Genomic DNA, 57671 nt, shown 5'->3' on the forward strand with positions numbered 1-57671 from the left:
AAAACTCCAGCCGGTTGGCTGGAGTTTTAAAAAGATGTAGGCAGTTACCTACGCAACAAAATGGTAAGCGAAAGTTATTGTTTCGCTGCTTTCATGCGCTGTTTTTCAGCTTTGATGCGAAGTTTTTCAGCTTTCAATTCTGCCTGCCGCGCTTTATCGCGCTGCTTCGTGGCTTTCAGATCCAACTCTTGGCCGTCTATCTGCCTTTTTTGGGCCCGACGATTAGCATCCATCTCGTCTTCCTGACGCTCCATTTCTCTCTTCTGCTTGCGCATGTCGTCGCGCTGATTGTCAATTCCGTCGGCAGTCTTCTCGCGTTCCTTGCGCTCTTCCTTCAAAGCCTGTTGATTGGTTTTTAGCGCATCCTGCTGTTGCTGAAGCCGCACTTGAGCAGAATCAACGGTGGTTTGAGCCTGGGCTGTATGGCTCACTAAAGCGATGCCAACCAGGGTAAGAATACTCAGTAACTTTTTCATGATAGGTCGGGCTTGCCGCTGTTTAGCCTGAAACGCTACGGAGCAGCCGAATGTTACCGAATGCTCAGGAAACTTCCAGATAATCAAGGTCTTTGCCGTAGCTCTCGGGCAGCGTGCTCACACTCCAGAAAGCAATCAGCAACGATACCACTCCCAGCACTGCCGCACTCCCGATAAGTCCCAGTGGGCCAGTGAGTAACTGAAACGTGGGGGCGAGGATTATCACAGAGCCGCGGGCGAAGTTGGGAGCCGTAGTAGCTACCGTCGCCCGCAGATTAGTGCCGAACTGTTCAGCCGCCACGGTCACAAACAACGCCCAGAAGCCCACGGATAAGCCCAGCACAAAACACACGGCATAGAAAGTAGTGGTGCTGGCCCCGCGCAAGCCAAACAAATAGGCCGCTACCATAAGCCCGCAGAAAACCAGAAACACCTGAAGCGCACGGTTGCGGCTACGCCAAATCTGACTGAGGCCGCCGCTGGCAAAATCACCGAATACGAGTCCGAAATAACACCAGAACACCGCCAGACCGGCCGTTACTTCGCCCTGCACGCCCAACTCCCGCCCAAACTCCGGGGCCAAGGTTATCAGAATGCCGACTACAAACCACAGAGGCACCCCAATAAGCAGACACTTGATATACTTGACCAGGCGCGGGCCGTTGGTGAATAAGTCTAGAAACCGGCCGCGCACGGCCTCACTGCGCTTGGCCTGCTCAAACATGCCTGATTCATAAACGCTTACGCGCAATAACAGCAAGGCCAGTCCGAGGCCGCCACCGATAAAGTAGGCGTTGCGCCAGCCAAACCGCTCGCCCACCCAGTAAGCCAGCATTGCCCCCGATACGCCCACCGTAGCCACGATCATGGTGCCGTAGCCGCGCTTTTCTTTGGGCAGACTCTCGGCTACCAGCGTGATGCCCGCGCCTAGTTCTCCGGCCAAACCGATGCCTGCAATAAGTCGCAGCCAGGCATACTGATCGATGGTCTGCACGAAGCCGTTGGCAATGTTGGCTAGCGAGTACAAGAGTATAGACCCGAACAGCACCGAAATCCGGCCGCGCTTATCACCCAGCACGCCCCACAAAATGCCCCCCAGCAGCATGCCGCCCATCTGCATATTGATCAGGTAAAGCCCCTGGCTGGTGACGGCCGCCTGATCGGTTACGCCCAGCGCATTCAGGCTTTGCACGCGCACGATGCTGAACAGGATCAGGTCATAAATATCCACGAAGTAGCCCAGAGCCGCCACAATTACCACGGCGCTGAACACGGAAGCGTGTTTCGTTTCGGGGGGCAAAATGGGGGCTGGGGCAGCGGGATTGCTCATATACGGAGGGGGTGGGTGGTTTTGGGGAGTACAGGGAGGGTGAAGGTGGAGATTTTTTGGCAAAGAAGCCCCCCAGAAGTTCTAAAGCGCTGCTTTGTGCTGGTTGCCGTGCCTGAAGCTATTCCTCGCAGCCGCCGTGGCTTCCTGCTACCGGTACGGTATCCTCTACCTGCACCGTGCAATGGCTGATACCAAACTGAGCCTGTAGCGTGGCTTGCAGCTCCTGCAAGAAGGCGTTGTTGGTGCCGCCGGAGCGTACGACGTGAGCACTAAGCGCGGTATCGCGGGTGCTCAGGGGCCACACGTGCAGATCATGGACTTGCGTAACGCCGGGGCGCGCCAGCAAAAACTGACGCACAGCGGCTATATCAATACCCGGCGGTACGGCGTGCAGGCTGAGCTGCACGGTTTCGCGCAGCAGCCCCCACGAGCTGTACGCAATCAGGCCCAGAATACCGAAGCTTATCAGCGCATCGAGTCGCAGCCACCCCGTCCAGAGTACGAGCCCGCCCCCAACTACCACGCCCGCCGATACCAGTGCGTCGGTGAGCATGTGCAGGTAGGCGCCGCGCACGTTTACATCGCCCTGCTGCCCCCGCCGAAACAGCCAAGCCGTGAAGCCATTGACCAGAATACCGATTCCCGCCAGCAGCATCACGATGCGGCCATTAACAGGGGCAGGGTGAAGCAGGTGGTCGATGGCATCCCAGAGAATAATGCCAAGCGCCGCGTACAGCAGGGCAGCATTCAGCAACGCAGCCTGAATAGTGGCACTTTTTAGCCCATAAGTATACCTTTCGGAAGCTGGCTGACGAGCCAAACGAGTAGCGCCCCAAGCCAGCGCCAAACTCAGTACATCGCTCAGATTATGGCCTGCGTCGGAAAGCAAGGCCGATGAATTAGCCCATAGCCCGCCCGCCGCCTCCGCCACCACAAAAACCATATTCAGCCCGATGCCCACGGCAAATGCCTGCCCATAGTCGCCCTCTGCGGGGCCGTGATGATGGTGGTCGTGACCGTGGTGGTGAGCGTGCGCCATGGTTTCGTATAGCTGTTTCTACTTAAACACCAGCGGCACCAGCAGCTTCAGGCTCACATTTTGGCCCATATTAAATACGCCGCTGCGGCCATTCGTAGGATTGAAGGCCGCATACTTCAGCCGGCTCAAATGGCTTTGATAGCCAACGTCGAAGAGGTTGGTGCCCGTTAAGTAGATAGAAAACAGCGTTTTGGCCTGCGAGTTCACCACATCGGCTCCAATGCCAGCGTTAACCAGCGTGTAGCCCGGCGTGCGGGTTTCGGTGCCGAAAGCGGAGAAAAAGCGATTTTGGGCGAACGTGTGCTCAATACCGGCGCGGGCATACAAGTTCGCCAAGTGAGTGCCCGCTTTGTTGAAGTTGACGCGCAACTCCGATTGGAGCCGATCGGCAGGGATGAAGGGCAGGTAGCGCAGGCTGTCGGGCTGGTTTAGCTCTTGGGCGCGCACCATCGAGAAGCTGTTCTCGAAGTGCAGCCAGTCGAGCGGGTGAGGGTGAATATCGATGGTGATTTCGCCCCCCAACAGGCGGGCGTCGCCCTGACCGTACACGAAAACAGGGTCGCCGTCAGCAGAAAGCGAATCGGTGCCAGCTGTGCTGGGCAGGCGGCGGGGGAAGATGTAGTTCTGGATCTGGTTGCGGAAGGCGTCGATTCGCAGGCCCACGTGCTCGGTTTCGTAACTGGCGCCCGCGTCGAGCTGAAAGCTGGTTTCGGCCTTCAGTGCCGGGTTTCCAATTTCGTAGCGAATAGTGCCCTCATGAATGCCGTTGGAGCCTAGCTCCGCAATATTGGGCGCCCGGAAGCCGCGGGCGACGTTCGCTTTCAGCACGAGCTTTTCGGAAGCCTCAAAAGAGCCCCCCACGCTGCCCGATACGTTCCGGAAAGTGCTCACGAAGCCCGGAAACTTCATTTCTCCCCTTGGTGCAGGCACGGGCTGTTCGTCCTCATCAAGGAAAAGATTATCGGCCTCAATGCGGCGCCAATCGTAGCGCAGGCCGCCGCTCAGGTCGAGCTTGCCGAAGGTTTTCTTGCTGACGGCAAATGCGCCGGCGTCATAGAGCTGATAAGCCGGAATCAGGAATTCGACGCCCTTGTTCACGTTTTCCTGCCGCATTCCGCTGGTGCCAATGGTGGTGTTCCAGCCGTTTATTTCGGGCAAAAAGTAGCGCAAACTGTAGTCCACGGTGCGGAGCTGAAAAAACAGCGACTCCTCGTAGTAGTCGGCGGGATTGCCAAACTCGCGGCGCAGGTTTTGCTGCCAGCCCACATTTAAGGTAAGGCGGCTGCGGTCGAGAATAAAATTGTTTTCAGTACCGATGCGCAAGTGGTTGATCTGCTGGCGCGGCACGTGCAGGGTGTAGGTACGCAGGGCGTCCTCACTCTGGGGTTCACCAATTATTTCCCCAAAATTGCCCCCCACAACTGGTTTTAGGAACCGACCCGTTATGGTATCCCGGTCGCCTTCTACCAGGCCTACAATCTGATTGAAGGTGCTGAGCGTGAGGTGCGAATAGCCCCAGCTTTTATTCAGACCGATGTAGCCGTTGCCATTCAGCTCCCGGAAGCCCGAGTTGAACACGCGCCCATCATACGGGTTGCGGTAGTTGCTGGCTACTTTGCCGCTATTGCGGGCCATCCAGTTCAGGCCGTTCAGGTTGCCGGCGTTCATCACGGAGTAGCCCAATAAGTTGTTATTGGTCTGATAGTTAGTGGCCACTGAGCCGATGATTTTGCCCTCTTCCACGGGGTCGGGGGCCACAAAATTGACGACGCCGGCCAGGCCATCGGAGCCGTAGAGCAGGCTGCCGGGACCCTTGATAACCTCGGCCCGGTCGATGCCGGCTTCGTCTATCTCAATGCCGTGCTCGTCGCCCCACTGCTGGCCTTCCTGGCGGGCGCCATTGTTCAATGTTATCACCCGATTGGCCCCCAGACCCCGAATAATGGGTTTGCTGATGCCTACGCCAGTCGTGATTTGGGAGAGGCCAGGCGTGTGGGCTATGGCATCAATCACGTTGGTGGCTGCCGCCTGATTTAGCTGGCTGCGGTTCACGACGGTAGTTGGAATGGGCGAGCGGCGCATTTCTGTGCTCGCTGATACGCCCGTAACTACCACCTGCCCAATTTCAGTAGCCGCCGGAACAAGCGCAATGTCAAGCGGCTGACCAGCGCCGGTATCCACGGTGCGCACCACGGTGGTATAGCCTAAGCTGCGCACCTGCATCAAAAAACGCCCTTTGGGTAGGTTCGTGAAGCGAAAAGCGCCATCGGTACTTGTTGCCGTAACTCTTCGCAGGTCGGGAAAGAGGATGGTGGCCGATGGCAGCGGCTCGCCGGTGGCCTGATCGACTACGCGCCCTACGATAGGCGCGGCAAGCGCTCGGCTGGCAGATGAGGCCGCAGGAGAAGATGGTTTTTGAGCAAAAATGCCCCCCGACAGCAGCAATAGCCCAGCGGTCAGAATGATACGCGTCATAAAAATGGATTCAGAAAGCAAAATAACACGAAGCTTCCGCTTGGCGAGCCGTGGGGAGTAGGGAACCGTACGCGAACTTTTATTTTGTGTCTCGTTCCGGTCGTTTTTTACGCTACATCGCGCCGCAAATGATTGCTAGATTGGAGCCTGGGACTACAAAAGAAAACACCGATCAATGACCGGTGTCTTCCCCAGATTCTCCAAAACCAAACCAGGAGAAAATAGTGGGAGGCCGTTTGCAGCCGGCTTCCCTTCCCTACGCCTGAAACTCCTTTAGCGCACGGCGGTAGGGAAACTTACTTCCACATCGGTATCGCCGGGCGTGGGGGTGCCATCCTTGCCTTCGGGCTGATGACGCAATACCACGCGCAGACTGCCGGTGGTGCCGGTGGCGTTGGCAGCGCCTGTCACTACTTGCGTTTGGAGCCCGATCGGTAAGTTTTTGGCGTCGCGGTCGGTGATGGTAACCGTCACGTTGGTGCCAGTGGGCGTGAACACGAAGAGGTGCTCGTCGCTCTCGTCCTGAATCTCGGAAGTGATGTCCTCAGCAGGGCTTTTTGTTTCGTCCAATAAGGTCAGGCGGCCAGTGTAGGTAGTATTGGGCGCTAATGTCAGGTTGCCGATGGTGGGGGCAGTGCCACCGTCGCCGTCTGGGTCGCGGTATTCCACCGTCACGGGCGCGCTGGTGCCGGTAGTAGGAGTCAGCACGTAGCGCACGGTCGTGATTTGCTCGTTGCTTTCGTCCGGCGTTGGGCCGTCGCTGTCGTCGTCGCAGGAAACAAAGAAAGGTGCCGCCACAAGTAGGCCGATCAGCGATTTATTAAACAAATTGTTTTTCATGAACCAAGATTTTAAAAGGGTTGAAGTGAGTTTAAAATTTTAGAATTGGGCCTCAGGGGGCTTTTTGTTGAAATCCAGTGGCACCCGCAGGCGCAGCGTCACGTTGCGACCCATCTCGGCGGTGAAATAGCGGAAGCGGTTAAGGTAGTCGCGGTAGGTTTGGTTGAGGAGGTTGGAACCGGCCAGGCTCACATCCAGCGGTAAGTCGCCGAGTTGCACCGTCGTCCCGATTTCGGCCCCCAGCAGCACGTAGCCGGCGGGCGGCAGTGCGTAGTCAAGCACTTCGGTGGGCACGCGAGTCTGGCGGGCCACGCCGTAAGCACCAACCTGGACGTAGCGTTGGCTGAAGCGGCTGCCCGTCTGCGGGCGCCAGTCGTGGCGTAGACTTAACTCGGCCCGGTCGGCGGGGGTGAAGATGAGGTAGTCATCGAGGCGCTGGTCGCGGGCCCGCACTACGGCGGCTTTGCCAGCCAACTGCCACTGCGGCGTAAGGGCATAAGTACCCGACAGATCCGCGCCCCGATACAGCGCATCAGTCTGCTGAAACAAGAACGTAGCCACCACGCCCCGAATATTGAGCGGAGGCGGCAGCACCGGCACCTGGTAGATGTAGTTCTGAATGTAGGTCTGGTACACGCTCACCTCGCCGTTGAAGCGGGGGTTATTGTGCCAGGTAGCTGTTAGGCCGGTGTGCCAGGCCGTTTCGGGGCCCAGGGGCGGTACTCCGCTGGGTCGATCTACGTCGTAGCCGATATCAAAGCGGCCGTTGTGCACGCCGTTGCTGAAGCGCTCATTAGCAGCCGGGGCCCGGCGCGTGAGGCTGCCGGTGGCGCTCAGCGTCAGGTGCGGATCGGCCTCAAAAATGCCCCCCAGCGAGGCCGCCGGCGTCGTGTACTGAAATTGGTCGGTGGCCACGTAGAAATTGCCGGAGTTGCCAATGGCCCGTTGGGTTTCCAGATCGCGGCGGTCGAGGCGCAGGCCTGCTTCGAGCTGCCATTGCTTGTGGCGCCAGCGCTCAATCAGAAAAATGCCCCCCACCTTATTGGTATAGAAGGGAATGAAGGGCCGCCCATCGTAGCGGTTGCTTTGATACGTGCCGCTCAGGCCCACGCTGCCCGTAAGATTGCCGAGCGGTTTATGCTCCCAGACTAGGTCGGCGGTGGTGGTCCGGTTGGTATAGCTCAGCTCGGGACGGTCGAGGCGGGCGCGGTTGTCGTTGCGCGGGCGGTAGCGGTCATACTCGTCGCGCACGTCGGTCTGGTGGGCCAGCGTAGTGGTGAGGCGGCCCGCCGTGCCCGTGCGTACAAAGCCCGAGAGCTTGAGCAAATCGTGGCGCACCTGCTGGTAAGGTCGCTCGATGTCGTAGGAGAAATCCTGCGGTACCAACGGGCGCCCTCGCCCCACGGCCGTGTCAAAGTCGCCTTGATTACCCAGGTGAGAATCCGGCAAAATACCCAGCTTGGTATTGAACTGGCTGACGAACACCTCGGCACCGTAAGTGGCTTTGCGCCAGCCCACGGCCCCCGAAAAGTCGTATTCCGCGAAAGCCGAATTCGGGATAACATACTCGGGGGCACGCGCCGTGCCGGCCCGTTTGGCTGTGCCCTGCACCCGCCAGCTTAGGGCCGGCAGCCGGTGCGCGTTGCCTTCCACCATCCCTGAAATGGCTCCCATGCCGTTGTTGCTCATACCCAACAGGTGCAGTTCAGCGCCCGTGCCCGCGGAGTCGCGCAGGGGCTTGGGCTGCACCAGCACCACGCCCCCAATGGCATCGGAGCCGTAGCGCACGCTGGCCGCGCCCTTCACTACCGTGAGCTGGGAAGCAATAAACGGGTCAATTTCAGGGCCGTGCTCCTGGCCCCACTGCTGCCCTTCCTGCCGTACGCCGTTGTTGAGAATCGTCACGCGGTTGGAGTGCAGGCCATGAATCAGGGGCTTGAAAATGCTGGGTCCGGTTTGAATGGCCGTCACGCCGCTTACTTTTTGCAACGCTTCGCCCAGACTTTGCCCGCGCGTTTGCTGTAGTTCGCGGCCCGTGATGGTGCCCGTAGCCTGGGGCAGCTGCTCGGCCACGCGAGTACCCTGTACCAGTGCCCCGCGTAAAGCCACAGCCGACGGATGCAGCTTAAAATCTCGAATTACAGCCCCGTTCACCCGCACTTCCAGCGTTTCGGGCTCGTAGCCCAAAAAGCTGACTTGCAGACGATAAACGCCGGGACAAACGTGCAGATGGTAGTTGCCGCTGGCATCGGAAGCCACCACGTCTTCGGTATCGAGCAGGCGGACGGTGGCACCGGGTAGAGGTTGGCGCGACTCATGGTCGGTCAGGCGGCCGCTCAAGGAAAGCATGCAGCCGGATTGCGCCCACACAGTCTGCGGGCCACTGAGTAGCCACAGCAGCGCCAGCAGCCGGAAGCGGCTTGGCAGTAGAAAAAACATAAAAAGGGAAACCGGGATGAACTGAACCGGCAGCCGCGCCCCTACCAGATCGCGTGGCGGGAAAATGCAGGGGCAGATTTGCCCCTGGGGGGCAAATTCATCGGAAATGCGGCTGGAAAAAGGGGTTAAGCTCGGCTGGGCGGCCCGCGCAGCCGGGCCACCTCTACACTACGGTGCGCCTCAGCCAAAATGCCCCCCACAGCCTCCGTATGGGCATAGAATACCACGAATGGCAATTCCAGCGGCGCTGGTGCCTGGAAGGGGATGTGGTAGAAATGATCGACCTGGCAGTGCTGGTGCTGAACCGTCAGCAGGGCTTTGGCCTGCGACTTATCAAGGCGGGTGGCCTGCGCCGATTCCTCCAGCGTGTGCTCGTGTTGGTGCAGCGCCAGTATCCACGCGTCGGGCAGTAGCACCCGCGTAAAGCAGAGCAGGAGCAGGAGAGCCAGACGGGAACGCAAAGTCCGCATTTGCAACAATGTGTCAGAAACAGGTAGGCAAAAGTACGTGGAAAATGGTAAGTAGTTGATAAACCACTCGATTAACTATTTGCAGACAGTTAAAAGATGTCTGAAATGAATGATAAGCATAGCGCTTACCACAAAAATTATGAGGCTATATGATGAACCGATCTGAATTTATATTCTCCTCTGTTTTTTAGACGAATTAAAGATACCGACTATATAATATTTGTCTGGATATAGAAGAAACTATTATCTTGTTTGAATTCATGAATTATATATTCTGACCTTAATACATAAATTAATAAGCCATTACGCTGCTAAGCGCAAATTACTGGCAAGCAATTCGCTACTTATAGTCGTTGCTTTGCTTTTAGCATTTTAAAAAGCCTCTGGCTTTTACTTTCAAGATGATACTTGCTCAAATCGATTGTCTGCGGGTGCAGTACGATGAATCATTATGCCTGCTGCGCTACCAATGGTGCGGTGGCAGCCCGTTGCACAGCTTTGCTCAGGCCATGAACTACTTAGCTGAGTTGGTGCAAACTCACCAGATCAAGCGGGTGCTCGTGGACATGAACGGATTGCCCGACTTGAGTATGAAAGAGCAGATTTGGGTGGGCGTTAGTTGGTTTCCGAGAATAGCGGCTCATTCAGTGCAACAGGTAGCTGTAGTAGTGCCTGCGGCAGCCACTTACAACCAGATGGTAGTGGAGAGTTTGCTGGGGCTTGGCCATCATATTACCCGCTTCGATGTGCAGTTTTTTGCCGACCCAAGCTCGGCCCTAGATTGGTTAACCAACTCGCCCATCCATATGCTGGCGTTGATGGCTGAATGGCAATCGGCCTCCTAAAAAGCCCCCCAGCTACCTACACAACAAAAGCATAATCTGGCGGCAACATTCAGGGCACAACAACTGCCGACCTTTGTAGTATAAAGACATATAAACCACCCACTTACCACCCACACTATGAAAACACTGTCCGCACGACTACTGCGCCGCGTTGTGGCTGCCTTACGTCCCGCTTCCAAAAAACCAGCCCCAGGTAGCGCGGATGCACTATTTGTATAGCTGATTCGTCATTGGCATGTTGCAAATCTGGAGAATATAAAAAAGGGCGGCTGAATTCAGCCGCCCTTTTTACTGTGCTACGATGTCAGAAGTCAGCAATTATTTTACAATCATCAACCGTATGGTTTCCACTTTACCATTGGTGAGCAGGCGGCCGGTATAGACGCCTTCGGGCAAAGAGCTGCCGTCCAATGAAATCTCGTATTCTCTGCCAGCCTCGGCTGGGCCGTTGAAAGGAGTGGCCACAAGCTGCCCAAACGGATTGTACACTTGCAGCTGCGCCTGCCCCGATTCGGTGGAGCGGAAGCGCAGGGTGGTACGCCCACTGAATGGATTGGGGTAAGCTTCAAACAAGCGAATGAGCTTTTCTGCTACTGACGTCAGATCGGTATTCGTACCAACACTACAATCACCAAGCCTCACCAGACCTTTGGAGTACGTTAACAGGGCAGGAACAGCATTTTTAGCCACGCAAACTACCTTGCCATTGAGGCATACCAGCACTTTTGCAGCGTTTGGATTATTGCTGCATCGTACATCCAGCACCGTTATCGTCACCTGCTGCGTCGCCGTGCATCCCGATTCGTTGGTGATAGTTACAACGAACGTGTAAACGCCGGCCGTTGAAGCCGTGAATACGGGGTTGGCGATGGTGGTGCTGCTCAGGCCAGCCGGTCCGCTCCAACTGTAGCTCACACCACCAGCAGCCGTGAGTGTCACGCTCTGCGGGCCGTAGCCCAGGTAAATATTGGTGGGCACGCCGCCCGTGTAGGTATTATTGGCTGGCGTCACGACCAGTTCCGGGGCCGTAAACACCGGATTGATGGTCAGATTCGTGCGGTTAGCGTTGCCCAGTACGCTGGGGTTGCTGCTCGTCACCCTGATGCGGTAGCGCGTGCCTTCGGGCGTGTTAGCCGGAATAGTAGCCGCCACAGCGTAGCTGCCCGCCGCTGAGGCTGTAACCGAACCAATAGCCGTGGGGTTAGCAAAGCTGCCGGTAGCATCAGAAAGCTCCGCTGTAAACGCCTGGTTAGCCGCGACTACGCCCGCAACGCTGAACGGCACCGACAGCGTGCTGCCCCCGCAGAAAGTAGTGGCAGACAGGGTTGTAGCCGTGGTAATAGTGGATAAGCTGGTGCTTTGCACATACTGCCGCAGCCACTTCAGGGCTGGCCGCTCGGCGCCATTCTCAAAGGCAATGTACGCGCCCTGAGCTGTGCGCCAATGCCCCGGCCGGTAGCCCCAAAGCGTGATGCCCTTCACGGCGGGATGCTCATAGAATAATGGAAACACGCGCTGGTATTCAGCCAGCTGCACGTCATCCTGAAGGCCATCCACATCAAACTCCGTAACATACAGCGGCAGCCCCGTGGTAGCCAGTAAGTTAAGGTTGCTTACTTGCGTGGCCACCGGAATTCCGCGAGTGGAGAAAGCGTGGCCCTGAATACCAATCGCATCAATAAGGCTTTGCTGCTTGAGCAGATTAATAATGCCCAGGTAGCGCTGAGTATTGCTGGTCACATTCACTACGCTGTAATCATTGATCATCAGCGGTGTATTGGGGAAATATTCGCGGGCCAGCTTAAAGGAGTTAATTACCCAATCCCAGCCGGTAGCGCCATTGCCGCCCAAAGCCTCAATGTAGTTGCCGCTGCCCTGATCGGTGGGGCTGCGCTTCAGGGGCGGGTCGTTGGTGGGCTCGTTTACTACTTCTAGGAAGGCAATATCGGGGTAGCGCTGTGCCACGGCCGCAAACCACTCCTTTATTTCCTCCAGCTGCTCGGCGGGGGGCAAATTTTCAATCCAGGCAGGCTGTTGGTTGCCCCACACCAGCACGTGCATCCGAAACGGTACATTCTGGCTCTTGGCTTGGTTGTAGGCCAAGTCGAGGCCCGTCCAGTTCATCACGTCCCGCGTGGCTTCCACGCTGCCCCATTTGCCGTCGTTCTCCGACACCACTTGGTTCCAGTATTTGTCGAAATTAACTCCCTGAGAATTGCTGAGCGCTCCACCTACAAACTTCGGTTTGCCGGTAGCAATCGGGGGGCCGGGCGGCACAAAAGGCGGCGGTGGGGGCGTAGTAGAGCCCTGCTGCCCATTATCCAGGTTGCCAACCGTGAAAAACACGCCCGAGGCGCCAAATACAAACTTGTCGATGTCGAGCCCGTTTTCCCGGCTACCAATTTCAAACGTTTGAGTTAAGTTTCCCGCTGGCACCGTGAACGTGCCGCCCCCGAAGGCCGACATTCGGAACCATCTCCACGTGTTGTTGGCTCCTCCAGGACCGCCGGCAGATACAATATCTGAGATGGTGGTGTAGCCGCCGCCAGCCAGGCCGTTGGCAACTACCCAGCGGCTAGCATCTGCGGCGGGGCGTGTGCCAAAGGAATTTGGCAGGTAGTAGCTGTCATCATCAAAGCCCCCCGAACCTACGCGTGCTCGGGCATACAGGTCATAAACGCCGGGGCCGGGAAACGTAACCGTGTAAGAAACCACCCGGCTGTCGGCGTTGGGGCTGGAGGCTCCGTTGTTTGAGTCCCGAACAAGGTCGCCTGCTACCCGAACGAAGCCCGTGCCTGTACTTGCTTCTGTTAGAAAAGTAATAGCAGGCGGCGTAGCAGGTTGCCGCACTACGCCCGTCTCGGCCTGGAGCACAACGGGAGCGTTCTGGCCGTGCAGGGCTAAACTGCTAAAGAGTAGCCCGATGAGAAAAAGTAAGGGTCTGGGTGTCATCATGCGTTTGTGGTATTGTAGATGGATAAATAGAATTGTGCTATTAGTTAAGTCTGGTTTTAACTAATATTTCTCCTAAGTTATCCTTCAAGTACAACTCCGCAAACGATTAAGTAACCTGCATTTGACTATAGACTATGCAAGCGTTTGTGATAGGAAAGTGCAATCGGTTGTGATAGGTGAAGTCTGCTAAAACAACAAAATTTTGTTGCCGACCAGCCAGATGAAGCGCGGCTATAGATAGCAAATACGCACACCGCTTGCTGCCGAAACAAGCTGCTTGCAAAGTCAAACTACATCGTCACATGCTGTAAAATACTCAAGGCCTGGTGAATGAATGAGTGTCAAACTGGCAGCTACGAGCAGCGTGGAACAGGTTTTGAAAACCGCTGCATCAGGAAAGCTGGTTCGCTGTAGCCTGCAATTCTGTCCACTTTTCATTTCACGAATCCATTTTTAAGGCGCTATGCAAGAGACAGGTAGTATCTCGATTCACACGGAGAACATCTTCCCCATTATTAAGAAGTTTCTCTACTCCGACCACGAGATCTTTTTGCGCGAATTGGTATCCAACGCCGTGGACGCCACTCAGAAACTGAAAAGCCTGGCACAACTAGGCGAGTTCAAAGGCGAACTGGGCGAGTTGAAAGTGCGCGTAACCCTAGACAAAGAGGCGCGCAAAATCACCATCTCAGACCGTGGCCTCGGCATGACGGGCGAGGAAATCAAGAAGTACATCAACCAGATTGCTTTTTCCGGTGCCACCGAGTTTGTAGAAAAATACAAAGAGAAAGATGCCGCCACCAAAGACCAGATTATCGGTCAGTTTGGTCTGGGTTTCTACTCGGCTTTCATGGTAGCCGACCAGGTTGAGATCTTCTCTCAGTCGTATAAAGAGGGTACGGAAGGCGCGCATTGGACCTGCGACGGCAGCACAGAGTTTACCCTCGAAACCACCGAAAAAGCTGAGCGCGGCACCGACGTAGTGCTGCACGTAGCCGCCGATTCCGACGAGTTTTTGGAGGAAGCCCGCCTGCGTACCATCCTGACGAAGTATTGCAAGTTCCTGCCCATCGAGATTGAGTTCGAGGGCACCGTAATTAACCAGACCCAGCCTATCTGGACCAAGCAGCCGGCTGAGCTGACTGATGAAGATTATACCAAGTTCTATCAGGAATTGTACCCCTTCTCAGAGGCGCCGCTGTTCTGGATTCACCTTAATGTAGACTATCCCTTCAACCTGACGGGTATTCTTTACTTCCCAAAGGTGAAGGACGAGCTGCAATTTCAGCGCAACAAAATTCAGCTGTACTCGCGTCAGGTATTTATTACCGACGAGGTAAAAGACGTGGTGCCCGAGTTCCTGATGCTGCTGCACGGCGTAATCGACTCGCCGGATATTCCCCTGAACGTGTCGCGCAGCTTCCTGCAAGCCGACGCGGCGGTGCGCAAAATCAACACCTATATCACCAAAAAAGTAGCCGATAAGCTGGGTGAGCTATTCCGGAAAGACCGCACTGGCTACGAGCAAAAGTGGTCGGATATCGGCCTGTTTGTGAAGTACGGCATGCTGTCGGACGAGAAGTTCTATGAGAAGGCTAAGGATTTTGTGCTGGTGCAGAACGTGGGGGGCAAATTCTTCACCCTCAATGAGTATCAAGAGTCGGTGCAGGCCAATCAGAAGGACAAGAACGAGCAGCTCGTGATTCTGTACACTACCGATGCGGAAGCCCAACACGGCTACGTGGTGGCCGCTCAGGATCGGGGCTACGATGTGTTGCAACTGGAAGCTGTGCTCGACTCTCATTTCATTGGTCAGCTAGAGCAGAAACTCGAAAAAACCACGTTTAAGCGCGTGGATGCTGATACCATCGGTAAGCTCATCGAGAAGGATGAAACGACTGCAAGCGTGCTCAGCGACGACGACAAAACCCGCTTGCAGGAGCTGTTCGCCAAAGCCATCAGCAACGAGCAGATGCATGTGCAGGTAGACGCTTTGTCGCCGCAGGAAGCGCCCGTAATCATTACAATGCCTGAGTTTATGCGCCGCATGAAGGATATGCAGCGCACGGGCGGTGGAGGCGGAATGGCCATGTTCGGCTCGTTGCCGGATAGCTATACCGTGAGCGTAAACGCCAACCACGCCATTACGCAGCGGGTATTGCAGGCCGACGAAGAGTCTGCTCTCAAACTGGCGCGTCAGTCATTCGATTTGGCTTTGCTATCACAGAATATGTTGAAGGGCGAAGCGCTAACTGCCTTTATAAAGCTCAGCACCCATTTATTATCTGCCGAGTAGTACTAAATAGTACACGTAGTTTTAAGTAGTACAAAACCCGTTGACTCTCTAGTCAGCGGGTTTTGTTTTTAGTGAGGCTCAATATTCTAATCTTCTTTCAGGCAGCTTTGGGGGGCAAATTTAAGCCGGGCACCAAATCAGGTTATATTTACGTTCGAGGCTTTGAATATTGCCTGTTTAATCGATGCGCTTCTTTCGCTTTACACTTGTTCTGCTGGTTTTGCTTGGGTTGGCTACCGGTGCCTGCACTCGCAAAACGGTTTCATTTAACAGCAAAGCCGATGACCCGGCTCTAAGTGCCCTCTCTGATTCGCTCGTTCAGAATAGCGACACGACTGGTGGCAAGATCACGCGGAAGGTAATACTTAGCAAAGAAGAGGCACGTGCAGCCCGGGCAAAGGAAAAAGCCGCCGAGCGCAAGCCAAAAAAGAAGAAGAATATCTTTCTCGGGGAGCCGATTAAGAAAGCCTACGTGAAGTCGGGAGCAAAGGGGCGCAACCAGATTACGGAGCAGTTTTATTACATGCGCACTCCCAAACCCACTGATCCGTATGTTCCCACGCGCTATTATTTCGATGCGCGTAAAGGCCGGATTGTGCAGGACAGAGCTGGCGTAGATCCCGGCGACAATAAAGTGCTACACGGGCCATACAAGAAAATGCAGGGTGGCAAGATAGTGGAGACGGGCTACTTTGCCATAGGAGCCAAGCACCTGCGCTGGGAGCGTTTCAATCGGGAAGGTATTCTGCTCAGCAAGATTCACTACGAGAAAGGATTCCCGCGCGACGCTGAAATTACGTATTACGATGCTGAGCGCACAAAAATCAAGGAGATAATTCCTTATAACAACGGAAAGCTAGAGGGCGAATACGCCCGTTTTCTGGAGAATGGTCAGAAGGACTGGGATGGCCAGTTTGAGAACGGGAAGAAAGTAGGGGAGTGGGCCAAGTATTGGGGCTTCCGCAACCGGCGGCACTACGAGTATCAGTACGGCGAAACGGGCTACGACCCGGAGGTAAAGGAGCCGGTGCTTTATAAGGAGTATAATCGCAACGGGGTGCTGGTGTACGAGAAAGATAAGCTCGACAAGCGTGATGCCGTTACGGATCGGCCGGGTTCGAGGCGTAATTAAGCGGCTCGGTTTACGGACGCACTACACTATCTATATAGTGTAGATCAATAAAAAGCATCCTCGAAATGCTCAATGCGAAAGCCATCGGCAAGCTGAGTGAGCGCCAGAATATCGAAACGGATATCGCCGCGCCAATCTACTTCCTCCTGATACTGATCAGCAGCCAGGCGAAAAAGCTGGCGCTTGCGCTCCGTCACGAATTCCTCGGGGTGGCCGTAGCGACTGGATGAGCGCGCCTTCACTTCCACAAAAACCAGGAGCGCATCGCCCCGCTGCACGATAAGATCTACCTCGGCGCGCCGGTGGCGGTAGTTGCGGCAGGCAACAGTGTAGCCTTTAGTTAGGAAAAAATCGGCGGCGGCCGCTTCGCCGGCGTGGCCGAGCAGGTGGCCGGAGCCAGGCATAGCAGGAGGATTGCGGGTTGGGTTTGGCGCTTAATATAGTACCTTTGTGCCTTTATTTGAGCGTTTACTGATGAATACGAATCCTATTGCGGCAACGACGGCTGAACTTTTCCCTGCGGCACCTGCTGGGGGGCAAAATCGGCGCGTTATCGTAGAACGGCTTGGGCTGACTGAGTATGCCTCTGCCTGGGATTATCAGGAACAATTGCTGGCGGCTACGGTAGCCATCAAAACGCAGAACCGGCAGGCCGCGGAAGCAAATTTGCCCCCCGCGCCTACTCCCAACTACCTGCTGCTCTGCCAGCACCCTCACGTGTACACGCTGGGTAAAAGCGGTAAAGTAGAAAACCTGTTGTTGAGCGAGTCGGAGCTGGCCATGCATGGGGCAACCTTCCATCTCATTAATCGGGGCGGCGATATCACCTATCATGGCCCCGGCCAACTGGTAGGCTATCCGATTCTCGACCTCGATAATTTCTTTACCGATATTCACCGTTACCTACGCGTATTGGAAGAGGCCATTATCCGTACGCTGGCTGACTATGGGCTAACCGCCGGCCGCATTGCAGGCCTAACGGGAGTGTGGCTCGACTACGAAGAAAATGCCCCCCAGCCGCGCAAAATCTGCGCAATGGGGGTGAAGTGCAGCCGTTGGGTAACTATGCACGGCTTCGCGCTTAACGTAAATACCGACCTCACGTATTTCGGCCATATTGTGCCCTGCGGCATCACTGACAAAGCTGTTACCTCTTTACAGCAGGAACTCGGCTACGCAGTGCCGATCAGCGAGGTAGAAAACCGTTTGCTTCCTCACCTGGCCGCTTTACTGGAGGCTGAGCTACTTGTTTGATTAGCGCATGAAAGAAGATATTATTTTTGATCCTGTTGAAGGCGTTTCCATAGCTATTGTTCCCGACGACGAAGCCTCTACGGAGGAAGGCAAGCCTGGTTGGCAAGTGTATCTGCTCAATCATAATGACTATCCATTGAGCAACGTCATCATTAGCTCCAATGGTTACGGCACGCTGGAGGACGGTGAAAAGGTGCGGACTTCAACCCTGCGGCATGTATTCGCGGAAATAGAGCCTCGTAGCTCTGTACCTGTCGAACCTATTGATCCTGACTTATTTCACCTTAATAATCAGTACTGGGTTAGCTACTACCGTGGCCCGCAGATCTTCGATAAGAAGTTCATCTTTGTGCCCGATTCTATTGTGCCAGCCAACCTGATTCCTATTGCTCTGCTCGGCCGCGAAGGCGTGTTGCACGGGTAAAAGTTTACGCGCAGACGAACAGGAGCGTATCCTGTTGTTTGCTTCATCTTTGAGCCGATACGTGATGAATGCCATTGGTATTACGCTAGGGTTGTCGTTTTTGTGGTCCTTCTTAGTGGCGCTGTTTGCGGTGCCTTCTATCATCTACATTGCCCACCTCAAGAATATGCTTGATACGCCCAACGTGCGTACCGTGCATGAGTCGCTCACGCCACGCTTGGGAGGTGTAGCGGTATTTGCGGGGTTTATGTCGGCTCTCACCATCTTTGCCGACCTCAACAATGGCGTCCAACAGTTGCTGGCCGGCTGTATCGTCTTGTTTTTCGTGGGGCTAAAAGACGACTTAGTGAGTATCTCGGTCACCAAAAAGTTTGTGGGCCAACTTCTCGCTACCGGCATCGTGATGGTAATGGCCGATGTGCGCATTACTAGCTTTCAGGGAATTTTGGGCATTCATGAGTTGCCGATCGGTATCAGCTATGCATTCACTTTTTTAGTTATAGTGGGTATTACCAATGCCATTAATCTTATAGACGGACTGGATGGCTTGGCCGGTACCATTGTCAGCATCATCGTCACAACGTTTGGTTACTTTTTCTACCGGTACGGCGGCTCTGAATTTGGCAATTATGTGTATGTGTCGGTGTGCGTGCTGGGGGGCATTTTGGGCTTCCTCCGCTACAACTTTCACCGGGCTACCATTTTTATGGGCGATACTGGTTCGCTGGTATGCGGCTTCATCGTCTCTATTCTCACAATCCAGTTTATTGAGATGGGTGCCCAACTGGGTCAGCCATTCGGGGCCTCAGCCCCATCAGTGGCCGTCGGAATCCTGTTCGTGCCCCTCTTTGATACGCTTCGGGTTTTCCTGATCCGAATGATGGCTGGTCGGTCGCCATTCTCGCCTGATAAGAACCATGTGCACCATCGCATTCTGGCTATGGGTTTCCAGCAAATCAGTACGGTGATGTTGTTGGGTTTATTGAATCTGGTGGTTATCTTATTCGTGATCAACTTCGCTGAGCTGGGCAATACAATTCTTATTGTCGCATTGATAGCCTTCTCAGTGCTATTAAGCGTGTTTCTGGGCGTATATCGTAGCCGCACGGCGCAACAGCGAGTAGCTTCCTAAACCAGTGATAGACAGAAGTACATACGGAGGTAGAAGTGGCAGCTGGGGGGCATTTCTGCAGCTGGTGCTACTACTATTATCTCTGAGTGCTGCTGCAGCCGAGTATAAGCCGTTGCCACCCGCACCCCGCACTGGCCTCTCTTCCGATTGGCTTATCTATGACGCCCCCCGCAATCAGCTGATTCTTTATCTCCCGGATTATCATGCGCCAGCGAAGGCATACCATCAATGGGTAAGTATCCGGCCAGGTCAAAAACTGCCCATCACCTTCACTGCACGTAAAGACTTAAGTATTTTTTTAGATAACAGGTTGGTATTCACTGCCGCTACGCCAGCCTCCTATTCCCTTGACTTAGAGAAACTTTTGCCCCCCGGCACCCCCGCTGGCATGCATCTGCTGTGTATCTGGCATCCTACCGTTTCTCCCGACTTTTCTTCCTTCACCAACGCCCCTGTTCTGCCGGTAATCGCGAAGGGCAAGGTAGATGCAGCACCTTATCAGGCTCAGCTTCGAGTACGAGGCCACCAAGGCCAAAATGTATTTCTATGCTTCTTATTGCTGATTGGGTTATTGTACGGCGGTATCAAGGCTGCGTATCAGCCCGGATTCGCCCGCATCTACCAGTTTGACAGGCTGCTTGGCAAATCGAATAGCGATGAGGCATTTCTGACTAAGCCTACTATCACGTGGCTGAATCTGCTGCTGGTATTTGTGTTCTCTCTTTCCTTTGCCTTGTTGCTGGTTGCCATCCACACCAATATTCAGAGCATCGTAATTCTTCGGCGCCTGTTCGATGTACCTGAGTCGGCTATTGTCGCTCGGGTCCTGCTCTATGCAGGTCTGATAGCTTCGTTTGTGCTGGGGAAATACTTGTTCTTAGAGTTGATGGGCTACATCTTCGATGTCACCCCACTAGTGATAGTGCAGTATCGGGAGTTTGTGCGCACCATTCTGTTTATGGGCTTGTTTCTACCCGTTGTAATGCTCTTTTATCTGGCCCTTAATCAAACCCTGCCCGAAACAGTACTGTGGATATCCAACGGGGTGGTTTCCTTGATGTTGGTCGGGACAATGCTACGGGTTACGCGCACCCTGCATAGTCGAACATCCCTCCTGAATTTGCATTTGTTTTCGTACCTTTGCGCCACCGAAGTAATACCCCTTACCATATTACTTAAGTTGATCGTTTTTACGTACTGATATAATTAAACGTGGGCCACAGTGCCACGTTTTGCACTCTTCTTATCGCTCCAAAACTACCCACTCACCCACCCTCTATGGCCGAGAGCAAAGACAAACCGGGGACGGGCCGACACGCCAAGCGTATCTCCAGCATACTTGTCACCCAGCCGAAACCAACAGGCGACGTATCGCCCTACTTCGCAATCGCTGATAAGTATGGCATCAAGGTCGATTTCCGGGAATTTATTCAGGTAGAGCCAGTCTCTTATAAGGATTTTCGCAAGGATAAGATCAACATTGCAGAGTATACGGCAGTCATCTTTACGAGCCGTAACGCAGTAGATCATTTCTTTCGTATCTGCCAAGAAGCAAAGCTGGAAATGCCTGCTGAAATGAAGTATTTCTGCATTTCGGAGCAAACTGCTAATTACCTGCAGAAGTATATTGTACTGCGCAAGCGTAAGCTTTTTGTGGGTCAACGTACTGCGGCTGATCTGTTTGATGTTATCAAAAAGCATAAAAGCGAGAAGTTCTTATACCCCTGCTCTGATATCCGAAAGGATGATCTGCCGGAATTTATGAGGGCTAACAACTTCAAGTTTACAGAGGCTGTGATTTATCGCACTGTGGCCAGCGACCTTTCGGATCTGACGGACGTAAAATACGATTGTATTGCCTTCTTTAGTCCTTCCGGCATCAGCTCGCTATTTGTCAACTTCCCTGACTTTGAGCAAAATGGCACCCGCATCGCTGCCTTTGGCCCCACTACAGCCAAGGCCGTAATCGATGCTGGCTTAGAGTTGGATATTGAGGCTCCACACCCCAATGCTCCTTCTATGACAGGTGCTATCGAGCAATATATCCGTTATCATTATGGACCTGACGCAGGTAAAGAGAAGAATAAGGCCGATAAGCAAAACGCTTAAACTCATATAGCAGAGGCATTTTCACGAGCTAAACCCTATAGTTAGCTCATTTGATGCGCAGACTTTTTTCCATAGATTTGGAATCAGTTACGTAGGGTATTATGTCCTACTTAAAATCTGTGCTAAAATTGGGTGCCTATATGAAGAGATCTATACTAGGTGCTATGGTTATGCTTTTAGCAGCCACTGGCACCATCGTTGCCCAACAGCAGCCACAATTCAGTCATTACGGGTTTAATGGCATGTTTCTGAACCCTGCCTACGCAGGCATTAAAGGCCAGGGGGAAGTATTAACTATAGTACGGGAGCAGTACTTTAATTATGGCGGAACCTTCGATCCGGGCGGAAACGACCGGACGTTTTTGTTATCTGCTTCTACGCCTGTTCGTGTTTTAGGCGGTGGTGTAGGAGTAAATATTTATCGCAACACCATAGGAGAAGCCAGCGTTACGACCGCAGCCCTGTCTTACTCGAAGCACTTTAAGATTGGAGACGGTCTATTGGGTATCGGAGCTCAGGGGATATTTAATAACTTAGGCAAGGGCACATACCGGGCAAATGATGCTGACGATCCGAGTGTGCCTTTTGAAAGCTCGGACAGTAAGATTGACGCGGGTGCAGGGGTATGGTATGAGGCTCCAAAATTTTATGTAGGCCTAAGCGTAAACAACTTGTTGAGGTCTCGCTACCAATTCCAGACAGAAAGCAGCCAACGAACTGCATCTTATATTGGAGAGAATCACGCTTACTTAACAGCGGGTTACAATATTGAGGTTAGTTCTTCCGTTGTTGTAACGCCCATGGTCATTGGCAAGTTGGTTTTGCCAGGGGAGTTTGGTGATGATGATAAATTTACTTTCGATAATAACTCTTTTGAAGTAGGTGCACGGGCAACTTTGCAGGAAAAATACTGGGCGGGTGTAGGGTATCGTTATGGAGAATCTTTCACTGGTCAACTAGGCATGAGTTTTGCAGAAAGCAACTCATTTCGCGTTGGTTATGCGTTTGACCTAGTTGCATTTAATCAAGATGCAAGGGCATTTAGTTCACACGAAATAATGCTTTCATATCGCTTACCTAAAATGGGCCCTGCCACCCGCCCTGCAATCCGTACCCCGCGTTATAGTTTCTAACTGCTTATAAATTTTATTTGTATTTAAGGTGACAAAGCAGCTTTTTATAATAGTTGGCCATTCTGGCGCTATTTTTATGATATGAATAGGAGCTTTATTAGCTATTTAAATGTTGCCTTCAGCTCGGGCACGAACCTTGCTAATAGTCACAGCAGTTGTTAAGTTTGCCAATTGTAAAATTGTAATCTTTTGGTATCGCCGCCCAATAGTCTTTTTAAACTTCACATGAATAAGTTTCTCAAATTGCCTCTTGTCGCTTTTTCGGCGCTTTTAATGGGAGGCTGTGGTTTTGGCAAAGGACCGCAGGGCGACCTGGTTGGAGCGGAGGACCGTCCAGATTTTAATCCGCAGGAAGTTCCCTTCGGTATGGTTCCTTGCCCCGGTGGTACTTTCCATATGGGTCAGACGGATCAGGATATATCAGCTTCTATGGTCAACATGAATAAGCAGGTGACAATAGCCGGCTTTTACATGGATGAGACCGAAATCACTAATAACGAGTATCGCCAATTCATGAATGCCATTCGGCAGGATTCGATCGACGTGCTGGGTGAGGAGTATGTGATGACGGAGCTTTACCCAGATACAACTGTGTGGGTACGTGACTTCACTTATCATATGGGTGATCCGCTTATGGAGTATTATTATACCCATCCGGCTTTCGATGATTATCCAGTAGTGGGTGTAGACTGGTTCGCAGCGAAGTACTTCTGCAACTGGCGCACTAAGCATAAGAATGCAGCTAATGAGGAAGCAGGCTCGGCTCCAACTCCTAACTTCCGCTTGCCTTCAGAAGCTGAATGGGAATACGCTGCACGTGGCGGCCGCGATTTAGCTACGTATCCTTGGGGTGGCCCTTATCTGCGTAACTCAAAGGGCTGTATGCTTGCCAACTTTAAACCAGGACGTGGCGACTATGCCAGTGATGGTTACGCTTACACTTCAGCTGTTGGAAGCTTCTTCCCCAACGACTTCGGTTTGTATGATATGTCGGGCAACGTAGCTGAATGGTGTGACGACGCCTACATGGAAGCTTCTGTGCCGGTAGTTTGGGATATGAACCCAACTAACCCTGATGATAACGAACCTCGCAAAGTAGTACGTGGCGGTTCATGGAAAGACATTGCTTACTTCCTTGAGACAGGAACGCGCAACTTTGAGTACCAGGATTCAGCTCGTTCCTACATCGGATTCCGCACTGCCATGATTCAGATTGGTATGGGAACTAACCGCCAGTTGAACTAGAGCAGTAAGCGCTATCTCATTTTACATTTTCATACATTCTTCATCCTTTCCAACCAACTTTTTTCAATTCTTATTTAAAATGGCAGCAAAAGGCGGTAATTTCTTCTTTGATGTGGTCATGCCCAAGATTTATGGCATCGGGGCAGCGGTCGTAATCATTGGAGCATTGTTTAAAATTCTGCACTGGAAAGGTGCTGATGTAATGCTGATGGTTGGTCTGGGTACAGAAGCCTTGATTTTCTTTCTTAGTGCTTTCCAACCTACCTCTAAAGAGCCTGATTGGGGCCTCGTATATCCCCAGTTGGCTGAAGGCTACGACCCTTCTACTGGTGATCCTAGCTTCTCTACCAATAACAACAGCACAGGTCTGACTCGCAAGTTGGACGATATGTTGAAGGATGCTAACGTAACTCCTGCGGCTATATCTTCATTAGGCGAAGGCTTGAACCGTTTGAGCAACACTACACAGCAATTGTCTTCATTAGGCGAGGCTACAAATGTGACAGAGGAGTACACCACGAAAGTCCGTACTGCTACTCAGTCGCTTGAGCGCATCACTGCTTCTTATGCAAATACAGCCGAAGCTATGGCTGCTATGTCGGATGCTACTTCTGATGCAAAAGAGTACCACCTGCAAGTGCAGAACGTAACCAAGAACTTGGGCGCTCTGAATGCAGTCTATGAAATGGAGCTTCAGGATGCTAATACGCACCTCAAGTCTATGAACAAGTTCTATGGCACATTGAGCCAGGCCATGGAGAACCTCACCGAAGCTGGTAAGGAAACCGAGCAGTTCAAGCAAGAGGTGACCAGCCTAACCACTAATCTCCATTCCCTCAACCGCGTCTATGGCAACATGCTGAACGCGATGCGTGCTACCAGCTAGTATTAATACTACGATAGCCAATAAGGGTTCTGTCCACATAGTTATAGATTAGCAAAATAAAATGGCGGGAGCAAAAGAGACTCCACGGCAGAAGATGATAGGCATGATGTACTTGGTACTGACTGCTCTTCTGGCCCTACAAGTCAACTCAGCAATTTTGCTGAAGTTTAAATTTCTGGATGATAGCTTGCTGGGTGTCAATGAAAAGACGTCCACCGCTAATGCCAATACAGTAAAAGGCATTGCTGCAACTGTTCAAAAAAACCAGAACCAAGCGCGTGACCTAGCTGTGCTCAAGCAAAGCGAAGAAGTACGCCAGCAGACGGCCAAAATGGTGGCGTACCTGCGCGACGTTCGCGATAAGCTTGTAACGTCTACGGACAATACAAAAGGCAAGAACGAGTATAAGAACATGAGTGCCGAAGACAAGGTAGCCATCACCATGCTAGGTGGCAACCGTAACGGCGCTGCTTATCCAATGAAGGATGAGTTGAATAAGTACTCAGCTTATATCAAGCAGTATGTTCCTAACGCTGCACCGCTGGCCCTTGATGCGAAAGAGGATCCAATGGTTATCGATCCAGAGCAAAAGAATAAGAACTTCGCTGAGCTAAACTTCGAAAATACGCCGTTGGTAGCTGCTTTGGCAGTGCTATCCCAAAAAGAAACGGAAGTGTTGAAGCTGGAAGCCGATGCATTGAGCGCTTTAGGAGCAAAAGTTGGTGCCCAGACTATCGTTTTTGATAAAGTTGGTGCATTTGCTAGTGCGGAGTCGAATACAGTAGCTGCTGGTACCAAGTACAGAGCTGAGTTGTTTCTGACTGCTTCTGCTAGCACGTTGCGCCCCACCATGACCATGAATGGCACTCCCATTCCAGTAGGTTCAGACGGAAAGGGTAAAGTTGAATTCACTGCTACTCCTGGCGGATTTGATGCTGCTGGTAACGCAAAGAAGCAGTGGATTGGCACGGTGCGTTTCAAGCAGAATGGCCGCGACACCACTTTCAAAGTTCCTGTTTCTTATACCGTAACCAAGCCTGTAATGCAGATTCAATCTGCTTCAGTACAAGCTTTGTACTTCAAATGCGGTAACAAGCTTAATGTACAGGTGCCTGCTTTGGGTGCTCAGTATAAGCCTAGCTTCTCAGCTTCAGGTGCACAGGCAATTCCTGGCTCTAAAACCGGTGATATCACACTGGTGCCAAATGCTAAGCAGGTAACTCTGAATGTAAGCAGCAACGGTAACGCTATCGGTTCACAGACCTTTGAGGTACGCCCGATTCCAAAGCCTGACATCAAGTGTATTGTAGGTGGTCGTGAGGCCAATGAGAAGCAAGGTACGCCTATCACTGCAGTGCGCAACATGAGCCTGAAGGCCATTCCGGATGCTGGTTTCCAGACTTTCCTGCCCGAGGATGCTCGCTATCGGGTAACGCAGTACGAGATCACCTTGGTCCGCGGTAAGCGTCCAGCGATGCCTGCTCGTACCATCAATGGTCCGGATGCTAATCTGAATGATGTTGTAAACTCGGCTCGTGAAGGCGACCGTCTTTACATCGAAGTAAAGGAAGTTCGCCGTTTGAACTTTCAAAATCAGCAGGAAGAAGTGAAGGTGTCGAAGCAATTCAACATCCCGCTCGTCTAGTTACTCTTTCCTGAACTAACCGTCGCTTTTAATTGCTTATCACGGTATGAATAAATTCCTTTCATTCGCTGCTCTGACCGCCGGCCTTACACTGTCATTGACAGCTTCGGCCCAGGAGCAATCCACTACTGCGAGCAGCAATGGCTCGCACCGGCCTATCCCGAACTCGGACATCATGTTCAGTAAGACGATAACCCGGGCTGTTGATTTGCGTGAAAAGCAAAACAAGCCGATGTTTTCTGAAGGCAAGGAAATCAGTAAGGTTATCCTTGAAGCAGTAAAGCGCGGTGAAATTCAGGCTTACCGTAACGATTCGCTGACCAGCACATATACTCCAGCTGAAGTAACGGCAAATATGTCGTTTGCTGAGTCAGCTAATGAGCTAAGCGACGAAGAAAAGGCAGCCGGTTTCACTGAAGCAGATGCTGGTGCAAATGACGACGGTTGGGGTGCTCCTGCTGCTAAACCAGCTGCTGGATCAAGTGCTCCCGCTACAGCTGGTGCGCCTGCTAGCTACGAGTATCGTTACAAGGATTTGTATCAAATGGAGTTGAAGGAAGATATGATCTTCGACAAGAAGCGGTCGCGGATGTATCATGACATCAAAACCATCACTCTACTAGTACCATCTACTCTTAGCTCAAACACCTCGGGCATTGAAAAGGAGATCGGTACGTTCAAGTATAGTGATCTAGTGAAGATGTTCCGGAACAACCCTGATAAGGCTATCTGGTTCAATCCGCAAAACGACGCTCAACACAAAAACCTGGCAGATGCGTTTGAGCTATGGTTGTTCAACTCGTATATCGTTCAGGTTTCTAACCCAAGCGATTCTCGCCTAGATGAAATCTATGGTAGCCAACAGCAAGGTATCCTTGCCTCGCAACAAGCCGCCGCTGATTTGATTGAGTACGAATATAACTTGTGGAGCTTCTAAGCTTTATCTAACAATAAAAAGCCCCCCAGCTATGTTGCTGGGGGGCTTTTTATTGTTAGCTGGTTCTGTGCATGCTTTGCTCTAAGAAAGTATCAAGCGATCTAATCAGCTGCTTGCTCTTGCTGCTCGAAATATGCGAGTAAGACACGCGCTTTCGCTTTGCCTATTTCAGCGACTAACTCAGCTTCGCTCAGCTCACGGATTTTCTTGACTGATTTAAACTTGCTAAGCAGCTTCTCGGCCGTCGCGGGGCCAAGACCTTTCACATCCGTTAATTCCGTTTTAAGCGTTGCCGCATCCCGACGGTTACGGTGGAAAGTAATACCGAAGCGGTGCACCTCATCGCGCATGCGCTGAAACAGGCGTAACGACTCACTCTTCTTGTCGATGTAAAGCGGAAGAGGGTCATTCGGAACATAGATTTCCTCTAGGCGCTTGGCGATACCTATTACTGGGATCTGGCCCCAGAGATTAAGATCTTTCAGGGCTTTCACAGCCATGCTAAGCTGCCCTTTGCCACCATCTACGATAACTAGCTGAGGTAAGGAAGCGCCCTCATCCACGAGCCGGCGGTAGCGGCGAGTCACAACTTCGTACATAGAGTCGAAGTCGTTGGGACCAATAACGGTTTTGATGTGGTAATGACGGTAGTCTTTCTTGCTTGGCTTGGCATTACGGAAGCAGACCATGGCTGCCACGGGGTTGTCTCCCTGAAAGTTGGAGTTGTCGAAGCACTCTATATGCTTTGGAAGCTCTGTCAGGCGCAAATCCTTCTTTATCGTCTCCATAATACGAACCTCGTTTAGGTCCTTGGAGCGGTCATTCATACTCTCTTTTTCCTTGCGCAGATAAAGCACATTCTTAATACTCAACTCGAGAAGCTTACGCTTGTCACCGATTTGTGGGGTGGAAACAACGACACCCGGCAATGGCAAAGGAGGTAAGGCAACGTTGGTGAGGATCTCCTTCGATTCACTCTCAAACTCTTCCCGCATCTGCATGATCAGGGGGGGCAAAATTTCCTCGTCAGTCTCATCGAGCTTCTTCTGCACTTCCAGCGACTGCGTCAGGATGATAGAGCCATTCATCACCTTTAGATAGTTGATAAACGAACTCTTCTCGTTGGACGCAATCGAGAAGACGTCGATATTCGAAAGTGAAGCATTAACGACCGTCGATTTTGCTTGAAAGTCGTCGAGGCGGTCCAGCTTTTTCTTGAGAGTGTGCGCCAGTTCGTATTGTTGCTCCTGGGCGGCGGCCATCATGCGCTCCCGGAAATAAGCCTTGGGAACGGTAAGATTACCACTCAACATGCTGCGGATCTGCTGAATGTATTGATTATAGGTTTCCTCGTCCTGCAAGTTTTCGCAGGGGCCTTTGCAGTTGCCCAGGTGATACTCCAAGCAAACCTTAAACTTGCCGGCCGCTACGTTTTCGGGAGTGAGATTGTACGTACAGGTACGCAACGGATACAAGGCCCGAATAAGCTCCAGGATGACGTTCATAGCCGTTAAGTTGGCGTATGGGCCGTAATAGCGCGAGCCATCGTTGATCTTCTTACGCGTCGGGATGAGGCGTGGAAACCGCTCGTTGGTCAGGCATAAGTAAGGATACGTCTTGCCATCTTTGAGCAGGATGTTATACTTCGGCTGGTGCTGTTTGATAAGATTGTTCTCAAGCAAAAAGGCGTCGGATTCACTGTCTACTAACGTGAATTCGATGCGCTTGATATTCTTGACCAGTTGTTGGGTTTTCTTATTGTGGTCCTGCTTGGTAAAGTAGCTGCTTACGCGCTTACGCAGGTCTACAGCCTTGCCAACGTAGATAATGCCTTCATCATCAAAGTATTTGTATACACCCGGACGATGGGGTAGCTGACGGATTTGTTCTTGTAAATGGGCTTTAGCGGCCATATGATGGTAATTAGGCGCAGAATGAAGGTCCTGATAGAGGTACGCAAATAAAGAACGCGAAGGTGTACAGAGGAATTTCCTAAACCCACAAAGAAGGCATAAAAACAAAATCGTGGCTGGTAAGGCATACCAGCCACGATTTATTATTCTATTAAAAGTCTATTAGCTAAGTAATAGCCTTTCTTAAATCTCCTGTCCATTAAGAATATCAAGATCAGTCTGGTTAAGCTTCTGATCTACTGGAATAGTATCGCGCTGGCCACCGTAATAACGGCTGCAATCTATCTCAATGCTCAACGGTTGCGCAGGTTTTGGGAAGGGCGCCTTGCTTACATCCAGGCTCTTATCGCCGTATACTTTGCGCATAAACAAGCCGTAAATAGGAAGCGCCGCCCGAGCGCCCTGGCCATTGGAGCCATTACGGAAGTGAATGCTACGATCCTCGCCACCTACCCACATGCCACAAACCAGATCAGGCGTGATACCCATAAACCAGGCATCAGAGTAATTAGAAGTAGTACCAGTTTTGCCCCCCATCTCATACGGAAACTTAAAACCCGTTTTGAGAATGGTAGATGTACCGCCGCGCTCCGTGGTAGAGGCTTGCAGCATGTGCGTCATTAGGTAAGCAGTTTCTTCACTCAGGGCCTCACGGGTCTGGGGGACAAATTCGCGCAATACGTTGCCGTTTTTATCTTCAATCCGCGTCACCATCATAGGCGAAGTCCACACTCCTTTGTTAACGAAGGTACCGTAAGCGCCACACAACTCATAGATGCTTACGTCGCTGGAGCCGAAGCCGACGGCTGGCACGGCTTCGATAGGGGAGGTGATACCCAACCGCTTGGCGTAGGCAACAACGGTTTCGGGGCCTAGCTTCTGCACCAGGAAGGCCGTAATTGAGTTCATTGAGCGGGCCATGGCCTGCCGGATAGTGAACGTGCGACCTGAGTAGCCTCCTTCAAAGTTGCGGGGCGTGTAGGCCGGCCGGCCAGCTTCGGCGGGGAATGTAACCGCTAAATCCTGCACCTGATAGCACGGAGAATACCCCTGGTCGATGGCTGCCGTGTACACAAAAGGCTTGAACGTAGAGCCAGGTTGCCTTGTGCCTTGCTTTACGTGGTCGTATTTAAAATACTTAAAGTTGGTGCCGCCTACCCACGCTTTTATCTGCCCATTTAGTGGGTTCATCGCCATAAAGCCAGCCTGCAGATAGCGCTTGTAGTACGCCAAGGAGTCTATGGGCGACATGGTCATTTCCTTCTCCCCCTGCCAGCTGAACACCATCATCTTGTACTTCTTGTTTAGATAGTAGTTGATAGAGTCCTTGTTGCCTTCAAAGCGGGTATTGAGAGACTTGTAGCGCTCCGTGCGCTTGATGGCTGTTTGCAGAAAGTTGGGAATCAGGCGGCCTGTTTCATCGCGCCACGGCTGCTGACCCTTCCAATGCTGCGCAAATAGCTTTTGCTGCTGCTTCATATGCTCAGCTACCGCTGATTCCGCATATTTCTGCATCCGCGAGTCAATGGTGGTATAGATCTTCAGGCCATCGGCGTAGAGGTCATGGTCGGTTTCGCGGCTCCATTGTAGAAGCGCTTTGCTTACCTCCCGACGGAAATAGGGGGCAATGCCCTTGTTGGCATTTTCTACATTGTAGGTTAGCGCGATAGGCTTAGCCGCCGCCGCTTCATATGATGCCTGATCAATGTAGCCGTACTTACGCATCTGACTCAATACCCAGTTACGCCGGGTTTTTGCCCGTTCCGGGTGCTCTACCGGACTGAAGTAAGAGGGCGCGTTAAGCACTCCTACCAGTAGGGCTGACTCCTCCAGCGTGAGATTTTTGGGCTGTTTATTAAAGAAGGTTTTGGCTGCTACGTTAATACCAAATGCATTCGATCCGTACTCATTTATATTCAAGTACATCGTCATTATTTCGCGCTTGGTATAGTTGCGCTCCAGCCGAATGGCCATTATCCATTCTTTGGTCTTGATAATGAGCATACGCAGGCCTGGCACATGGCTAAGAGTGCCGTCGTTGAGGTCGGCGCGGGTACGGAACAGCACCTTAGCAACCTGCTGCGTAAGTGTACTGGAACCCCGCCGAATGCGCCCCGATACATAATAATACGGAACGGCAAACAGGCCTTTCAGGTCAATGCCCGAGTGGCTCTCGAAGCGGACGTCTTCAGTGGCAATCAGGCCGTCGATCAGGTTTTGAGGCAGCTCCTCGTAGCCTACCGGCGTGCGGTTTTCGCGGAAATATTTACCCATTAGCACTCCATCGGCCGAGTAGATCTCCGAGGCCAACTCACTCTTGGGGTTTTCCAGCGTTTTGAGGTTGGGCATGCGCCCAAACAGGTTCATAAAGTTGACGCTCACGGCCAACACATATACGACGAAGCCAATCAGCCCGAAGCTAAACAGCATCCATAGCGTGCGCGTGATGCCCGTAAAGCGCCCTGACCGTTGGGGCTTACGTGGCTGAACTTTGGTTTTAGTGGCAGGAATAGCCATTCTTTAGGGAAATTATAAGCTAGGAACGCGAAATCAGGAAAGGTATTGAGTGCCGCGGTGGCCTTTATAAGTTGACTAAGCCAACTCAAGCTAGTTTCAATTCTTGATTTCTCTTTCGTAGAAGCGTTGATACTCAGCTAAATCCTTGGTTTGAAGTAGCAGTGGGAGATTATCAATACCGATAACCAAGATTTGGTAACCCGCGCCCCGTAATCGGCTTAGTGGCGACTGCGGCCCGCGCAGTTTTAGGGCGTAGCTCTGCGCCGCTTTCTGGACCGGCAATGTTTGTACTACTACCAATTCCACGGAATCGCCGAGGGCAGTGAGCTGCACTTGCAAGTTGTTGGCGCGGTAAAAGCGGTTATTGTAAGTGGCAAAGTCAGTTGGGAGGGTAGCAACAGGTGCTGCGCCTTTGGGGAAAATGAGCACTACTGCATGCCCCGTAGCTGGGTTGTTCAGGTAAGGAGTGGCTGTTGGCTCAGCGGGGGCAGGCGTAGAATTGCCCCCCGGTGCCGCTGCCGGCACTGGCATAGTAGGTTGAGTTGATACTTCTTTGGTCGGAACTGGTGCTGGAGCGGTAGGTTTGGCTGTGCCACCCACTTCTGCTGGCTTGGAAACGGTTGTGGCTGGCTGCTTGGCAGGAGTTGGATTGGCCGCTGAAACAGAAGTTGGAGCGGAAGCTGGCGGCGCCGGCACCGGCACCCGATTAACAGGTACTACCGGCCGGTTATCAGGGGCTATTGCTACGCGCCGCCGATTGTCTATTTCGCCGGGCCGAAAGGCAGATACGGGGGGCTTTTCTGTGGAGGCCAGAGCGCCACTAATGCTGCCCGCCTTATAGTCCTGATATGACTTGAGCAAAATGGCGGCTTGTGGAGCCAACGGGCTGCTGGGATAGTCTTTGTAAAACTTTTGTACCGCTGCCTGCGCTGATAGCGGCGGTTGGGTTCGGATGGTAAGCAGTGTATTGAGGAAAGCCACCCGGTCGTTCAGGGCGTTGTCCGGGTACTGGCGTTTCACTTGGTCCAGCAAGCCCGCTGCCTTTTTAAATTCCTGCTTTTTATAAAGGACAAAGGCTGAATCTACCAAGACGCCTACCTGCGCATTGGCCTGTGAAGTGCGACGTAAGTACTCCGGGTCGCCCACCAAGCGGGCGTAGGATGAATTGGGAAAAGACTGACGCAGCCGTTGGCTATATACTTCGGCCTTTGGGTCATTCTGATCTTTGTAGATCAAATACAGGCTGTAATATACTTCGGGCAAATGTGTGCTGCTAGGGAAGCCTGCTATCAACTTCTCGTAGGTTTCGGTGGCACGAGCGGGCTCCCGAAGCTGCTGGTTATAAATGCCCCCCAGCGTGAATAAGGCCTCTTCCATCTGCTTCTGTGAAGCCTGAAGCTGCGGAGCAGTAAGTGGAATATTTTGTCGGTATTGAGCAATTAAGCCACGCTCGAACGCAGCGGCATCATTCGCAGCGGGGGCAGCACCAGCTCCAGGGTTTGCACCGGGGCCAGCCGCGCCAGAGTTTGAAGCCGGCCCGCTCCCGCTCTGATTCGTAGCAAGGGTGCCGCTAACCTGGCTGCTGACCCGCCAATTGTCTTGTAGCTGTCGGGTGCCCCAGCGCCGAATAAACTCAGACCGGGCCGTGCTAAGCGCCGCCGGATTGTCGAAGTACCACTGGGCGCCAGTGCTCGTATTGGCAAATGCCACCGGATCAATATCAGGGTTGCCGGCCCGGGTTTCGCTGACGCCAGTATAGGCCTGTGCTTGCTGCTGTCGTATTTCCTGCGCTTTCTCAGCGGCGGCCAGTCGTTCGGCTTGCTGCTGCCGAGAAGCAATTTCTATCTTGGCATATTCACTAAGCCGCGTGCGCAGCGCAGCAGTATCTAATCGAGCTAATGCTTGTAGGCTGTCCTGTGTTTCGATGATGGTGATCTGCTTGGCAAATTCCTGTAGAATCTGGGCTCTCTCGGCGGTAGCTGCGTACTCAGGTGCCGTGGGGGGCAAATTCTGCACTGCGCTATCGTAGTAGGCCGCCGCTAGCTGATACCGTTGCAGGTTTTCGTAGTAGATGCGACCTGCCAGCAGATGAGTATAAGACTTTTGTACCCGATTGGGCGTAGGCACACGCAACGACTGCTGCACGAGCGCCAGCGCTTCCGGGTAGCGCTGCTGGCGATAGTCGAGCCGGGCCATCTCATACAGGACCTTGTCGCGGTACTCCTTATTATTGGGGTCTTTAAGCAGCTTAGCAAAATACTTGTCCAGTCGCGCCCTATCGGTATTCAGATCAGATACCTGCCCTAGCAGCAGCTTGGAATAGAAATCCAGCTCGTAAGGTGGATTGCGTTTCAGAATCTGGTTGAGCTCAGCATACGCCTCCTTATCCTGACCTTGAGCCTGATAGAGCTGCGCCAGAATATAACGGGTACGGGAGCGCTCGTTTTTGGGCTTGATATACGGAATGGCCTTGTTCAGATTCTCAATAGCCAGCTTCGGATTATCGGTCAATAAATGATACTCCGCGCGGGTCAGAAACAACTCCCGGGCAGTGCTTTCGCGGCCTTCTTCCTTATCCAGCACATCCGACACCGCCGCGGCGTTATCGTACTCTTTCTGAGCTAAGTACGTACGCATAAGCCATATCAAGGCTTCCTGCTTCACTGTGGCGTCTTCGCTGCTGCCGTTGATATAACGGAAAGTCTTGGCTGCCTCCTCGTACTCCTTTTTATAATAGCGTGCCTTTCCGATGACGAGGTAGCTGTCATCCGACCAGGCGCTGCCCGGTTGGTACTGAAGGGGAAGAGAGGCTTTTTTTATAATGTCGTCGAGGTCAGCCGTTATTTTCGTGACAGTCGCGTCGTCCAGGGTTGGGAAGAGAGGTAGAAAGCGGTTGTAGTCATTGATGCGCGCCGCGTAAAGCGTGGCCTCCGTCGTGCGCATCTTCTCGCGGGCGAGAAAAAAGCCATTATCCCGTGCCACAATATTCCGGTACGTGCGGCCCAACACTGATTTGCGCTCTGAGGAACAAGCGCCCATGCCCGCTACCAACAGCAGCAAAGCCAGCGGAATTGAAAACAGCCGAAAGAGCGGAGTAGTAGTCAAAATAGAAAGCAGATCAAGGCGGTGGGTTGGCTAATTAACGCGCCCAAGTAGCCGATTCGTTCGGCGAAGCTGGGGGGCATTTTCTTCTCAACGTTGGGCTTCGGGTAAAATTACGGCTTTTTCCCTGCCTGCTTTTCATATCTGCATAATTCTAAGGAATTGCTACCGGTATTTGTGTGTTGAAAAGTTATACTTTTGCCCCCCATCCTGCTATTTGCAATGCCCGCTGTCCCGCCCCCTGATAAGCCCACCAACTCCAATCCGGACCGCTTGCGCGCTTTTGCCAAGTATTCAGGTTTGGGATTCCAGATGCTGGCCATCATTGGTCTGAGTGCGTGGGCTGGCACGGCGCTCGATGAGCGCTTTCAGAACGAGCGGCCCTGGTATACCATTGTCCTGATGCTGCTCGGTGTATTTATAGCTATGTATCAAGTCATTCGCTCCCTTACTCGTGACTCATAAATTTGTCCGATTCCTCACCGCTAAGTATCACCCATAAGGCATAACTCTACACTCAAATGATTTTTCTGCGTCAGTTTATTCTCTTCTGCTTACTTCTGGGGGGCATTTTTTATGCTTTGTCCAGTCAGTTTGGGACGGCAGTCATTCATCCGCTCACCATTTACGTATTTGGGTTCTTTGCTCTCCTGACGCTTATTACTTATTGGGTCACTTCCCGGCTTATAAGAGCCAACCCCGACAACTTCATGGGTGCCTACTTCGGTTCGATGGTAGTGCGCCTGTTGTTGTCGGTGGGACTGGTGCTTGTATTCTTATATAATGGCGGCGCCCAGGAGCGCCCAGGGCTATGGACATTTCTGGGGGGCTTTTTTATCCTGTATTTTCTCTTCGCTGGGTTTGAAATCTGGAGCGTCCTGAGTAACTTGCGCCCGTTTTCAAAACAGGGTTAGTCCAATATCCTGCCCCCACCTAAATTACTCTGAATGAAGCGTTTACTGATAGCTCTCTTTTGCATTCTTTCGCTTCCCGTTTTTGCCCAAGAGCATGCGCCCACCGTTGAAGAAGCCACCGACTCGGAAGCCTTCAGCCCCGGCGAGATGATTCTGCACCACATTGGCGATGCCCACGAGTGGCATTTCGCTACTCTGGGCGATGAGAAAGAGCACGGTATTCACTTCACTATTCCGCTGCCGATTATTGCGTATCAAGCCGGAAAAGGTCTGAGCGTGTTCTCTTCATCGCAGCTTGCTGAAGGTAAAACTTATAATGGCCTGAAGCTGGAGCACGAGCACCTCATAGCCGAAGACGGCGGCAAAGTCTACGACTTCTCTATAACTAAGAACGTTGCCTCACTGATGTTGAGCGCAGCCCTGCTGCTGGGTATCTTCTTCACAGTAGCCGGCCGCTACAAGAAAAACCGGGGCGGTGCTCCTAAGGGTATTCAGTCCTTTTTCGAGCCCATCATCATCTTTATTCGCGATGAAGTAGGCAAAAAAGCCATCGGTCCTAAGTACGAGCGCTACATGCCGTATTTGCTCACCGTATTCTTCTTTATCTGGTTCAGCAACTTGCTAGGCTTGCTACCCGGCGCGGCCAACCTCACCGGCAACATCGCCGTGACGCTAACCTTAGCGGTCCTGACATTACTTATCACCTTATTCAGCTCTAACAAAAATTACTGGGCCCACATCTTTGCTACCCCTGGTGTGCCGAAGGCGTTGCTGCCCATCATGATTCCGGTTGAGCTTATTGGTGTAGTGGTAAAACCATTTTCCCTGATGGTTCGTCTGTTTGCCAACATCACCGCGGGCCACATCGTGATCCTGAGCTTTATCAGCTTGATTTTCATCTTCCAAAGCGTATTGATTAGCCCCGTGACACTGGCTTTCGGCTTGTTTATCAACATGCTGGAACTGTTAGTAGCCATATTGCAGGCATATATTTTCACCCTACTCACTGCCATGTATATCGGCGGTGCCGTAGAGGAGCACCACCACGATGCTGACCTCCAAATTGGAGGCGATAACTCTGCTACTCCAGTACACGGCCACTAGGCCATTCAGCTTACATTACTCACCCTGATTTTTTCGTTTTTCACTTCCCTCTAATTTTTGTTTTATGCTTCTTTCTCTGTTTTTGCAGGCTGTCAGTGACGTTTCCAATTCGGTTGGTCTAGCCGTAATGGGTGCCGGTATCGGTGCCGGTCTGGTTGCTCTTGGTGTTGGTCTGGGTATCGGCCGCATCGGTGGTAGCGCCATGGAAGCCATTGGCCGTCAGCCCGAAGCTGCAGGTCGCATCCAAACTGCTATGCTGATCGTAGCGGCTCTGATCGAAGGTCTGGGTCTGTTCGCAGTAGTAGTCTGCTTGCTGATTTCCTTCAACCTCTAGAGATAGGGGCACCCGCCTGGGCAGCCCGCTGCGCGTCGCTTCGGCGCACGGCGCGGCGGGCTGACTTGGCTTTTTAGTAGTGAGTATTTAGGAGCTGGTAGTTGGCACTGAATATAGAATCCACCCACTGCATCTGAGGTGCTGCCAGTTTATCAACGAGCAGCACTAACTACCAATTACATACTGACTACCCCATACTAACTACCGCTTTATGCCTCCCTTAGTAACCCCCGAATTAGGCCTGATTTTCTGGCAGTTGGTGATTTTTGGCTTGGTGCTGCTTTTGCTGGCCAAGTTTGCCTGGCGTCCCATTCTTGCCTCTCTTAAGGAGCGGGAAGATTCCATTGAAAGCGCTCTACGCATGGCCGACCAAGCCAAGCTGGAAATGCAGCAGCTGAAAGCCGGCAACGAAAAACTGCTGACTGAGGCGCGTCAAGAGCGCGACAAGATTATGCAGGAAGCAAATCAAATGGCTAACCAGCTGATCGAGCAAGCCAAAACCAAAGCGAATGAAGAAGGCGGCCGCATGATTGTGCAGGCACGCGAAGCCATTCAGAACGAGAAGAACGCCGCGCTGGCCGAAGTAAAGAACACGGCTGCTCAGCTCTCTATCGATATTGCTGAGCGTATCCTCCGCCGCGAATTAACCGATAGCAGCTCCCAGCAGCAACTCGTAGACTCGTACCTGAAGGACGTTAAGCTTAACTAAAGAAGCGGGTAGCTATAAGCTGGAAGGAATCATACTCAGCGGTACTTCTTCCTTCATGATTTAAGCTATCAGTTTCAAACCCTACAAAAATGTCTGAACAACGAGCTGCTTCCCGCTATGCTAAGTCTATGCTAGACTTGGCGCAGGAGCGAGGCAATCTGCCGCAAGTAAAAGAGGATATGGATCTGTTTGCCAAAACCCTGGAGCAGAACCGTGACCTGCGTCTCTTGCTGCGCAACCCCATTGTGAAGCACGATAAGAAGCTGGCTATTCTGCGTGCCATTTTCGGCGGCAAAGTGTCGGAGGTGACGGAGAAATTCTTCACCATCATTACTCAGCACAACCGCGAAAGTGCTTTGGAATGGGTAGCTACCGAGTTTCAGAGTCAATACGAACGCCTCCGCGGTATTCAGGTAGCTCAAGTCACTACGGCTCAACCCCTGACGCCAGCTTTGCGCGAGGAAGTAACCCAACTGGTACGCCGCCAAACCGGCCTCCAGAGCATTACGCTCACTGAGAAAATTGATGAGTCACTTATTGGCGGTTTTGTGCTGCGCGTAGGTGACCAGCAGATTGACGACTCGGTGCGCAACCGCTTGCGCAAGCTGCGCGGCGAGTTCACGAAGAACCCCTACCAACCCCAACTATAACTCAGCATCATGGCAGAAGTACGTCCGGATGAAGTATCCGCCATCCTGCGGGAGCAGTTGTCCAATTTCAAGACCGCAGCCGAACTTGAAGAAGTCGGCACGGTGCTGCAGGTGGGCGACGGTGTGGCCCGCATCTACGGACTGGGTAATGCCCAGTCGGGGGAATTGCTGGAATTTGAAAACGGCCTGCAAGCCCTAGTTCTTAATCTTGAAGAAGACAATGTAGGTGCCGTAATGCTCGGCGACTACAGCGAAATCCGCGAGGGAGCTACGGTACGCCGCACAAATAAAATTGCCTCCATCAAAGTGGGTGAAGGCATCATTGGCCGCGTGGTAAACACGCTCGGTCAGCCTATCGACGGTCGTGGCCCTATTGCTGGCGAGTTGTATGAAATGCCTCTAGAGCGCAAAGCTCCCGGTGTAATCTACCGTCAGCCAGTAAACGAGCCTTTACAAACGGGTATCAAGGCTATCGACGCCATGATTCCGATTGGCCGTGGCCAGCGCGAATTGATCATCGGTGACCGTCAGACGGGCAAGTCTACGGTTGCTCTCGATGCTATCCTGAATCAGCGCGAGTTCTTCGAGCGCGGGGAGCCTGTATTCTGCATTTATGTAGCCGTAGGTCAGAAGGCTTCTACTGTTGCTCAGGTAGTAAACGCCCTGCAGCGTGGTGGTGCCATGGACTACACAGTAGTTGTAGCCGCTTCGGCCTCTGACCCAGCTCCGATGCAGTTCTTTGCTCCCTTTACAGGTGCTGCTATCGGTGAGTTCTTCCGCGATACTGGTCGTCCCGCACTAGTTGTGTACGATGACTTGTCAAAGCAGGCAGTAGCTTACCGCGAAGTGTCGCTGTTGCTACGTCGCCCTCCAGGTCGCGAAGCTTATCCTGGTGACGTATTCTATCTGCACAGCCGCTTGCTAGAGCGTGCCGCGAAGATCAACGCTTCCGACACCATCGCTCGCGATATGAACGACTTGCCCGAGAGCATTAAGCACTTGGTAAAAGGTGGTGGTTCACTAACGGCTCTTCCCCTGATCGAGACTCAAGCTGGTGACGTATCGGCTTACATCCCGACCAACGTAATTTCGATTACGGACGGACAGATCTTCTTGGAAACCAACTTGTTTAACTCTGGTGTGCGTCCTGCTATTAACGTAGGTATCTCGGTGTCACGCGTAGGTGGTAACGCCCAGATCAAGTCGATGAAGAAGGTAGCTGGTACGCTGAAGCTGGATCAAGCCCAGTTCCGCGAATTGGAAGCTTTCGCCAAGTTCGGTTCGGACCTTGACGCTTCTACCAAGCTCACAATTGAGCGTGGCCGTCGCAACCTAGAGATTCTGAAGCAGCCTCAGTTCTCGCCGGTAAAAGTGGAAGACCAAGTCGCTATTATCTACGCGGCTACCAACGGCTTGCTGGATAACGTGCCTGTTGAAAAGGTTCGCGCCTTCGAAATTGAGTTCCGTCAGGTTATGCAGACCCGTCACCCTGAGGCTCTGCAAGCTTTGAAAGCAGGTAAGCTCGACGACAACATCACGAACGCTATCCGTCAGGTGGCAAAGGACTTGTCGGCGTCTTACGCAAAATAAATAGTTAGATACCTGAGTATTGAATGAAGTTGCTCTTATAGCTAATCATTCAGTTCTCAGGTATTCAACAAGTTGATAATCAAGAATGGCCAGCTTAAAAGAAGTCCGGAGCCGCATCATATCGGTGCAGAGCACGCAGCAAATCACCAAAGCCATGAAAATGGTGGCGGCGGCTAAGCTGCGCCGCGCGCAGGATAATATCCTGCGTATGCGCCCTTATGCCCAGCGGTTAAATAGCATTCTGAACAATCTGACTAGCTCTGCTGAAAGTGGAGTAGAAAGCGAGTACAGTGTGCAACGCGAAGTGCGCCGCGTGCTTGTAATCGCTATCACTTCTGACCGCGGCTTGGCTGGTGCCTTCAACAGCAACATTTTTAAAGGTGTAAATCAGCTGTTGGCAAGCCGCTATAGCACTCAGGCCGCGGCTGGAAACGTAACGGTGTTAGCCATTGGTAAGCGTGCTCATGAGTATTTCGTGCGTCGCCGCCTGCCAATGCTTGGCAATTACAACCACGTTTTTGGCTCCTTGTCATTCGACACGGTGCGCGTGGCGGCTGAGGAAGCGATGGAAGGTTTCCGGTCTGGGCAGTTCGATGAGGTGACGATGGTATACAATGAGTTCAAGAACGTGGCTACGCAAATAGTACGCGCTGAGCAGTTGTTGCCACTTGTAGCCGTTGAGGCACCTGTGACGGCAACTCCAACCGCCAACGTTGATTACATCTTCGAGCCGTCGAAAGAGGAAATCGTGCAAACCCTGATTCCGCAGTCGCTGAAAGTGCAACTGTATAAAGCTGTATTGGAGAGCAATGCCTCAGAGCATGGTGCCCGCATGACGGCGATGGATAAGGCTACTGAAAATGCTGGTGAATTGTTAAAGTCACTGAAGCTCACATACAACCGTACGCGTCAGGCTGCTATCACTACTGAGATTCTCGAAATTGTGGGTGGTGCCGAAGCACTGGCTGCAAGTCGTTAAAAAGGATTATTATTACATAAAAAAGCCCCCCAGAAACATTCTGGGGGGCTTTTTTATGTAACACATACATACGCTGGATTTGTCGCTAAAGCTTGGCGTACTGACGTTGGGCAGTCTGTTTATCAGGTTTCGGTGCTTTCGGATACTGTTCGATCATGTTAAGCACATCCTGGGGGGCAATTTCGGTGAAGTCTTTAATGACTTTCATAGGGTTTTGAAACTTGCTGGCCTTCACGCTGGTGCTAAGACAAATACAACGCATACCGGCCTTATAAGCTGCTTGTTCGCCCAACACTGCATCTTCAAAGACAATACAGCGCTCCGGTGGTACGCTAAGCTGCTTAGCGGCAACGGTGAAAGTATCGGCGTGCGGCTTACCCCGCTCTACATCAGCCTTGCCTGTGATGGTATCGAACAAGTGACGCAGGTTTAAGTGGTCGATGATGTACTCGATCGTTTCGGGAGGCGAAGCTGTTCCGAGACCTATTTTGAAGCCTGCTGCTCGGGCTGCTGTCAGGAATTTGGTGAGGCCAGCCGCTTCGCGGCGCTTATTCCAGTAGAGTACCCGGTACAGAAACTCGCGTTGATCGGCGTACTTCTTGAGCTCCTTTTCGGGCACTGGATGCCGAAAAACTGTTTTCAGAATATTGGTGGCCGGCATGCCATTCAGGCGCTCTAGCAGCCGACGCGCATTAGTGGTCAGACTATGTTCGCGAAACAATAGCTGAAAGGCACGAGCTTGGTAAGCAGTGTTATCAATTAAAACCCCATCCATATCAAAGATGAGTGCGTAGTCAGAAGCATTAGGCATACAAGGAGAAAGTAGTTTTAATAAAAGAATAATCTGTTGGTGTACGGCACGTAGGCTATTTCGGCTGCCGGCTCCCTGAATTACGAGTGCGGGCGGCTATCTTTGCGCCCGCAAACGCTGGCTTTTGTCGCCAACCGCAAGAAGCCAGGCGGTTACACATGCTACTGTTTTGAAAAAGAGCCTATTCCTGTTGCTGGCCATTACCTTGGTAGCGCCGACTTTTGCCCAGAAAAAAGGTAAACCCCTTGACCGCCCTAAGCTGGTAGTAGGCATAGTGGTAGACCAAATGCGCTACGACTATCTCTATCGCTACTGGGATAAGTATGGTAATGGCGGCTTTAAACGCTTGCTCGGTGAAGGCTTTAGCTATGAGAATACCCACTACAACTACGTGCCGACTTATACCGGACCGGGCCACGCCAGTATTTATACAGGCACCACGCCTTCCGTTCACGGCATTGTGGGAAATAACTGGTACGTACGTGAGGCGGGCCGGGCCACGTATGTAACCGAAGATAAAACGGTGCAGTCGGTGGGCGGAACCGCTGAGGCTGGTCAACAGTCGCCGCGTCATATGCTCACGAGCACCATTACGGACGAGCTGCGGTTGGCCACCAATTTTCAAGCGAAGGTGATTGGGGTTTCGGTCAAGGACCGGGGCTCCATTCTGCCAGCCGGTCACTCCGCTACCGGTGCTTATTGGTACGATGGCGTGAACGGCGCTTTCATTACCAGCACTTTCTACCAAAACAGTTTGCCGGAGTGGGTGACCAAGTTTAACGAACGGAACCTGCCGGCTCAGTACCTCGACAAGCCCTGGAATACGCTGCTGCCTATTGCTCAATATACTGAGAGCACCGCTGACGATGTGCCTTGGGAAAGTGCCTTCAGAGGGGAAACTAAGCCTGTGTTTCCGCACGACTTGCCCTCTCTAAGTGCCGCTCCTGCTACGCAGACGAAAGCAGCCCTACAAACCGCCGGTGAAAAGCCCCCCGTGGCTGCCGCCCGCAACCTTGACCTTATTCGCTCTACCCCCTTCGGTAATACGCTGTCCCTAGATTTTGCCATGGAGGCAATTCGGGCGGAGCAGCTGGGCCAGCGTGGCGTGACCGATTTTCTGGCCCTGAGCTTTTCCTCGCCCGACTATATTGGTCACCAGTTTGGACCTAATTCGATTGAGGCGGAAGACACTTACCTGCGGCTAGATTTGGAAATAAAGCGTTTGCTGGAGTATCTGGATAAAACAGTAGGCAAGGGCAATGCCCTGATTTTCCTGTCAGCTGACCATGGCGCAGCGCACTCGCCCGACTTCCTGCGGAGCCACCGCATTCCCGCTGGCTCAGTGGGGCCGCGCATCATGCGCGACTCGGTGCAGCGCGAGTTGGAGCGCCGTCATGGGGCAGGTAATTGGGTGCTAGCTTACGACAACCAACAGGTATATCTCAACCGGCCGCTTATCGCCGAGCGCAAACAAAACCTTCGTCAGTTTCAGGACGAGGTAGCTGATATTGTATTGAACTTTGCGGGCGTGACGCGCGCCATCACCTCCGACGATTTGCAGAAATCGCACTGGGAAAGTGGCATGCTGATGTTCTTGGAAAATGGTTTTTTTCCGAAGCGCAGCGGTGATGTGCTGGTAGTACTAGAGCCAGGTTGGCTTGAGTCGTATGCTTATCCCGTTAACAAAGGCACTACCCACGGCTCGTCGGGCAACTACGATACCCATGTACCGTTAGTGTTCTGGGGCTGGCACGTTCGCCACGGCGAATCGCGCACTCCGGCTGCTATTACCGATATTGCACCTACAATTGCCAGTTGGCTCCGTATTCAGGAACCCGATGGCTGTACGGGGAAGCCACTAGTGGAAGTTTTGCGTTAGTTATAAGTTAAAAGCTGGCTTTAATGGTTAGAATCAGCTTTTTATCATCTCGCGGCATCTTCATGCCAGCTAATCCGTACGCACCTGCGGCCTGATAATTTTTTGCTTCTTTATAACTCGCGTTTGTAACAGCGGCAAAGTTTTACTTCTGATTTCAAGATTTTACTTTCTCTTTCACAATAATGACTCACTTTAACCCCTGGCACGATGTAGAGCGCGGTGATAACGCTCCGAACGTTGTAAATGGCATCATCGAAATTCCGAAGGGCTCGAAAGGCAAATACGAGTTGGATAAGGCCAGCGGCCTGCTTAAGCTGGACCGCGTGCTGTTTTCGGCAGTGCATTACCCTGCTGCTTACGGCTTCATTCCCCAGACCTACTGCGACGATAAAGACCCGCTTGATATCCTGGTTATCTGCTCCGTCGATGTGGTGCCCATGTGTATCATTGAGGCCAAAGTCATTGGCGTGATGCAGATGATTGACCAGAATGAGGAAGACGACAAGATTATTGCCGTGGCTGCCAACGATATTTCGGTGAACCACTTCAACGACATCGCCGATTTGCCCCCCCACACCCTGCGCGAGATGCGCCGTTTCTTCGAGGATTATAAAGCTTTGGAGAACAAGCAAGTATCGGTGGAGCGCTTTATGGGCCGCGAAGATGCTTACCGCATCATCGGCGACAGCATCAAACTCTACAACGATACCTTTCCACTGGGCGGCGCCACACCGCCCGTAAAGCCTCGCCCGGCTGGCGTAGAGCTATAAAAAAGGGATATTTCTGTGCCGTAAAGCGGTCCGCTGGTAGTTTGCCGGCGGACCGCTTATCTTTTTTAGGGCTCCGTCGTAAGGCGGTGTATGCTTACCCACCCACCCGCATCGTCAGTATGGCGCTGGCTCTACGAGAACAGCCTCTCGGTTATCGTAACGATTTTAGTTTTGCTTACACTTGTAGGCCAGCTATTTACAGGGTGGCACGACTACAACGACGAGCTAAAGCAAATGGAACTGGCTCCGCTCACGCTAAGCCAGTATGTTCAATCGGGCCACTTCATCGAGGCCACCTTTGAGAACTGGGAAAGCGAGTTTCTGCAAATGGCTCTGTACGTATTGCTCACTGTGTGGCTGCGCCAACGGGGCTCTTCCGAGTCGAAAAAGCTTTACGAGAAAGAAGAAGTAGACCAGGATCCAGACCCTAATAAGCTGGATGCGCCGAGCGCGGTGAAGCGTGGCGGCTGGGTGTTAAAGCTGTATCAGAATTCGCTGAGCCTAGCCTTTTTTCTGCTGTTTCTGGGCGCCTTGTACCTGCACGCTTTGGGTGGAACCGAGGTCTACAATATTGAGCAGGCGCATGAGGGTGAGCCACTGGTCAGCGTATGGGGCTATATGCAAACCTCCCGATTTTGGTTTGAGTCGCTGCAAAACTGGCAGAGCGAGTTCCTGTCCATCGTTTCCATCGTGGTCTTATCCATTTTTCTGCGCCATAAAGGCTCCCCCGAATCGAAGCCCGTGGATGCGAGCTACGCCGAAACGGGCAAATAGGAGGGAACCGTACCTTTGGGGCTGAGCGTTGCGTTTTTTGCCCCCGCTTGCCCCCGCTGCCATGCACGATAGTATCGACAAATCGCCGGCTACTGCTCCTGCTTCCGCCTTCACTGGCCTGAAGCGGTGGACTGATGCCGTGCTTTACAGCAGCGTGCTGGTGTCGGCGGCGGCGGCGGGACTTACGTGGGCCACGTTTCTGTTCTGGCGCGTCCATATTCCGGGACGGTTGGGGGTGATGATTTTTGCCGCTACGCTATTCCTTTACAACATCGACAGCGTACTGCCCTACAAGCACCGCCAACAGCTCGTGCTGTCGGGCCGCAAGCTTTGGATGATTCAGCACCGCCGCGAGCTGTTTATGCTGGCTTTGGCGGCGCTGGCAGTAGCTGGAGGGCTTTTTTGGCTCGATGGCTGGCAGCCAATGACTGGGTTTCTGGCGCATCTGGCCGCCATTTCGCTGCTGTACTCATTGCCCATCGTGCGCATTAGAGGCCGCTGGCGCGCCCTCCGCGATTTGCCGCTGCTCAAGGTTTTTTTGATTGCCTATGTCTGGGCCGCCGTCACCGTCTGGATTCCGGCTCTTTACATGCATAAAAGCCTGACAGCGCCCGTGGTGCTCGTGCTCTTCGCGCGCCGGTTTTTCTTTATTCTGGCCCTGGCTTTTGTATTTGACATTCGGGATTATACCAAAGACCTGTTGAGCGGCACACACACGTTTCCGGGAATTTTTGGGGTAAAATCCACCAAAGTATTAGCGCTGTTAGCTCTCGCTATTTCCGGAGTGCTTATTCCTCAGGGGGTTACCCTGCTCTATCTGTTGGTGCTCACCATTCCCACAGCGCTGGCCGCCCTCATCATTTGGTATGCCGACGAAACTCGTCCGGACTACTACTTTGCTGTGTTGGCCGATGGCGTGATGCTGGTGCAGTTTCTGGCGGTGTATTGGGTGTCCTGAACTCTCCTCGGCGCTGACTTAGCGAACCTGATTAAAAGGATTCTTTCGTTGTTAGCTCCTCCAACGCCGGCCCGATAAACCGCGCGATATCTCCCGCTACTAAGCCCGCTTCGCCGGTAACCTGGGCTGCCAAGTCGCCGGCGCGGCCGTGGGCGTAGATACCAATCAAGGCTGCGTCAAGGGGGGAAAGCGGCTGGGCACGGAGCGCGGTGAGGATGCCCGTGAGTACATCGCCCGAGCCGCCGGTGGCCATGCCGGGGTTGCCGGTGCTGTTAAAGTAGAGCGTGCCATCGGGCGTGCCAAGGCAGGTGTTTGCGCCTTTCAAAATGGTATAGCACCTATGCTTCTGGCAGAAATCGCGCAGCAAATCGAGCCGATGATAGTCGTCGCGGGCGGGGCCTGCGAGGCGTTCAAATTCTTTAGGGTGAGGCGTGAGCAGCGAATCGGGGGGAAGCGTGGCCAACAGCTCCCGGTTTTCGGCCAATATATTCAAGGCATCGGCGTCCAGCACAAGCGGCACTTTTGCCTCGCGCAAAAGTTGCGCGAGCACCTGTTGGGGGGCTTTTTCTTTGCCCAGGCCGGGCCCGATTCCGATACTGGAGTAGGGCGTGAGGTCAGGTAGCTCAGATACAAAATCGGCGGCTGGGTCGGTGAGGCACATGGCTTCGGGCACGGCTGTTTGTACCACATCGTAGCCCACAGCCGGTACGCGCAGGGTAAGCAGGCCCACGCCGCTTCGTAGGCAGGCCTGCGCGGCCAGCACCGCAGCACCTATTTTGCCCTTGCTACCGGCCAGCAGCAACGCGTGACCATAGGTGCCCTTATGAGCAAAGCGCGCGCGCTTCTGAAGCCGTCCGGCTAGTAGAGCGGCGTCAAGGAAGTGAAGTTTGGTCGCAGTTTCCTCGATAAACTTCTTGTCTAGATCAATGGGCAGTACGTGCCACTGGCCAACGTACTCGGCATTATGAGGCAGCATGAAAGCCAGCTTGGGCAGCTCAAAGCTGACCGTGTGCCGGGCCCGCACTACGATGCTGTCGGCTGGTTGGGGCGCATCGGAGAAAAGCCCGGACGGAATATCCACGGCTACCACCCGCGCCTGCGCGGCGTTCAGATGCTGCACTACGGCGGCGGCCAAGCCTTCCAGCGGCCGCGTCAGGCCAGTGCCAAACAGCGCGTCGATTACAAGCGCGCCCGCCGGGATGGGGAGCAAATTTGTGGCTGATAGCTCGGTAACGATGACCTCGGGGGGCAATTTTTGGAAGTTCCGCTGAAAATCACCCGACTTATTTTCCGACGGTAACACGGCCACTCGCACCGTGTAGTCGCGGCCATACAGTCGGCGTGCTACCACTAGGCCGTCGCCGCCATTGTTGCCGGGGCCACAGAGTATCAGGATCTCGCCGGCTTCTTTGGGCGACAGCCGAGCGGTAAGCCAATCGGTGAAGGCGGTGGCGGCGCGCTCCATGAGGGCTTCGGAGCTGATGCCTTCAGATTGAATAGTAGCCTGATCGGCGGCGCGGGTTTGGGCGGCGGTGAAGATTTTCATACGTAAGGTGTAGCGTGAAAATCAATGGCGCGTTTCATTGTGCCCGCACTTTCTGCTTATTTTAATTGTAGCGAAATCAGGAAAGCTACCCGCACTGCTACGCACGCATTGGCTGCCGGCCTCATTAAACTTACAAGGCACCCACGGCGTTTGCACATTAATACTATTCTCTGAACCCAACTGCAAGACCCAAGACTATGCAAACCTGGAACGACGTCATTCGCCTCGCCAACAATGGCAATATGCCCCCCGAGCGCCGCGTAGTAAAATCCGACGCCGAGTGGAAGGCCCAGCTCACTCCTGAGCAGTACCACGTTACGCGCGAACACGGCACGGAGCGCGCTTTCAGTGGTGAATACTGCGAAGCCCACGAGGCTGGCCTGTACGCCTGCGTGTGCTGTGGCACGCCCCTCTATGACTCGCGCACCAAGTTCGAATCGGGTACGGGCTGGCCGAGCTTCACGCAGCCGGTGCAGGAAAACGCCATCAAATACAAAAAAGACACCAGCTACGGCATGACCCGCGTGGAAGTGCTCTGCAACGTATGCGATGCCCACCAGGGCCACGTATTTCCCGACGGACCGCCCCCCAGCGGCCTGCGCTTGTGCATTAATTCGGCCTCAGTTCAGCTGGTACAGGAGCCACAAAAGGCCTGACTTTGCCCATAAGAACTGTAGCCTCTGATTACTCAAATTCAAAAAGCAGCTATCTTAATCGGATAGCTGCTTTTTTGTGCAAAGGCCGCTGAAGCTGCTGCCGAAATTATCGCGATTTTTGCACCCCTCGCTTCTGTTTCGCGTTGAAACAGCGAGATTCCACCCACATTTGCCCCCCACCCACCATGTCCTTATTATTCACCGATTTTGCCAGCTGGGAAGCGCATTGCGCCCGTACCGGGGAAGCGCTGTATCAGCCCGTACTGGCCTACGAGATTGAGCAGAAAGGCCGCACCGAAGAGGAAATCTGGGCTGGCGTGCAGCGGGCCTACGATGTGATGCGCGAAGCCGTGCACACGGGCCTCACTGAGGACATGACTTCCCGCTCGGGCATGGTAAACAACGGCGCGAAGAAGATTGCCGCCTCGCCGGTTACGGTATTGTCGCCTGAGTTCAAGCAGCTAATTACCAGAGCATTGGGCGCCAAAGAAGTGAACTCCTGCATGGGCCGGGTAGTGGCCGCGCCTACAGCTGGCGCCTCCGGTATTCTGCCCGGTGTACTGGTCACGCTCCAGGATTTGCATAAGCTCGACGACCGCAAGATTCACGAAGGCTTGCTCGTTGCGGCCGGCATTGCCCTGATTATTGAGCAGAATGCTTCGTTGGCTGGGGCTGTGGGTGGCTGTCAGGCCGAAACGGGTAGTGCGGCGGCTATGGGCTCCGGTGCTATTGTGTACTGCCTCGGCGGCGACGTAGAGCAAACCTTCGCGGCCGTAGCCATCACCATTCAATGTATGCTGGGTCTCATCTGCGACCCCGTGGCGGGCCTGGTAGAAGTGCCCTGCGTGGTGCGCAACGCTTCGGCGGCGGCTATTGCCTTCTCATCCGCCCAGATTGCCATTGCCGGCGTCAATCCGGTTATTCCCGTCGATCAGTGCGTGATGGCGCTGGGTGAAGTGGGCCAAAGCATGGAAACGCGCTATAAGGAAACTGCTCTCGGCGGCTTGGCCAACACGCCCCGCGGCCGCGAGATTGAGCAGCGGGTATTGGTGCAGGACATCAATATTCTGCCCGACGAGGAAAATAATTATTGAGTTAAGTTGTCAATAAAAAAAGCCCCCCAGAAGCTTCTGGGGGGCTTTTTTATGCTCTATTGATTGGCTTCCTTCACATCTTCCTTATGGGGAGCAACGGGCTTAATGGCCGGCGCCATCGTGAGCTTAGCCAGGTACTCAACAGCGTGCGTGTAGCGGCTTCGCAAAAGATGATACTTATTCCAAGCAGCTTCCTTATCGGCCACAACGGGCACATCTGTCTCGGATAAAAGCTCATAAGCCCTGAGAAACTCCTCATGGCTGGGGTTCTGCATGGGGTCAGTGGGGCCCAGGTAAGGAGCCGGCTTCGAACGGGTGCGCTCCTGAAAAAAGCGCGCAATGCGGGTAAGGGCAATGCAGCCGGCTTTAAAGCAAAGCTCAATTCGGGCGTCGCGGGGCTTATCGACCGTGCTAATGCGCAGGGCTGCTGTATCGAGGATGGTGCCCAGCGCAGTTACCCAGGAGCGGCCCGGCTGGGGCGAGCGGAAATAAGCCAAGACGGGCAGAGAGGTGTGCGTTTCCTCCAACTCCATGCACCATTCTTCCCACTGCTCCCACTGCGGCCCTTCATCTGCGAGCAAACTGGTCCGCTGAAGCCACACAAGCAAGCCCAGCGCCGACACCGGCGTGCCCGCCCGACGCTCCAGCCGGGCCACCACCAACTCGCGCCGCGAGTAAGCCTGATAAATAGTCGGCAGATAAGAAATCAGCAGCGTAATCAGCAGCAAGCCAAGCGTGGCCTCCGAATAGCTCAGGATATCGCCCGCTAATGAGTCGGCCTTTTCGGAGCCGATGGTAAGCAGTGAACTATTACTGAATTTAAAGCAGTCGATCAAAGAGCCTTCTCCTATGGCCCAGTAAATGGCTGTGTAGCCTAGCGCTACCAGCACCAGCCAAACTATTTCTAGCGCCACCAAACTTACGGGCGCATACATGGCCATTATCCGGTCGCGCGCGGCAAACGTCTTGAATAGGGAGGTAAGGGCGGTGAATAGCTTCCGAATGACCCAGTACATCCATTTGTTGATGATTACCAGATCGTTACGCGGTAGAACGAAGGAGCGGATGGCCCCCATCACGGTATACACTACCAAGGCCGCTCCGGCTCCGAAAGCCAGAACACGCAATACTACATCGAGCATAAAAATAGAATAGTACACCGGTATGCCGCTGTTCTACTCTGGTTCAGCTCGCAGGGTTGGTTGCGACTATAAAAGATTACTGCTCTATTAGAAATGAGCTTATTTCCGCTCCTTCCACATCTTATTAAACGACTTAGGCGCCACCTCCAGCGCATCGCGGCGCTTGTTCCAGCCTACCTGGCTCAGCATGCGCATCAGTACCCAGTTTTTGGCTTTTGCGGGCAGTAAGTTCAGCAAGCGCCGACTCTTCATAGTGCGCATCCATAGCTGAATGGCAATACGCTCTTCTTTGTCCGTGTGGCCTTCCGCCACGCTCTGCTGCCGGTTTTTGAGCAGAATATTATGAATATTGATCTTCACCGGACACACCGACGTGCAGGCCCCGCACAAGCTGCTGGCATAGCTCAGATGCTTGTTCTCGGCCATGCCCGATAAGTGGGGCGTAATCACGGAGCCGATGGGGCCGGAGTAGGTGGCCTCGTAGGTATGGCCCCCGATGTTTTTATACACCGGACACACGTTCAGGCAAGCGCCGCACCGAATGCAGTGTAGCGCTTCGCGCTTGTCGGGCTGAGCCAGCAGGTTGGTGCGGCCGTTGTCGAGGAGTACCACGAACATCTCGTCGGGGCCGTCTTTTTCCAGCGGTTGGCGCGGGCCTGTATAGATGGTGTTGTACACCGTCACTTGCTGGCCGGTGCCGCTTGTGCTGAGCAAGGGCCAGAACAAGTTCAAGTCCTGCATGGTTGGAATCACCTTCTCAATGCCCACAATGGCAATGTGCGTGCGCGGAAACGTGGCCGACAGGCGGGCGTTGCCTTCGTTCTCAGTCACGGCCACGGCGCCGGTATCAGCAATCAGAAAATTACCCCCCGTAATGCCTACTTCGGCCGACGTGTACTTATCGCGCAGCAAGTGGCGGGCGGTGAGCACGAGTTTTTGGGCGTCATCGGTGTGCTCGATGCCGAGGTGCTTGACGAAGATGGCGGCAATATCGGCCTTGCTCAGGTGCATGGCCGGCGTAACGATGTGGTAGGGCCGCTCGCCGTTGAGCTGCACAATGTACTCGCCTAGGTCCGTCTCCACCGACTCGATGCCGTTTTTCTCCAGAAACTTGTTAAGGTGAATCTCCTCAGTGGTCATGCTCTTGGCCTTCACCACCGTGCGGGCGTGGCGCCGAGCCATGATTTTGCCAATCTCATACAAGGCTTCTTCCGCATTCTGGGCCCAGATAACCTTGCCGCCGCGCTCAGTGAAGTTGCGCTCAAACTCCAGCAGATACTGGTCGAGGTTGTTAATCACTTTCGCCTTCAGGTACGATGCCCGCTCCCGCGCCAGCTCGTGGTCGTAGTACCAGGTAAGGCCTGTCTGGACGGCCGCGTTGTACTTGCCAATGTTGAAGCGAATCTTGCGCCGATGCTCTAAATCGAATGCTTTGGATTCCGAATCGGCGAGAAATTGAATGACTTTAGTCATGGCGGCAAAAGGATAAGCAGTAGGCCGAAGCCAACAGAGGAAGCAACTGGTAACTCTGAATTCTACCTTAAAGTTACGTCTTACGTCCGCTATCCAAGCATTAAAAGGCTTTTTGAATACTCTTAGCCGAGCGCAGCATGTAGTCTGAAACATCACAAAAAAAGCCCCCCAGAGAAACTCCGGGGGGCTTTTCACCAACTAAAAAATTAAGGCTTGCTTGAATCGACAACGATTCGATTGTCGCGGTTGGCTAGCTCCCAAGCGGTGTAGAACACCAGCTGAGCGCGCTTTTCCATCTTCGGAAACTCGATTTTCTCTACCTCGTCGCCGGCGGCGTGGTAGTCGTCGTGCACGCCGTTGAAGTAGAACGCCACCGGAATCTTGTGCTTGGCGAAATTATAGTGGTCGGAGCGGTAGTAGAAGCGGTTTGGATCTTCCGGGTCGTTGAAGCGGTAGTCCAGGTCGATGTTCGTATATTTCTTATTGGCCGCCTCGTTGATGGCATGCAGCTCCGAGGAAAGCTTGTCGGAGCCAATGACGTACACATAGTCGCCTTTGCCTTCGTGCTCCTTATCGGTACGGCCAACCATGTCAATGTTCAGGTCAGCAATGGTTTTCTCAAGCGGAAATACCGGATGATCGGTATAATACTCCGAGCCGAGCAAGCCTTTTTCCTCGCCCGTCACGGTCAGAAACAGGATGCTGCGGCGCGGGCCGTGGCCGTCTTTCTTGGCTTGGGTAAAGGCCTGCGCCATTTCGATAACTGATACCGTGCCTGATCCGTCGTCGTCGGCGCCGTTGTTTACCTCGCCGTCAATGATACCGATGTGGTCGTAGTGCGCCGATACCACCAGCAGCTCGTCCTTCTTATCGGTGCCTTCCAGGTAGCCCAGCACGTTTTCCGTCGTGAAGTCTTCCAACTTCTTGGCGGCGTTGATGCTCACCTTGGCGGGCTTAAACGTGGCCGCTACCGGCTTGCCGGCTTTGCCTACTGAGGTCTGATATTGGGTGAGCGCTGCGGCAGTAGTGCCCAGCATTTTGCCCCCCACGGCCGGTGAAACGAAGAAAGTAGCTGCGCGCGGGTTAGCCGAGGTCGGCGCTTCCTTAAACGAAATGCTCGGCCGACTGATGTAGGGTGCCATGCGAGCAGCCAGTTTGGTGAAGTTGCCGTTCGGGTCGGTGTCAACGAAGAACACGCTGCGAGCACCTTTCTGCGTAGCCAGAGCTGATTTGGCGCGGTAGTCGGTGCCCCACTTGCTGGGCGCGCCATCTTTGCCGAGCACTGGCTGCTTCTGCGCATTCATCGGCTCACCCAACAGAATGATCAGGTCTTTGCCTTTCACGTCGCCCAGGCTGGCGTAGTCGGAGTAGCCTTCCTGCTCGATGCCGTAGCCGGCAAATACGGGCTGAATAGTGGTTTCCTGCTGGAAGGGCGAAGTGCCCGCCGCGTAGAAATCCGTCAGCCACTTGTACGTCTGACCGCCTACTTTCAGCGTGGCACCATCGGCCCAGGTAGAGCGCACCATGGTAAAGTGCTGCAAGTACGGGTTGTCGGAGCCTTGTACGGGGCCAGTCAGACCTAAATCTTTGAACTGCTTGCTGATGTACTCAGCGGCCATTTTCTGACCTTTCTCCCCGGTTTCGCGGCCTTCGTAAGCGTCGGAGGCCAGAATGGTGAGGTGCTGGCGCAAATCGGCCTGCGTGATGGTGGGACCGTAGGTAGCAGCCCAATCGGTGGTGGCGGCAGTGGTGGCGCTGGCACTGCTGGGGTTAGCGCCTTCCTTTGTTGGGGCCTCGGTCTTCTGCTTGCGCTTTACTTTGACTTTACGCTTGGTGGGCGCATCCTGGGCTACCGCGGAGGTAGCGCAGCAGGCCGCCAACAACAGGGCGTAGAACGTGTTTTTCTGCATGGGGTGGAAAAAGTGAATGAATCGGGAAGGGAATGACGCAGGAAGTGCGAAAAAATTGCTTTCAGCTAAAAACCGCTTCTTAAGACTTGCTGATAAGGACGGAAGCGTAAGCCGCAACGCCCTCATTCCGGCCCACAAAACCGAGCTTTTCGGTAGTGGTGGCTTTAATGGAAATGTCATCGGTCTCAACGCCCATCACCTCGGCCAGCACGCGCTGCATCTCCGGGATGTGCGGATTGACTTTGGGCTGCTCCAGGCAAATGGTAGAGTCGATGTTGCTGATGCTGTAGCCGCGCTCACGGAGCAGGCGCACCACTTCGGCCAGCAAACGCTTGCTGTCGATGCCTTTGTACTGCGGGTCGGTGTCGGGGAAGTGAAAGCCGATATCACGCAGATTGGCCGCGCCCAGCAGCGCATCACAGATAACGTGGATTAGTACGTCGGCGTCGGAGTGGCCCAGGGCGCCGTGGGTGTGCGGCACCTGAATGCCGCCGAGCCAGAAGGGCAGGCCCTCGCGGAGTTGGTGTACGTCGTAGCCGAAGCCGGTACGAATTTTCATGGAAGCAGGAAATAGGGCGGAGAAATAATTGGGAAGCCTAAGGTACGCTAAAGTAGAAACGACGCCCTAAAGGAAGGCGTGGGGGCAAATTTGCCGGCCCGAAAAATAAAGTTGGCGAAGTGTAAAGTAAGATTTGCCCCCCAGCGTCTGCATAGCTAAAAAATAGCCGGAGAAAAGATCACAAAAAATTAATGGAAACTTTGGATTCAGTTAAAGTTTCCTGTGTATCTTTGTGCCGGAATTATGGAAATCAAAGACCGCATCTTACAATCAGCTAAAGCGCTATTCATGCGCAACGGTATCAAGAGTGTATCGATGGACGACATTGCTACGCACTTGGCTATGTCGAAAAAGACGCTTTATAAATGGTTTGAGAATAAAGATCAGATCGTGCATGCCGTCATGGTTCACTTTCTAGCGCATGAAGAAGCTGATTGCGCTGGGATGGCTGCCAAAGCCGACAATGCCCTAGAAGAACTATTCGAGATGATGGAGTGGAGCAAACAGCTCATGACCAACATTCACCCCAGCATCTTCTACGACCTCCAGAAATATCATCCCCAAGCCTGGCAAGTGTGGGTCGACCACAAAAACCAGTTTATCCTCGAGATGATTACCGACAACCTACGTCGTGGTATCAGCGAGGGCCTTTACCGCGCCGACCTCGATATAGAAGTGCTTTCCCGCCTTCGGTTAGCCCAAATAGAACTAGCCTTCAACGCTGAACTCTATCCACCCCGCCAGTTTGATCTAGGTCGAGTGCAAAGCATTTGCCTCGAGCACTTTATGATTGGTTCGGCTACGCTCCGGGGCCACAAGCTGATTAACGAATACCGTCAGGTGACGGAACAGGAATAAGAACAACGATTCGCATACTGCTTCCCGCTTTTTATGAAAAACACGTTTCGCCTTCTAATGCTCGCCGTGGTGCTGAGCTTTCTAGGGCTGCACCAATTACTAGCCCAAACGCCCTCCACGGGCCAATCGCCGGCTTCTAGTGCGCCCATGGCGCTGAGCTTACAGCAGGCCATCGACTACGCCTTGCAGAACAAGTCGACTCTCCAATCTCAGCGCCTCAACGAGCAGATTGCTTCGGCTCGGGTGAATGAAGTAAAGGCTAGCGGCTTGCCCCAGATCAACATTGGGGGCGGCGTGACGGACAATTTCAAGCTCCAGCGCCAGCTCGTCGATTTTGGCGCCTTTGCGGGCGGAGCGGGCACGCTCAATGGCACTACGCTCACCCCCGATCAGCTGCGCAACGTGCAAAGCGGTCAGAGTGTGGTGTTGGAGCCCGCGTACACGCAGGTAGAATCGGCTGGGCCTCAGCCGCTTGCGTTTGGCTTGCGCTACCAGGGCAATGCTGCGGTTAATGCTTCGCAGCCCCTGTTCAACGCTTCCGTTTTTCTGGGGCTGAAAGCGGCCAAAGTATACGAGAAGCTTGCCGTGCGCCAAAGCCAGCAAACAGAAGTTGAGGTAGTGGAGCAGGTATCGAAAGCCTACTACAGCACCTTGGTGGCTAGTGAGCGGCTACAGTTGCTGGCTCGCAACGTACAGCGCCTCGACACGCTGCTTTACCAAACGGAGCAGACATTTAAGGAAGGCTTTGTTGAAAAGCTGGACGTGCAGCGCTTGCAGGTACAGCTTAATAACCTGCGCATTGAGCAGCAAAACGCTACTCGCCTGATTGATCTGAGTGTGGCCCTGCTTAAGTTTCAGATGGGTCTGGACCAGCGCCAGGCCGTCAACCTCACCGACCGCCTCGACGCGGCCGTGGTAGAAGCGGAGCGCAACCGCCTGCAAAGCGCCGGCAATGAGTTTGATTATAGCCGCCGCATTGAATATCAGGTGCTGGAATCTCAGCGCGACTTGGCCGCGCTCGACGTGCGCAACCGCCGGGCAGGGTATCTGCCTACGCTCAACCTTACTGCTAACTACGGCTTCATCGGTTCTGATCCGCGCCTGGGCGGGCTGCTTGATTTCCGCGGACCTAACTCCAGAGCTACCACGCCCAGTGGGCGGCAAGTCCTGAATCAGAACTGGTTTGGCTTTGGCAACTACGGCCTGGCTTTGCAAATACCGGTGTTCGATGGCTTCCGCAAGCGCGCCTCTATTCAGCAAGGCAAACTGGCGCTGGAGCAGGTGCAAAAGGGCTTCACCACCCTGCAGCAAGGCATTGACCTAGAGCGCCGCCAGAGCGAAACCAGCTTGCAAAACACGCTCGATGTGCTGGCTAACCAAAAGGCTAACCTCGAGTTAGCCACGGAAGTAGCGCGGGTTGCCAAAATCAAGTTTCAGGAGGGCGTAGGCTCCAACCTGGAAGTAATCACGGCTGAAACCGACTTGCGCCAGGCCCAAACCAACTACTACACTTCGCTTTACGATGCGCTGGTAGCTAAAGTCGATTTCGATAAGGCTGCCGGTACCCTGTATCAGAGCAACAAATAATCATAGCTGCGGCTGGGGGGCTTTTTTGCTCCTGTCAGGGCACAAAAAAGCCCCCCAGCCGCACCTTTTTTCATCCTTTCAGTTAGTTAGTGAACCGCTTCCCCTCATGAAATACAGCATCACTCCCGCCATTCTTGCCCTAACGCTGCTAGCTGCCTGTGGGCAGAAAGACCCGCAGGCTGAGTTGGCCGCGCTGAAAAAAGAACAGGCCGAAAACCAGGCTAAGATTGCCGCTCTGGAAGCCAAAGCTGGTCCGGCCGATAGTGCCGCTACTGCCGCCGCTGCGCAGATTGTGCCGGTATCCGTGCTAAACGTAAAACCCGCCGACTTTAAGAGCTACTTAGAGGTGCAGGGCCGCGTCGATTTCGACCAGAATGCCACCGTATCGGCCCGCTCAGGCGGCTCGCTCACTAGCCTGCGCGTACAGCGCGGCGACCAAGTCCGCAAAGGTCAGGTGCTCGCCACCATCGACGCTGGCGTACTCGAATCCAACATTGCCGAGTTGCGCACCCGCCTGGACTTGGCCCGTGTGGTGTACGAAAAGCAAAAGCGCCTCTGGGACCAGAAAATTGGAACCGAGATTCAGTTTTTGCAGGCTAAGAACAACTACGAAGCGCTGCAGCGCAACCTGAGCACCCTCGGCCGTCAGCGCGAGCTGTATAACGTAACGGCTCCTTTCGCAGGCACTGCCGATGAAGTTCTGCCAAAGCTGGGCGAAGTAGTAGCACCAGGTACGCCGGTGGTGCGCCTTGTGAGTGGTACGGGGGGCAAAATTCTGGC

At 53.3% G+C, this 57671-nt stretch carries 48 protein-coding genes (1 of these 48 running past the window's edge); 30 read left to right on the plus strand and 18 right to left on the minus strand.

Going from position 1 to position 57671, the window contains the following annotated elements; translation table 11 throughout:
• Positions 1-74 precede the first annotated feature (74 nt).
• The 7 genes from IEW06_RS06840 to IEW06_RS06870 form a co-directional block, all read right to left on the minus strand.
• The gene (locus IEW06_RS06840; protein ID WP_187733334.1) at positions 75-476 is read right to left on the minus strand and encodes a hypothetical protein; all 402 of its coding nucleotides are present in this window, start codon (positions 474-476) and stop codon (positions 75-77) included.
• A 64-nt stretch (positions 477-540) separates the two neighbouring features.
• Complete coding sequence (locus IEW06_RS06845; protein ID WP_188547785.1) at positions 541-1806, minus strand: MFS transporter; 1266 nt, start codon at positions 1804-1806, stop codon at positions 541-543.
• 118 nt (positions 1807-1924) lie between these two features.
• The gene (locus tag IEW06_RS06850) at positions 1925-2845 is read right to left on the minus strand and encodes a cation diffusion facilitator family transporter (protein ID WP_187733333.1); all 921 of its coding nucleotides are present in this window, start codon (positions 2843-2845) and stop codon (positions 1925-1927) included.
• Positions 2846-2863: 18 nt separating this feature from the next.
• A complete protein-coding gene (locus tag IEW06_RS06855; RefSeq protein ID WP_188547787.1) occupies positions 2864-5320 on the minus strand; it encodes a TonB-dependent receptor in 2457 nt (818 codons plus the stop codon).
• Positions 5321-5593: 273 nt separating this feature from the next.
• Positions 5594-6160: a hypothetical protein gene (locus IEW06_RS06860; RefSeq protein WP_187733331.1), complete on the minus strand. Its 567-nt coding sequence runs from the start codon at positions 6158-6160 to the stop codon at positions 5594-5596.
• A gap of 39 nt (positions 6161-6199) precedes the next feature.
• Positions 6200-8599: a TonB-dependent receptor gene (locus tag IEW06_RS06865; RefSeq protein WP_188547790.1), complete on the minus strand. Its 2400-nt coding sequence runs from the start codon at positions 8597-8599 to the stop codon at positions 6200-6202.
• Positions 8600-8724: 125 nt separating this feature from the next.
• Entirely contained in the window at positions 8725-9060 is a 336-nt protein-coding gene (locus IEW06_RS06870; protein WP_187733329.1) for a hypothetical protein, read from the minus strand.
• 410 nt (positions 9061-9470) lie between these two features.
• Here IEW06_RS06870 and IEW06_RS06875 point away from each other — a divergent pair, with 410 nt between their 5' ends.
• Positions 9471-9914 carry a hypothetical protein gene (locus IEW06_RS06875; RefSeq protein WP_187733328.1) on the plus strand — a complete coding sequence of 148 codons (444 nt, stop codon included), beginning with the start codon at positions 9471-9473 and terminating at the stop codon, positions 9912-9914.
• Positions 9915-10232: 318 nt separating this feature from the next.
• On the opposite strand, the gene IEW06_RS06880 is transcribed toward IEW06_RS06875, so the two are convergent.
• Positions 10233-12869: an endo-1,4-beta-xylanase gene (locus IEW06_RS06880; protein ID WP_188547795.1), complete on the minus strand. Its 2637-nt coding sequence runs from the start codon at positions 12867-12869 to the stop codon at positions 10233-10235.
• Between the two features lie 463 nt (positions 12870-13332).
• Here IEW06_RS06880 and htpG point away from each other — a divergent pair, with 463 nt between their 5' ends.
• Together htpG and IEW06_RS06890 are read left to right on the plus strand one after the other, a co-directional pair.
• The gene (gene htpG / locus IEW06_RS06885) at positions 13333-15165 is read left to right on the plus strand and encodes a molecular chaperone HtpG (RefSeq protein ID WP_187733326.1); all 1833 of its coding nucleotides are present in this window, start codon (positions 13333-13335) and stop codon (positions 15163-15165) included.
• A gap of 184 nt (positions 15166-15349) precedes the next feature.
• Entirely contained in the window at positions 15350-16297 is a 948-nt protein-coding gene (locus IEW06_RS06890) for a toxin-antitoxin system YwqK family antitoxin (protein WP_187733325.1), read from the plus strand.
• Between the two features lie 44 nt (positions 16298-16341).
• On the opposite strand, the gene IEW06_RS06895 is transcribed toward IEW06_RS06890, so the two are convergent.
• Entirely contained in the window at positions 16342-16701 is a 360-nt protein-coding gene (locus IEW06_RS06895; protein WP_187733324.1) for a YraN family protein, read from the minus strand.
• A gap of 70 nt (positions 16702-16771) precedes the next feature.
• On the opposite strand from IEW06_RS06895, the gene lipB reads away from it, so the two are divergent.
• The 10 genes from lipB to porN all read left to right on the plus strand — a co-directional run bounded on the left by lipB (position 16772) and on the right by porN (position 27062).
• Positions 16772-17551 carry a lipoyl(octanoyl) transferase LipB gene (gene lipB, locus IEW06_RS06900; RefSeq protein WP_187733323.1) on the plus strand — a complete coding sequence of 260 codons (780 nt, stop codon included), beginning with the start codon at positions 16772-16774 and terminating at the stop codon, positions 17549-17551.
• Between the two features lie 7 nt (positions 17552-17558).
• Entirely contained in the window at positions 17559-17975 is a 417-nt protein-coding gene (locus tag IEW06_RS06905; protein WP_187733322.1) for a hypothetical protein, read from the plus strand.
• 49 nt (positions 17976-18024) lie between these two features.
• The gene (locus IEW06_RS06910) at positions 18025-19107 is read left to right on the plus strand and encodes an MraY family glycosyltransferase (RefSeq protein WP_229743063.1); all 1083 of its coding nucleotides are present in this window, start codon (positions 18025-18027) and stop codon (positions 19105-19107) included.
• Between the two features lie 64 nt (positions 19108-19171).
• Positions 19172-20308 carry a DUF4271 domain-containing protein gene (locus tag IEW06_RS06915; protein ID WP_188547797.1) on the plus strand — a complete coding sequence of 379 codons (1137 nt, stop codon included), beginning with the start codon at positions 19172-19174 and terminating at the stop codon, positions 20306-20308.
• 77 nt (positions 20309-20385) lie between these two features.
• Complete coding sequence (locus IEW06_RS06920) at positions 20386-21216, plus strand: uroporphyrinogen-III synthase (protein WP_187312109.1); 831 nt, start codon at positions 20386-20388, stop codon at positions 21214-21216.
• A gap of 140 nt (positions 21217-21356) precedes the next feature.
• The gene (locus IEW06_RS06925; protein ID WP_187734192.1) at positions 21357-22349 is read left to right on the plus strand and encodes a PorP/SprF family type IX secretion system membrane protein; all 993 of its coding nucleotides are present in this window, start codon (positions 21357-21359) and stop codon (positions 22347-22349) included.
• 225 nt (positions 22350-22574) lie between these two features.
• Positions 22575-23594 (plus strand): T9SS ring complex lipoprotein PorK/GldK, encoded by a 1020-nt coding sequence (gene porK, locus IEW06_RS06930; protein ID WP_133274290.1) that lies wholly within the window; start codon positions 22575-22577, stop codon positions 23592-23594.
• 79 nt (positions 23595-23673) lie between these two features.
• Positions 23674-24480: a type IX secretion system motor protein PorL/GldL gene (porL, locus tag IEW06_RS06935; RefSeq protein WP_223284744.1), complete on the plus strand. Its 807-nt coding sequence runs from the start codon at positions 23674-23676 to the stop codon at positions 24478-24480.
• 61 nt (positions 24481-24541) lie between these two features.
• Entirely contained in the window at positions 24542-26125 is a 1584-nt protein-coding gene (gene porM, locus IEW06_RS06940; RefSeq protein WP_187733320.1) for a type IX secretion system motor protein PorM/GldM, read from the plus strand.
• A gap of 46 nt (positions 26126-26171) precedes the next feature.
• The gene (porN, locus tag IEW06_RS06945) at positions 26172-27062 is read left to right on the plus strand and encodes a type IX secretion system ring subunit PorN/GldN (protein ID WP_187733319.1); all 891 of its coding nucleotides are present in this window, start codon (positions 26172-26174) and stop codon (positions 27060-27062) included.
• A 101-nt stretch (positions 27063-27163) separates the two neighbouring features.
• Here the strand turns inward: porN and uvrC are convergent, their stop codons facing one another.
• The 3 genes from uvrC to porW all read right to left on the minus strand — a co-directional run bounded on the left by uvrC (position 27164) and on the right by porW (position 34597).
• Positions 27164-28975 (minus strand): excinuclease ABC subunit UvrC, encoded by a 1812-nt coding sequence (uvrC, locus tag IEW06_RS06950; RefSeq protein ID WP_188547799.1) that lies wholly within the window; start codon positions 28973-28975, stop codon positions 27164-27166.
• A 183-nt stretch (positions 28976-29158) separates the two neighbouring features.
• Complete coding sequence (locus IEW06_RS06955; RefSeq protein ID WP_187733318.1) at positions 29159-31492, minus strand: penicillin-binding protein 1A; 2334 nt, start codon at positions 31490-31492, stop codon at positions 29159-29161.
• A 96-nt stretch (positions 31493-31588) separates the two neighbouring features.
• Positions 31589-34597: a type IX secretion system periplasmic lipoprotein PorW/SprE gene (gene porW, locus IEW06_RS06960; protein WP_187733317.1), complete on the minus strand. Its 3009-nt coding sequence runs from the start codon at positions 34595-34597 to the stop codon at positions 31589-31591.
• A gap of 219 nt (positions 34598-34816) precedes the next feature.
• Between porW and IEW06_RS06965 the strand changes: the two genes are divergently transcribed.
• From IEW06_RS06965 to atpG, 8 genes are all read left to right on the plus strand, one after another.
• Positions 34817-35059: an AtpZ/AtpI family protein gene (locus tag IEW06_RS06965; protein WP_187733316.1), complete on the plus strand. Its 243-nt coding sequence runs from the start codon at positions 34817-34819 to the stop codon at positions 35057-35059.
• 56 nt (positions 35060-35115) lie between these two features.
• Complete coding sequence (locus IEW06_RS06970) at positions 35116-35508, plus strand: hypothetical protein (protein ID WP_187312101.1); 393 nt, start codon at positions 35116-35118, stop codon at positions 35506-35508.
• 33 nt (positions 35509-35541) lie between these two features.
• Positions 35542-36612, plus strand: a complete 1071-nt coding sequence (gene atpB, locus IEW06_RS06975) for a F0F1 ATP synthase subunit A (RefSeq protein ID WP_188547801.1) — start codon at positions 35542-35544, stop codon at positions 36610-36612.
• A gap of 64 nt (positions 36613-36676) precedes the next feature.
• Positions 36677-36946, plus strand: coding sequence for an ATP synthase F0 subunit C (gene atpE, locus IEW06_RS06980; RefSeq protein ID WP_084443863.1), 270 nt, complete (start codon positions 36677-36679; stop codon positions 36944-36946).
• Positions 36947-37157: 211 nt separating this feature from the next.
• Positions 37158-37655, plus strand: coding sequence for a F0F1 ATP synthase subunit B (locus IEW06_RS06985; RefSeq protein ID WP_187733314.1), 498 nt, complete (start codon positions 37158-37160; stop codon positions 37653-37655).
• Positions 37656-37744: 89 nt separating this feature from the next.
• Positions 37745-38305, plus strand: a complete 561-nt coding sequence (atpH, locus tag IEW06_RS06990; protein WP_187733313.1) for an ATP synthase F1 subunit delta — start codon at positions 37745-37747, stop codon at positions 38303-38305.
• Between the two features lie 9 nt (positions 38306-38314).
• Positions 38315-39895, plus strand: a complete 1581-nt coding sequence (gene atpA / locus IEW06_RS06995; RefSeq protein ID WP_187733312.1) for a F0F1 ATP synthase subunit alpha — start codon at positions 38315-38317, stop codon at positions 39893-39895.
• Positions 39896-39980: 85 nt separating this feature from the next.
• Positions 39981-40874, plus strand: a complete 894-nt coding sequence (atpG, locus tag IEW06_RS07000) for an ATP synthase F1 subunit gamma (protein WP_187733311.1) — start codon at positions 39981-39983, stop codon at positions 40872-40874.
• Positions 40875-40959: 85 nt separating this feature from the next.
• Here atpG and IEW06_RS07005 read toward each other — a convergent pair whose 3' ends face one another.
• Positions 40960-41685 carry an HAD family hydrolase gene (locus IEW06_RS07005; RefSeq protein WP_187733310.1) on the minus strand — a complete coding sequence of 242 codons (726 nt, stop codon included), beginning with the start codon at positions 41683-41685 and terminating at the stop codon, positions 40960-40962.
• Positions 41686-41854: 169 nt separating this feature from the next.
• On the opposite strand from IEW06_RS07005, the gene pafA reads away from it, so the two are divergent.
• The 4 genes from pafA (at position 41855) to IEW06_RS07025 (ending at position 46066) form a co-directional block, all read left to right on the plus strand.
• A complete protein-coding gene (pafA, locus tag IEW06_RS07010) occupies positions 41855-43564 on the plus strand; it encodes an alkaline phosphatase PafA (protein ID WP_188547803.1) in 1710 nt (569 codons plus the stop codon).
• Positions 43565-43746: 182 nt separating this feature from the next.
• Positions 43747-44334: an inorganic diphosphatase gene (locus tag IEW06_RS07015; protein ID WP_188547806.1), complete on the plus strand. Its 588-nt coding sequence runs from the start codon at positions 43747-43749 to the stop codon at positions 44332-44334.
• A gap of 90 nt (positions 44335-44424) precedes the next feature.
• The gene (locus IEW06_RS07020; RefSeq protein ID WP_187733309.1) at positions 44425-45108 is read left to right on the plus strand and encodes a DUF6766 family protein; all 684 of its coding nucleotides are present in this window, start codon (positions 44425-44427) and stop codon (positions 45106-45108) included.
• 61 nt (positions 45109-45169) lie between these two features.
• Positions 45170-46066, plus strand: a complete 897-nt coding sequence (locus IEW06_RS07025; protein WP_187733308.1) for a UbiA prenyltransferase family protein — start codon at positions 45170-45172, stop codon at positions 46064-46066.
• A gap of 31 nt (positions 46067-46097) precedes the next feature.
• Here the strand turns inward: IEW06_RS07025 and IEW06_RS07030 are convergent, their stop codons facing one another.
• The gene (locus tag IEW06_RS07030; protein WP_187733307.1) at positions 46098-47612 is read right to left on the minus strand and encodes an NAD(P)H-hydrate dehydratase; all 1515 of its coding nucleotides are present in this window, start codon (positions 47610-47612) and stop codon (positions 46098-46100) included.
• A 197-nt stretch (positions 47613-47809) separates the two neighbouring features.
• On the opposite strand from IEW06_RS07030, the gene msrB reads away from it, so the two are divergent.
• Positions 47810-48268, plus strand: a complete 459-nt coding sequence (gene msrB / locus IEW06_RS07035) for a peptide-methionine (R)-S-oxide reductase MsrB (protein WP_188547808.1) — start codon at positions 47810-47812, stop codon at positions 48266-48268.
• 185 nt (positions 48269-48453) lie between these two features.
• Positions 48454-49362 carry an L-serine ammonia-lyase, iron-sulfur-dependent, subunit alpha gene (sdaAA, locus tag IEW06_RS07040; RefSeq protein WP_187733306.1) on the plus strand — a complete coding sequence of 303 codons (909 nt, stop codon included), beginning with the start codon at positions 48454-48456 and terminating at the stop codon, positions 49360-49362.
• A gap of 56 nt (positions 49363-49418) precedes the next feature.
• On the opposite strand, the gene IEW06_RS07045 is transcribed toward sdaAA, so the two are convergent.
• The 4 genes from IEW06_RS07045 to ispF all read right to left on the minus strand — a co-directional run bounded on the left by IEW06_RS07045 (position 49419) and on the right by ispF (position 54446).
• Positions 49419-50504, minus strand: coding sequence for a hypothetical protein (locus IEW06_RS07045; protein ID WP_188547810.1), 1086 nt, complete (start codon positions 50502-50504; stop codon positions 49419-49421).
• Positions 50505-50603: 99 nt separating this feature from the next.
• A complete protein-coding gene (locus tag IEW06_RS07050; protein ID WP_187733304.1) occupies positions 50604-51977 on the minus strand; it encodes a LutB/LldF family L-lactate oxidation iron-sulfur protein in 1374 nt (457 codons plus the stop codon).
• A 206-nt stretch (positions 51978-52183) separates the two neighbouring features.
• Entirely contained in the window at positions 52184-53887 is a 1704-nt protein-coding gene (locus IEW06_RS07055; RefSeq protein ID WP_187733303.1) for a M28 family peptidase, read from the minus strand.
• Positions 53888-53966: 79 nt separating this feature from the next.
• Positions 53967-54446: a 2-C-methyl-D-erythritol 2,4-cyclodiphosphate synthase gene (ispF, locus tag IEW06_RS07060; RefSeq protein ID WP_187733302.1), complete on the minus strand. Its 480-nt coding sequence runs from the start codon at positions 54444-54446 to the stop codon at positions 53967-53969.
• Between the two features lie 243 nt (positions 54447-54689).
• On the opposite strand from ispF, the gene IEW06_RS07065 reads away from it, so the two are divergent.
• The 3 genes from IEW06_RS07065 to IEW06_RS07075 all read left to right on the plus strand — a co-directional run.
• Entirely contained in the window at positions 54690-55304 is a 615-nt protein-coding gene (locus IEW06_RS07065; protein WP_187733301.1) for a TetR/AcrR family transcriptional regulator, read from the plus strand.
• A 33-nt stretch (positions 55305-55337) separates the two neighbouring features.
• Positions 55338-56891, plus strand: a complete 1554-nt coding sequence (locus IEW06_RS07070; RefSeq protein WP_188547812.1) for a TolC family protein — start codon at positions 55338-55340, stop codon at positions 56889-56891.
• A 106-nt stretch (positions 56892-56997) separates the two neighbouring features.
• Positions 56998-57671 carry the 5' portion of an efflux RND transporter periplasmic adaptor subunit gene (locus IEW06_RS07075; protein WP_187733298.1) on the plus strand. It continues 454 nt past the right edge of the window, so the window shows 674 of its 1128 coding nt (coding positions 1-674); it begins with the start codon at positions 56998-57000; its stop codon lies beyond the right edge, outside the window.

It is taken from the genome of Hymenobacter qilianensis, assembly GCF_014638675.1.
Classification (GTDB): Bacteria; Bacteroidota; Bacteroidia; order Cytophagales; family Hymenobacteraceae; genus Hymenobacter; species Hymenobacter qilianensis.

Excerpts from the sequence above, each read along its gene's own strand:
- IEW06_RS06880 (WP_188547795.1), bottom strand. The coding sequence starts at position 12,869 with ATGATGACACCCAGACCCTTACTTTTTCTCATCGGGCTACTCTTTAGC.
- IEW06_RS06855 (WP_188547787.1), bottom strand. The coding sequence starts at position 5,320 with ATGACGCGTATCATTCTGACCGCTGGGCTATTGCTGCTGTCGGGGGGC.
- IEW06_RS06875 (WP_187733328.1), top strand. The coding sequence starts at position 9,471 with ATGATACTTGCTCAAATCGATTGTCTGCGGGTGCAGTACGATGAATCA.
- porM (WP_187733320.1), top strand. The coding sequence starts at position 24,542 with ATGGCGGGAGCAAAAGAGACTCCACGGCAGAAGATGATAGGCATGATG.
- IEW06_RS06925 (WP_187734192.1), top strand. The coding sequence starts at position 21,357 with ATGAAGAGATCTATACTAGGTGCTATGGTTATGCTTTTAGCAGCCACT.
- porN (WP_187733319.1), top strand. The coding sequence starts at position 26,172 with ATGAATAAATTCCTTTCATTCGCTGCTCTGACCGCCGGCCTTACACTG.
- IEW06_RS07070 (WP_188547812.1), top strand. The coding sequence starts at position 55,338 with ATGAAAAACACGTTTCGCCTTCTAATGCTCGCCGTGGTGCTGAGCTTT.
- IEW06_RS06890 (WP_187733325.1), top strand. The coding sequence starts at position 15,350 with ATGCGCTTCTTTCGCTTTACACTTGTTCTGCTGGTTTTGCTTGGGTTG.
- IEW06_RS06865 (WP_188547790.1), bottom strand. The coding sequence starts at position 8,599 with ATGTTTTTTCTACTGCCAAGCCGCTTCCGGCTGCTGGCGCTGCTGTGG.
- IEW06_RS07025 (WP_187733308.1), top strand. The coding sequence starts at position 45,170 with ATGCACGATAGTATCGACAAATCGCCGGCTACTGCTCCTGCTTCCGCC.
- ispF (WP_187733302.1), bottom strand. The coding sequence starts at position 54,446 with ATGAAAATTCGTACCGGCTTCGGCTACGACGTACACCAACTCCGCGAG.
- IEW06_RS07045 (WP_188547810.1), bottom strand. The coding sequence starts at position 50,504 with ATGCTCGATGTAGTATTGCGTGTTCTGGCTTTCGGAGCCGGAGCGGCC.
- IEW06_RS07015 (WP_188547806.1), top strand. The coding sequence starts at position 43,747 with ATGACTCACTTTAACCCCTGGCACGATGTAGAGCGCGGTGATAACGCT.
- IEW06_RS06920 (WP_187312109.1), top strand. The coding sequence starts at position 20,386 with ATGGCCGAGAGCAAAGACAAACCGGGGACGGGCCGACACGCCAAGCGT.
- lipB (WP_187733323.1), top strand. The coding sequence starts at position 16,772 with ATGAATACGAATCCTATTGCGGCAACGACGGCTGAACTTTTCCCTGCG.
- IEW06_RS07065 (WP_187733301.1), top strand. The coding sequence starts at position 54,690 with ATGGAAATCAAAGACCGCATCTTACAATCAGCTAAAGCGCTATTCATG.
- msrB (WP_188547808.1), top strand. The coding sequence starts at position 47,810 with ATGCAAACCTGGAACGACGTCATTCGCCTCGCCAACAATGGCAATATG.
- uvrC (WP_188547799.1), bottom strand. The coding sequence starts at position 28,975 with ATGGCCGCTAAAGCCCATTTACAAGAACAAATCCGTCAGCTACCCCAT.
- IEW06_RS07050 (WP_187733304.1), bottom strand. The coding sequence starts at position 51,977 with ATGACTAAAGTCATTCAATTTCTCGCCGATTCGGAATCCAAAGCATTC.
- IEW06_RS06965 (WP_187733316.1), top strand. The coding sequence starts at position 34,817 with ATGCCCGCTGTCCCGCCCCCTGATAAGCCCACCAACTCCAATCCGGAC.
- atpA (WP_187733312.1), top strand. The coding sequence starts at position 38,315 with ATGGCAGAAGTACGTCCGGATGAAGTATCCGCCATCCTGCGGGAGCAG.
- IEW06_RS06905 (WP_187733322.1), top strand. The coding sequence starts at position 17,559 with ATGAAAGAAGATATTATTTTTGATCCTGTTGAAGGCGTTTCCATAGCT.
- IEW06_RS07005 (WP_187733310.1), bottom strand. The coding sequence starts at position 41,685 with ATGCCTAATGCTTCTGACTACGCACTCATCTTTGATATGGATGGGGTT.
- IEW06_RS06895 (WP_187733324.1), bottom strand. The coding sequence starts at position 16,701 with ATGCCTGGCTCCGGCCACCTGCTCGGCCACGCCGGCGAAGCGGCCGCC.
- htpG (WP_187733326.1), top strand. The coding sequence starts at position 13,333 with ATGCAAGAGACAGGTAGTATCTCGATTCACACGGAGAACATCTTCCCC.
- IEW06_RS07030 (WP_187733307.1), bottom strand. The coding sequence starts at position 47,612 with ATGAAAATCTTCACCGCCGCCCAAACCCGCGCCGCCGATCAGGCTACT.
- atpG (WP_187733311.1), top strand. The coding sequence starts at position 39,981 with ATGGCCAGCTTAAAAGAAGTCCGGAGCCGCATCATATCGGTGCAGAGC.
- IEW06_RS06955 (WP_187733318.1), bottom strand. The coding sequence starts at position 31,492 with ATGGCTATTCCTGCCACTAAAACCAAAGTTCAGCCACGTAAGCCCCAA.
- sdaAA (WP_187733306.1), top strand. The coding sequence starts at position 48,454 with ATGTCCTTATTATTCACCGATTTTGCCAGCTGGGAAGCGCATTGCGCC.
- IEW06_RS06970 (WP_187312101.1), top strand. The coding sequence starts at position 35,116 with ATGATTTTTCTGCGTCAGTTTATTCTCTTCTGCTTACTTCTGGGGGGC.
- IEW06_RS07020 (WP_187733309.1), top strand. The coding sequence starts at position 44,425 with ATGCTTACCCACCCACCCGCATCGTCAGTATGGCGCTGGCTCTACGAG.
- IEW06_RS06985 (WP_187733314.1), top strand. The coding sequence starts at position 37,158 with ATGCCTCCCTTAGTAACCCCCGAATTAGGCCTGATTTTCTGGCAGTTG.
- atpE (WP_084443863.1), top strand. The coding sequence starts at position 36,677 with ATGCTTCTTTCTCTGTTTTTGCAGGCTGTCAGTGACGTTTCCAATTCG.
- IEW06_RS06860 (WP_187733331.1), bottom strand. The coding sequence starts at position 6,160 with ATGAAAAACAATTTGTTTAATAAATCGCTGATCGGCCTACTTGTGGCG.
- atpH (WP_187733313.1), top strand. The coding sequence starts at position 37,745 with ATGTCTGAACAACGAGCTGCTTCCCGCTATGCTAAGTCTATGCTAGAC.
- porL (WP_223284744.1), top strand. The coding sequence starts at position 23,674 with ATGGCAGCAAAAGGCGGTAATTTCTTCTTTGATGTGGTCATGCCCAAG.
- IEW06_RS07055 (WP_187733303.1), bottom strand. The coding sequence starts at position 53,887 with ATGCAGAAAAACACGTTCTACGCCCTGTTGTTGGCGGCCTGCTGCGCT.
- porK (WP_133274290.1), top strand. The coding sequence starts at position 22,575 with ATGAATAAGTTTCTCAAATTGCCTCTTGTCGCTTTTTCGGCGCTTTTA.
- IEW06_RS06845 (WP_188547785.1), bottom strand. The coding sequence starts at position 1,806 with ATGAGCAATCCCGCTGCCCCAGCCCCCATTTTGCCCCCCGAAACGAAA.
- IEW06_RS06840 (WP_187733334.1), bottom strand. The coding sequence starts at position 476 with ATGAAAAAGTTACTGAGTATTCTTACCCTGGTTGGCATCGCTTTAGTG.
- atpB (WP_188547801.1), top strand. The coding sequence starts at position 35,542 with ATGAAGCGTTTACTGATAGCTCTCTTTTGCATTCTTTCGCTTCCCGTT.
- IEW06_RS06850 (WP_187733333.1), bottom strand. The coding sequence starts at position 2,845 with ATGGCGCACGCTCACCACCACGGTCACGACCACCATCATCACGGCCCC.